The 57,671-nt window shown below is 71.7% G+C and carries 39 protein-coding genes (1 of these 39 running past the window's edge); 24 read left to right on the top strand and 15 right to left on the bottom strand.

Annotation, left to right across the window (positions count from 1 at the left end):
- From ACNAW0_RS14595 to ACNAW0_RS14575, 5 genes are all read left to right on the top strand, one after another.
- Nucleotides 1-525: the 3' portion of a hypothetical protein gene (locus ACNAW0_RS14595; RefSeq protein WP_416288381.1), read on the top strand. 60 nt of this gene lie to the left of the window's left edge; 525 of the gene's 585 nt are visible here — the last part of the coding sequence; its start codon lies beyond the left edge, outside the window; its stop codon occupies nt 523-525.
- Between the two features lie 10 nt (nt 526-535).
- Nucleotides 536-1,144: a copper resistance CopC family protein gene (locus ACNAW0_RS14590; RefSeq protein ID WP_416288380.1), complete on the top strand. Its 609-nt coding sequence runs from the start codon at nt 536-538 to the stop codon at nt 1,142-1,144.
- 219 nt (nt 1,145-1,363) lie between these two features.
- Nucleotides 1,364-2,872: a DUF6851 domain-containing protein gene (locus tag ACNAW0_RS14585; RefSeq protein WP_416288379.1), complete on the top strand. Its 1,509-nt coding sequence runs from the start codon at nt 1,364-1,366 to the stop codon at nt 2,870-2,872.
- Between the two features lie 159 nt (nt 2,873-3,031).
- Nucleotides 3,032-5,215, top strand: coding sequence for an MMPL family transporter (locus ACNAW0_RS14580; RefSeq protein WP_416288378.1), 2,184 nt, complete (start codon nt 3,032-3,034; stop codon nt 5,213-5,215).
- A gap of 309 nt (nt 5,216-5,524) precedes the next feature.
- Nucleotides 5,525-6,184, top strand: a complete 660-nt coding sequence (locus tag ACNAW0_RS14575; RefSeq protein ID WP_416288377.1) for a MerR family transcriptional regulator — start codon at nt 5,525-5,527, stop codon at nt 6,182-6,184.
- 22 nt (nt 6,185-6,206) lie between these two features.
- On the opposite strand, the gene ACNAW0_RS14570 is transcribed toward ACNAW0_RS14575, so the two are convergent.
- On the bottom strand, nt 6,207-6,803 hold the full coding sequence (locus ACNAW0_RS14570) for a DUF2269 domain-containing protein (RefSeq protein ID WP_416288376.1): 597 nt from the start codon (nt 6,801-6,803) through the stop codon (nt 6,207-6,209).
- 194 nt (nt 6,804-6,997) lie between these two features.
- On the opposite strand from ACNAW0_RS14570, the gene ACNAW0_RS14565 reads away from it, so the two are divergent.
- Nucleotides 6,998-8,173: a sensor histidine kinase gene (locus ACNAW0_RS14565; RefSeq protein WP_416288375.1), complete on the top strand. Its 1,176-nt coding sequence runs from the start codon at nt 6,998-7,000 to the stop codon at nt 8,171-8,173.
- On the top strand, nt 8,170-8,844 hold the full coding sequence (locus ACNAW0_RS14560; RefSeq protein WP_416288374.1) for a response regulator: 675 nt from the start codon (nt 8,170-8,172) through the stop codon (nt 8,842-8,844). The genes ACNAW0_RS14565 and ACNAW0_RS14560 overlap by 4 nt, the downstream gene beginning before the upstream one ends.
- Here the strand turns inward: ACNAW0_RS14560 and ACNAW0_RS14555 are convergent.
- Nucleotides 8,816-10,531, bottom strand: a complete 1,716-nt coding sequence (locus ACNAW0_RS14555; protein WP_416288373.1) for a thiopeptide-type bacteriocin biosynthesis protein — start codon at nt 10,529-10,531, stop codon at nt 8,816-8,818. The two genes, ACNAW0_RS14560 and ACNAW0_RS14555, sit on opposite strands and share 29 nt — an antisense overlap.
- Before the next feature lie 218 nt (nt 10,532-10,749).
- On the opposite strand from ACNAW0_RS14555, the gene ACNAW0_RS14550 reads away from it, so the two are divergent.
- Both ACNAW0_RS14550 and ACNAW0_RS14545 read left to right on the top strand, forming a co-directional pair.
- The gene (locus tag ACNAW0_RS14550; RefSeq protein ID WP_416288372.1) at nt 10,750-11,193 is read left to right on the top strand and encodes a DUF6220 domain-containing protein; all 444 of its coding nucleotides are present in this window, start codon (nt 10,750-10,752) and stop codon (nt 11,191-11,193) included.
- A 3-nt stretch (nt 11,194-11,196) separates the two neighbouring features.
- Complete coding sequence (locus ACNAW0_RS14545) at nt 11,197-13,110, top strand: multicopper oxidase family protein (protein ID WP_416288371.1); 1,914 nt, start codon at nt 11,197-11,199, stop codon at nt 13,108-13,110.
- On the opposite strand, the gene ACNAW0_RS14540 is transcribed toward ACNAW0_RS14545, so the two are convergent.
- The 7 genes from ACNAW0_RS14540 to ACNAW0_RS14510 are packed head-to-tail and all read right to left on the bottom strand — an operon-like array spanning nt 13,076 to nt 35,372.
- Nucleotides 13,076-17,026: a non-ribosomal peptide synthetase gene (locus tag ACNAW0_RS14540; RefSeq protein WP_416288370.1), complete on the bottom strand. Its 3,951-nt coding sequence runs from the start codon at nt 17,024-17,026 to the stop codon at nt 13,076-13,078. The two genes, ACNAW0_RS14545 and ACNAW0_RS14540, sit on opposite strands and share 35 nt — an antisense overlap.
- Nucleotides 17,023-17,868, bottom strand: a complete 846-nt coding sequence (locus ACNAW0_RS14535; protein ID WP_416288369.1) for a thioesterase II family protein — start codon at nt 17,866-17,868, stop codon at nt 17,023-17,025. Before ACNAW0_RS14535 ends, ACNAW0_RS14540 begins: the two co-directional genes overlap by 4 nt.
- Nucleotides 17,856-19,382: a GMC family oxidoreductase gene (locus tag ACNAW0_RS14530; RefSeq protein WP_416288368.1), complete on the bottom strand. Its 1,527-nt coding sequence runs from the start codon at nt 19,380-19,382 to the stop codon at nt 17,856-17,858. Before ACNAW0_RS14530 ends, ACNAW0_RS14535 begins: the two co-directional genes overlap by 13 nt.
- The gene (locus ACNAW0_RS14525) at nt 19,379-22,747 is read right to left on the bottom strand and encodes an amino acid adenylation domain-containing protein (protein ID WP_416288367.1); all 3,369 of its coding nucleotides are present in this window, start codon (nt 22,745-22,747) and stop codon (nt 19,379-19,381) included. Before ACNAW0_RS14525 ends, ACNAW0_RS14530 begins: the two co-directional genes overlap by 4 nt.
- A gap of 4 nt (nt 22,748-22,751) precedes the next feature.
- Nucleotides 22,752-26,930 (bottom strand): amino acid adenylation domain-containing protein, encoded by a 4,179-nt coding sequence (locus ACNAW0_RS14520; protein WP_416288366.1) that lies wholly within the window; start codon nt 26,928-26,930, stop codon nt 22,752-22,754.
- Nucleotides 26,927-32,524, bottom strand: a complete 5,598-nt coding sequence (locus ACNAW0_RS14515; protein ID WP_416288365.1) for an SDR family NAD(P)-dependent oxidoreductase — start codon at nt 32,522-32,524, stop codon at nt 26,927-26,929. The genes ACNAW0_RS14520 and ACNAW0_RS14515 overlap by 4 nt, the downstream gene beginning before the upstream one ends.
- On the bottom strand, nt 32,514-35,372 hold the full coding sequence (locus tag ACNAW0_RS14510; protein ID WP_416288364.1) for a type I polyketide synthase: 2,859 nt from the start codon (nt 35,370-35,372) through the stop codon (nt 32,514-32,516). The genes ACNAW0_RS14515 and ACNAW0_RS14510 overlap by 11 nt, the downstream gene beginning before the upstream one ends.
- A 459-nt stretch (nt 35,373-35,831) precedes the next feature.
- Here ACNAW0_RS14510 and ACNAW0_RS14505 point away from each other — a divergent pair, with 459 nt between their 5' ends.
- The 3 genes from ACNAW0_RS14505 to ACNAW0_RS14495 are packed head-to-tail and all read left to right on the top strand — an operon-like array spanning nt 35,832 to nt 38,820.
- Nucleotides 35,832-37,007 carry an FAD-dependent oxidoreductase gene (locus tag ACNAW0_RS14505; RefSeq protein WP_416288363.1) on the top strand — a complete coding sequence of 392 codons (1,176 nt, stop codon included), beginning with the start codon at nt 35,832-35,834 and terminating at the stop codon, nt 37,005-37,007.
- 8 nt (nt 37,008-37,015) lie between these two features.
- Complete coding sequence (locus tag ACNAW0_RS14500; RefSeq protein ID WP_416288362.1) at nt 37,016-37,801, top strand: class I SAM-dependent methyltransferase; 786 nt, start codon at nt 37,016-37,018, stop codon at nt 37,799-37,801.
- A 32-nt stretch (nt 37,802-37,833) separates the two neighbouring features.
- The gene (locus ACNAW0_RS14495; protein ID WP_416288361.1) at nt 37,834-38,820 is read left to right on the top strand and encodes a zinc-dependent alcohol dehydrogenase family protein; all 987 of its coding nucleotides are present in this window, start codon (nt 37,834-37,836) and stop codon (nt 38,818-38,820) included.
- Here the strand turns inward: ACNAW0_RS14495 and ACNAW0_RS14490 are convergent.
- Together ACNAW0_RS14490 and ACNAW0_RS14485 are read right to left on the bottom strand one after the other, a co-directional pair.
- Nucleotides 38,811-39,494 (bottom strand): TetR/AcrR family transcriptional regulator, encoded by a 684-nt coding sequence (locus tag ACNAW0_RS14490; RefSeq protein ID WP_416288360.1) that lies wholly within the window; start codon nt 39,492-39,494, stop codon nt 38,811-38,813. The genes ACNAW0_RS14495 and ACNAW0_RS14490 overlap by 10 nt on opposite strands.
- Nucleotides 39,491-40,954, bottom strand: coding sequence for an MFS transporter (locus tag ACNAW0_RS14485; protein WP_416288359.1), 1,464 nt, complete (start codon nt 40,952-40,954; stop codon nt 39,491-39,493). The genes ACNAW0_RS14490 and ACNAW0_RS14485 overlap by 4 nt, the downstream gene beginning before the upstream one ends.
- 334 nt (nt 40,955-41,288) lie before the next feature.
- Here ACNAW0_RS14485 and ACNAW0_RS14480 point away from each other — a divergent pair, with 334 nt between their 5' ends.
- From ACNAW0_RS14480 to ACNAW0_RS14465, 4 genes are all read left to right on the top strand, one after another.
- Complete coding sequence (locus ACNAW0_RS14480; protein ID WP_416288358.1) at nt 41,289-42,476, top strand: MFS transporter; 1,188 nt, start codon at nt 41,289-41,291, stop codon at nt 42,474-42,476.
- A 76-nt stretch (nt 42,477-42,552) separates the two neighbouring features.
- Nucleotides 42,553-43,200 (top strand): metal ABC transporter ATP-binding protein, encoded by a 648-nt coding sequence (locus tag ACNAW0_RS14475; protein WP_416288357.1) that lies wholly within the window; start codon nt 42,553-42,555, stop codon nt 43,198-43,200.
- A 1-nt stretch (nt 43,201) separates the two neighbouring features.
- On the top strand, nt 43,202-44,095 hold the full coding sequence (locus ACNAW0_RS14470; protein ID WP_416288356.1) for a metal ABC transporter permease: 894 nt from the start codon (nt 43,202-43,204) through the stop codon (nt 44,093-44,095).
- A complete protein-coding gene (locus ACNAW0_RS14465) occupies nt 44,010-44,804 on the top strand; it encodes an ABC transporter substrate-binding protein (protein ID WP_416288355.1) in 795 nt (264 codons plus the stop codon). The genes ACNAW0_RS14470 and ACNAW0_RS14465 overlap by 86 nt, the downstream gene beginning before the upstream one ends.
- Nucleotides 44,805-44,859: 55 nt before the next feature.
- Here the strand turns inward: ACNAW0_RS14465 and ACNAW0_RS14460 are convergent, their stop codons facing one another.
- Entirely contained in the window at nt 44,860-47,025 is a 2,166-nt protein-coding gene (locus ACNAW0_RS14460; protein WP_416288354.1) for an MMPL family transporter, read from the bottom strand.
- Between the two features lie 74 nt (nt 47,026-47,099).
- Here ACNAW0_RS14460 and ACNAW0_RS14455 point away from each other — a divergent pair, with 74 nt between their 5' ends.
- The 3 genes from ACNAW0_RS14455 to ACNAW0_RS14445 all read left to right on the top strand — a co-directional run bounded on the left by ACNAW0_RS14455 (nt 47,100) and on the right by ACNAW0_RS14445 (nt 49,628).
- Complete coding sequence (locus tag ACNAW0_RS14455; RefSeq protein ID WP_416288353.1) at nt 47,100-47,546, top strand: MarR family winged helix-turn-helix transcriptional regulator; 447 nt, start codon at nt 47,100-47,102, stop codon at nt 47,544-47,546.
- Nucleotides 47,547-47,656: 110 nt separating this feature from the next.
- The gene (locus tag ACNAW0_RS14450; protein WP_416288352.1) at nt 47,657-48,640 is read left to right on the top strand and encodes a hypothetical protein; all 984 of its coding nucleotides are present in this window, start codon (nt 47,657-47,659) and stop codon (nt 48,638-48,640) included.
- 31 nt (nt 48,641-48,671) lie between these two features.
- The gene (locus tag ACNAW0_RS14445) at nt 48,672-49,628 is read left to right on the top strand and encodes a DUF1702 family protein (protein WP_416288351.1); all 957 of its coding nucleotides are present in this window, start codon (nt 48,672-48,674) and stop codon (nt 49,626-49,628) included.
- Nucleotides 49,629-49,720: 92 nt separating this feature from the next.
- Here the strand turns inward: ACNAW0_RS14445 and ACNAW0_RS14440 are convergent, their stop codons facing one another.
- On the bottom strand, nt 49,721-50,224 hold the full coding sequence (locus tag ACNAW0_RS14440; RefSeq protein WP_416288350.1) for a hypothetical protein: 504 nt from the start codon (nt 50,222-50,224) through the stop codon (nt 49,721-49,723).
- A gap of 238 nt (nt 50,225-50,462) precedes the next feature.
- Between ACNAW0_RS14440 and ACNAW0_RS14435 the strand changes: the two genes are divergently transcribed.
- The 3 genes from ACNAW0_RS14435 (at nt 50,463) to ACNAW0_RS14425 (ending at nt 53,697) form a co-directional block, all read left to right on the top strand.
- Nucleotides 50,463-51,746, top strand: coding sequence for an ABC transporter substrate-binding protein (locus ACNAW0_RS14435; RefSeq protein ID WP_416288349.1), 1,284 nt, complete (start codon nt 50,463-50,465; stop codon nt 51,744-51,746).
- Between the two features lie 68 nt (nt 51,747-51,814).
- Entirely contained in the window at nt 51,815-52,801 is a 987-nt protein-coding gene (locus tag ACNAW0_RS14430) for a carbohydrate ABC transporter permease (RefSeq protein WP_416288348.1), read from the top strand.
- A complete protein-coding gene (locus tag ACNAW0_RS14425; protein WP_416288347.1) occupies nt 52,798-53,697 on the top strand; it encodes a carbohydrate ABC transporter permease in 900 nt (299 codons plus the stop codon). The genes ACNAW0_RS14430 and ACNAW0_RS14425 overlap by 4 nt, the downstream gene beginning before the upstream one ends.
- Before the next feature lie 61 nt (nt 53,698-53,758).
- Here the strand turns inward: ACNAW0_RS14425 and ACNAW0_RS14420 are convergent, their stop codons facing one another.
- Nucleotides 53,759-55,900 (bottom strand): DUF4153 domain-containing protein, encoded by a 2,142-nt coding sequence (locus tag ACNAW0_RS14420; protein WP_416288346.1) that lies wholly within the window; start codon nt 55,898-55,900, stop codon nt 53,759-53,761.
- A 123-nt stretch (nt 55,901-56,023) separates the two neighbouring features.
- On the opposite strand from ACNAW0_RS14420, the gene ACNAW0_RS14415 reads away from it, so the two are divergent.
- On the top strand, nt 56,024-56,299 hold the full coding sequence (locus ACNAW0_RS14415) for a type II toxin-antitoxin system Phd/YefM family antitoxin (protein WP_416288345.1): 276 nt from the start codon (nt 56,024-56,026) through the stop codon (nt 56,297-56,299).
- The gene (locus tag ACNAW0_RS14410; protein ID WP_416288344.1) at nt 56,296-56,550 is read left to right on the top strand and encodes a Txe/YoeB family addiction module toxin; all 255 of its coding nucleotides are present in this window, start codon (nt 56,296-56,298) and stop codon (nt 56,548-56,550) included. The genes ACNAW0_RS14415 and ACNAW0_RS14410 overlap by 4 nt, the downstream gene beginning before the upstream one ends.
- An 8-nt stretch (nt 56,551-56,558) precedes the next feature.
- On the opposite strand, the gene mgrA is transcribed toward ACNAW0_RS14410, so the two are convergent.
- Complete coding sequence (gene mgrA / locus ACNAW0_RS14405; protein ID WP_416288343.1) at nt 56,559-57,548, bottom strand: L-glyceraldehyde 3-phosphate reductase; 990 nt, start codon at nt 57,546-57,548, stop codon at nt 56,559-56,561.
- Nucleotides 57,549-57,671: the final 123 nt, after the last annotated feature.

Raw genomic sequence — 57,671 nt, 5'->3', positions numbered from 1 at the left:
AAGTATCACCGGGCCGCGTTGAACGCGTTCATGGTGGTCGTGGCGGCGCACTGGGCAGAGCACCTGGTACAGGCCTTCCAGATCTGGGTCCTGGACTGGCCTCGCCCGAAGGCCCTGGGCCTGCTCGGCCTGCCGTTCCCGTGGCTCATCAAGTCGGAGGCGATGCACTACGGCTACGCCCTGATCATGCTGATCGGCCTGTGGGTACTGCGGCACGGGTACGTGGGGCGGGCCCGCAACTGGTGGATGGCCGCGCTGGTCATCCAGATCTGGCACCACTTCGAACACCTCCTGCTGCTCATCCAGGCGTCCACCGGGTCGAACTTCTTCGGGCGCCCGGCTCCGACGAGCATCGCGCAGCTGGTGTTCCCACGGGTGGAGTTGCACCTGTTCTACAACGCCATCGTGTTCGCGCCCATGGTGGTGGCCATGTACTACCACCTGAGGCCGAGCCGCGCCGAGCACGAGGCGATGACGTGCAGCTGCCACGCCCATGCCAGGGTCGTCGCCGTTGGCGCCGAATGAGAGCCGCTGGATGAGCACGGCGCCGATCACCCGCGTGCCGAGCAGGCGACTGCGGAGGGTGGGGGCCGTGCTCGTCACCCTGCTGGCGGCCGCCGTCGTGGTGCTGGGCTATCTCGTCAGCACCACGCCGGTCCGGCTGGTGTCATCGGCCCCCGGATCCGGTGCGTCGCTCGCCGCGCCGCCGCGGTCGGTGTCGCTGACGTTCAGCCGCCCGCTGGACGCGGGCGACAGCCACATCTCGGTCGGCACGGCGACGGGCAAGCCGGTCGTCTCCGGAGGCAAAACGGTAGACGGCAGGACGGTGACCCAGCCGGTCGCCATCACGGCCGGCGGCTCGTACCTCGTCGTCTACCACGTAACCTTCGGAGACGGCCGGGAGATGTCGGGCACCCTCCGGTTCAACGTCGCGGGGACCGGCACGGACGCGGCCGCCGCCCCGGGCCGGAGCGACACCGCGGGACCGGTGGCCGGTGGGCAGCAGGGGCGGATCACCGGCGGGCATGAGCATGGCACCTTCGACCCGGTGACCCTGGCGATCGTGGGCGCGGACGCGGTGGTGGTGCTGGGCGTGGTGGTGCTCATGTGGCGCCGGCGACGCCGTCGTGCCCGCCTGCCCTGAACGCGCCGGCCGGCTGCGGGATGCGCAGGCTCCTCGACTGGGTGCTGGGCCCCTCTGACCAGGGCTGATCTTCGAGCAACCTGGGAGAAGACACCCCCACCGGGTCCTGTGTAGACATTATGCAGCCGGGCGCGGCCTGCCGTCCTTCGAGCGCGGCGTCCAACAGGGACGCTCAACGCGGGCGGGGTGCCTTCGCTCGTTCGGGAAGGAAACCAGTCCATGTCCCACCTTCCTCGTGAAAACTACACCACCCGTCGTCGTTCAATTCTCCTCGCGGGCCTCGGCAGCGCCGGGCTCCTGGCGGCGGGTTCGCCGGCCATGGCCGCGCCGGCAAGCCAGTCCGCCGGGACCCAGGCCGACTTCGACTTCGACACCGGCAACGCCATCATCGACGTGTTCGTGCCGGGAAACGCGGAGGGCACGGCGGTCGCGATCACCTCCAACGACGCCACGATGGTGCTCCGCCAGACCACGCTCATCCAGAACGCGTGGTTCGACGCGGTCGCGCCGTACCACCCGACCGCCGTCGGTGTCTACTCACGACTCGGCCGGCGGCCGGCGAGCGAGCGGACCACGAACCGGCACCGCAACATCGCGATGCTGTACGCGTCCCACCGGGTGCTGATGTACATGCTGCCGCAACAGGCCAGGTACTGGCGGGAGCTGATGACGTCGGTCGGGCTGGACCCGGACGACCAGCAGGAGAACACCACCACTCCGGTCGGCATCGGCAACCTCGCCGCGAAGGCGGTCATCGCCGCCCGGCAGCGTGACGGGATGAACGAACTCGGCGACGAGGGCGGGCGGAAGTACAACCTGTTGCGCTACCGGGACTACACCGGGTACCGCCCCGTCAACACCGCCTACCAGGTGGACAACCCGTCCCGGTGGCAGCCCAACGTCACCACCCCCCGTCCCGGCATCTTCACGGCGCAGCAATTCGTCACCCCGCAGATGGGGCGGGTCAAGCCGTACTCCTACGGCGACCCGCGCGAGTTCCAGTGCCCGCCGCCCAAGAACAGCGACCACCGCAACAAGCAGGCCTACAAGCAGCAGGTGGACGAGGTACTGGCGGTCTCGGCGTCGCTGACCGACGAGATGAAGATGGCGGCGGAGCTGTACGACAACAAGTTCATCGGGGTGGGCGCGTCGGTCGGCATCGCCGCCGCCAACGCCGGCCTGGACCTCGACGGATGGGTCGAGGCGCACATGGTCTCCGCCATCGCCGAATGGGACGTCACGATCGCTCTCTGGCACTACAAGCGCCTCTACGACTCGACACGTCCGTTCAGCGCGATCCGGCACGTCTACGGGGACAGCAACGTGACCGCGTGGGGCGGCCCCGGCAAGGGGACGGTCACCGACCTCCCGGCCAGCCAGTGGCGTGGCTATCTCAACGTGGGGGACCACCCCGAGTACCCGTCCGGCTCGGCTGGCATCTGCGCCGCGCACGCCCAGGCGTTGCGGCGCTACTTCGGCACCGATGACGTGGACCTGGCGTTCCCCGTCGCGGCCGGCTCGTCGAATCGTGAACCGGGCATCACTCCGGCCTCGGACCTTGTGTTGCGGGTGAGCAGTTGGAGCGAGTTCACCAGGGTGTGCGGACTGAGCCGGATGTGGGGAGGGGTGCACTTCATGCCCTCCATCGCCGCCGCGTGGGACCTCGGCGCGCAGATCGGTGACCGGGCCTACGAGTTCGTCCGCAAGCACATCGACGGCACCGCCTGATCGGGGTTCGCGGTCCGCGGCTACTCCCGGAGAAGTACCCCCGGAACGGACCGCAACTCCGGGAGTAGCCGCAACATCCTTCTGCTGTGCGATGACGAATCGGCCGCGCACCTACAGTATGAAACGGTGTCAAACCATGTCAGAGGGGAGCTAGGTACGGTGTTCGGCTGGTGGGGGCGAATCGTCGTTAAGCTGCGGTGGCTGATACTCGTCGCCGCAGTCGCACTCGTGGCGGTCGGCGTCGGCTGGGGCACGGGGGTGTTCAACTCGTTGGTCACCGGCGGCTTCGACGATCCAAATAGCGAGTCGGTGCAGGTGTCCGAGCGGATAGCCGCCGATCTCGGCCGGCGCGACGTGGACGTGGTGGTGCTGTACTCCAGCGACACGGCGACCGTCGACGACGCCGCCCTGCGCGACCCGGTCACCGCGACCCTCGACCAGCTACGGCAGCTGCCCGAGGTGGCCAGCGTGGTCAGCTACTACGGCACTCAGGCGCCGGTGTTCGTCTCCGACGACCGGCATGCCACCTACGCCGCGGTGACCCTCGACGCGCCGGACGACAACAGCAAGCAGGACGCCTACGAGGCGGTCAAGGACAAACTGGCCGCGCCGGGGGTACGCACACAGGTCGGCGGCGTGGTGGCGTTCCGGGCGACCGCGGACGAGATGACCAAGCAGGACATCGTCCGCGGCGAGGTGATCGCCATGCCGTTCGTGCTGATCCTGCTGGTGCTCATCTTCCGCGGCGTGGTCGCTGCCAGCCTGCCGCTGCTCATCGGCATCCTGGCCATCCTCGGGGCGCTGACCGCCACTCGCGTCATCGCGACGAACACCGACGTGTCGACGTTCGCGGCCAACACGATCACGCTGCTGGGCCTCGGCCTGGCGATCGACTACTCACTGTTCGTCGTGAGTCGATTCCGGGAGGAGTTGGCCGCCGGCTACGACCCGCCCGCGGCCGTCGCCCGGACGATGGCCACCGCGGGCCGCACCGTCCTGGTGTCCGGCCTGACCGTCGGGCTGGCGCTCTCCAGCCTGTTGATCTTTCCCCAGGTGTTCCTCCGCTCGATGGGCATGGGTGGGATGGCCGCGGTCACGGTCGCCATGCTGGCCTCGTTGACCGTGCTCCCGGCCATGCTGGCACTGGTCGGCCGCCGGATCGACGCGTTGCGGATTCCGCTGCCGCGGCGGCGCCGCGCCACCGCGCCGGCGGAGGCCGCCATCCAGCGCGGGGGCTGGGCACGGCTGGCGCACAGCGTGATGCGCCGTCCGGTGCTCTACCTCGTCGCCGTCCTGGCGGTGCTGGGTGTGTTCGCGTCGCCGTTCCTGAGGGCGGAGTTCAGCGGGGCGAACGAGAAGGTTCTCCCGGCCGGCACGGAGGCCCGGGTGGTCAGCGAGGAGATCGAGGCGAACTTCCCGGGCGGGTCGGCGTCCCCGCTGGAGACGCTCCTGGTCGGTGCGTCGCCCGACCAGGTGCAGGCGTTCATGGGCCAGATCGAGGGGCTCCCCGACGTCACCGGCGCGCGGCTCGGCGACAGCCGCGGTGACACCACGCTGGTGCTGGTGAGCTACGAGGGCGAGCGCGCGGGCAAGCAGGCGTACGCCGCGGTGCGGGCGATCCGTGAGCTGCCCCCGCCGGCCGGCGTCGAGGTAATGGTCGGCGGGCGTTCGGCGATGGACGTGGACCGGCTGGACAGCCTCGGCGATCGGCTGCCCTGGATGGCGCTGATCATGGCCGGGGCGACGATGATCCTGCTGTTCTTCGCGTTCGGCTCGGTGTTGCTGCCGATCCAGGCGGTGCTGATGAACCTCGTCTCGATCGGCGCCTCGTTCGGCGTGCTGGTCTGGGGCTTCCAGGACGGCCACCTGGCGGGGCTGCTCGACTTCACGTCGACCGGCTTCATAGAACCGACCATCCCGATCCTCGTCCTGGTCATCCTCTTCGGGCTCGCGACCGACTACGAGGTCTTCCTCATCTCCCGGGTGCGCGAGGAGTGGGATGCCAGCGGCGACAGCACCGCGTCCGTGGCGGCCGGCCTGCAGCGCACCGGGCGGATCATCACCGCCGCGGCGCTCCTGCTCATCGTGGTCGTCATCGGTTCCACGACCGGCCAGGTGGTCTTCGCCAAGATGATCGGCGTCGGCATGCTGGTGGCGATCGCCGTGGACGCCACGCTGGTCCGCGGGCTCCTTGTGCCGGCCACGCTACGCCTGATGGGCCGGGGGACCTGGTGGGCACCAGGCCCGCTGGGCAAGGTGTACCGGCGGTACGGCATTCGCGAATCGGCTGAGCCGGTCCCCGCCCGCGTCCCCGAGCCGGAGGTGGCTGCCCTCGTCGACTGAGAGTGACTGTGCGAACGGCCCCGCGGCACGTGCCGCGGGGCCGACACGGGGCACCTGCGCTGATGCGGGTCTGAGCTTGTTCTTCAAGCTCAGACCCGCACCCATGCCATCCGTAGTGAGAGCCCGCGCGAAATGGGCGGCGGAGCCACGCCTGGAACTGCCCTGAGAAAGTGCCCTTCCGTGAAAGAGCCGGCTCGACTCGTCGCCGTCAGTTCCCTTACAGGATAAGCACTTTCCCTGTTTTTGATCTTCAACGTTAACGAGGCGCGCGGGCGGCCGGTGTGAGAGGATCACGCCGGGGGAGCCCATATGCGGATATCGGAGCTGAGCCGGCGGACGGCTGTGCCCGTCGGCACGATCAAGTTTTACGTGCGCGAGGGCCTGTTGCCGCCGGGAACGACGACGGCGCGTAATCAAGCGAAATACGACACCGGCCACGAAGAGCGCCTGCGGTTGATCCGCATCTTCGTGGACATCGGCGGCCTGACGCTGTCATCCATCCGGGCGATTCTCGCAGCCATCGACGACGAACACGTGCCGCTGAACGACCTTTGTCGCATCGTGCATCGCGCGATGCACGGCGAGCGCCTGGTCGCCGACGCGCTGCACGCCGCCGTCGGGCACCTGGCTGACGCGCGGGACACCGTGGACTCGTACCTCGAATCGTTGGGCTGGGTGGTGGCGCCGGACGCCCCAGAGCGCGACATCATCGCCAGCGTGCTGGCGATCCTGCGGCGCCTGGGCTGGGCCGGCGACGAGACCGTCCTCGGGCCGTATGCCCAGGCGGCGGACGAACTCGCCGCGTTCGAGATGGCCTCCGTCACGGCGCGGGCGTCCCGGGCCGAGACGGCGGTCGCGCTGGTCACCCGCACAGTGCTGCTCGAAGTGGCGCTGGTGGGTCTGCGCCGTCTCGCCGAGGAGCACCACCTGAGCGTCCACTTTCGTGGATCCGCGCCTCCGAATGGCTGAGCGGCCTGGTGCGCGGCGCGGCTCACCGCATCGCCGACGGCCCGCGGGAGTCGCCACCGATGCGCCCGAACGGCTTGTAGATCGCGAGGGCCACGTTCATGATCAGCGTGGCGGTCGCCACCGCCGGGATGAGCACCAGGCGCAGGTGGTCACCTTGACCCGTCGGCGTAGCGGCCAGTGCGACGGCCGCGTCGGCGGCGCGGTCCGCCGTGGGGGTGAGCATGAGGATCGCCAGCGCCGCCAGCACGGTGGTGACCGACAGCTTGATCGTGACCCACCAGTGCCGGGCCAGACCCCACGGTGAGCCCAGGGCCAGTGCCAGGCCGGTGGCCAGGGCGAGCAGGGCCAGGGGCACGATGACCGACGACGCGATCAGGTCGATCGCCGGATAGACGGTGGTGGGATCGGCACCGCCCAGTCCGGAGATCCCCAGCGCCAGCAGGACCACGTCCGCGCCGAGCACGCCCACCGCTACCACCACGTGCGCGGTCAGCAACAGCCGGCGCCGCGGCCGCACCGGCCGGCTGGCTCGGGTTCCGCGGGCGGCACCGGAGCCGGTGGCCGCTGTGTCGTCCGCGGTCGACGCCGGAAAATCCGCCTCCCAATTGAAGATCTCCATTGGAACCTCCCCGGACTCGACCGCCTCGATCATCGATCATGCGGCGTCTGTGGCCCGGGGGTCATCGCGCCAGGGATGTCAATTGCCGGTACTTCACAGGTTGCAGGCGCGGCCCGACGTACTTCTCGGGGAGTACGCGGGCTTTCCACTCGCCGGCTAAGGCGCGTGACCGTTCGGCGGGCTACCCTACGAGCATGGGTTTCGATCTGGGTTGGCGTGCCTACCGGCCCGACCTGGTGCTGGCTGTGGCGGTGGGCGGAGCCCTGTTGGCCAGCGCCCTCCTCGCGCCGAGCGGCTCCACCGATCTCAACATCTACGGTTATCTCCTGCTGATGGTGGGTCCGCTCGCTCTTGTCGCGGCCCGCCGTGCGCCCGTCGCCGTTCTGCTCGTGATCACGGTTTGGACGCTCCTCTTCCACCTGCGGGTCGTCCCGGGCCTACTCGCCGCCTTCCCGGTGGGCGTGGTCGGCGCGGCCCCCGCGTTGATCGCCGTGTACATCGCGATGCGGGCCGGTCGCCGGTGGCCGGCCGTGGCGGCGGCCGTCGCGCTGGTGCCGGGCGCGCTCGCGGCCGGCCTGGCCGGGGCGAGCCCGCAGCCCGCCCCCGAGCTGGTCGAGACCCGGCTACTGCTCGCCGGATGGCTGGTGGCCGCCGGCGTGCTGGGCGAGGTCTCCCGGCAGCGGACGGCGTACCTGCGCCAGGTGGAGCAGCGGGCCGTCGACGCCGAGCGCACCCGGGAGGAGACCGCACGCCGCCGGGCCGGCGAGGAGCGGCTGCGGATCGCGCGGGAGCTGCACGACTCGCTCACGCACAGCATCTCGGTCATCAAGGTGCAGGCGGGTGTGGTCATCCACCTCGCGCGTAAGCGCGGCGAGGAGGTGCCCGAGGCCCTACTGGCCATCCAGGAGGCCAGCACCGACGCGATACGCGAGCTGCGGGCGACCCTGGAGGTCCTGCGCCGGCCCGAGCCCGAGCCGGCCGGCGGCGGCCTGGACCGGCTGCCCGAGCTGGTGGAGCGATCCCGGCAGGCGGGCACGCCGGCCAGCGTGACGGTCAGCGGGGCTCCGCGCGTGTTGCCCGGGGAAGTCGACCGGGCTGCCTACCGGATCGTGCAGGAGGCGTTGACCAACGTCGCCCGGCACGCCGGGCCGGCGTCGGCATCGGTGCACATCGGATACGAGTCGGCCGCGCTCACCGTGCAGGTCGACGACGACGGGCGCGCAGCACCCCCCTCGACGCCGGCCACCGGGGTGGGCCTGATCGGCATGCGCGAACGGGTGGCGGCCCTGGGCGGGCGGATACGCGCCGGCCACCGACCGGACGGCGGATTCACGGTCCGCGCCGAACTGCCAGTGGGGGGCGTCCGGTGATCGAGGTCCTCCTCGTCGACGACCAGGCCCTCATCCGCGCCGGCTTCCGGGCGCTGTTGGCCGCCGAAGATGACATCACGGTGGTCGCCGAGGCCGCCAACGGTGAGCAGGGGCTGGCACTCGCCCGCGAGCACGTACCCGATGTCGCGCTGGTGGACATCCAGATGCCGGTGCTCGACGGCATCGAGATGACCCGCCAGGTCGCCGGCGACCCGAGGCTGGCCGCCGTACACGTGGTGATCCTGACCAACTACGGTCTGGACGAGTACGTCTTCAACGCGCTGCGCGCGGGCGCGAGCGGTTTCCTGGTCAAGGACACCGAGCCGGCCGACCTCGTCCAGGCGGTACGGGTGGCCGTGCGCGGCGACGCCCTGCTGTCGCCCGGCGTCACGCGCAAGCTGATCAGTGCGTTCGTGTCCCGCCCGCTACCGGACAAGGCGCCGACCGCGGTGATGGAGATCCTCACGAACCGTGAGCGCGAGGTGGTGGCCATGGTGGCCCGCGGCATGACCAACGACGAGATCGCGGCCCACATGATGATCAGCCCGACCACCGCCAAGACCCACGTCAGCCGGGCGATGACCAAGCTCGGTGCCCGGGACCGTGCGCAGCTGGTGGTGTTCGCCTACGAGTCCGGCCTGGTCACCCCGCAGGCGGCGGCTCAGGCGTAGCCGGCCGCGCCACGCCGACAAAGTACACGTACACCACGGCCGAGTTGACGCCGTCGACGCCCACCAGCTGGCTGGCCGCGTCGTCGAAGTAGCCGACGATGCCGGCGCAGGACTTGCCGAGCCAGGTGGCGGCCAGCGAGAGATTCTGCCCCAGGTGCCCGCTCTCCATCATCACCAGGCGGTAGGACTTGAGCCCGTAGTGGAGCCGTTGGTACGTCAGGTCGGCGACCATCAGCACCCACAGTGGGCAGTCGGTGGTGTCGGCCTTCCCGCCGGCCTTCGGCGGCATCTTCACGCGCGGGTCGGTGGCCGGGCCGAGCTGTGCCAGCTCGGCCGAGATGTCCGAGGTGCTCAGCAGATTGAGCGCGTGGGCCGCCGGGTCGTAGAGATAGGTGCCGCGCCGCAGGCCGTCGATGTCGTGGCAGTACAGCACCAGCCGCAGCGGGTAGCGCCCGCCGCCGCTGGGGTAGGTGCGCAGGCGGACGGTGCGATCGGTGCCGGGGACGGGCTTCTCCGTCGTTTCGGCGGCCGCGTAGTAGAGCAGCGTGCTGAGTTCGTCCAGGCTGAACGGACCGCCGTAGCGGCCGTAGGAGCTGCGGCGGGCGAGCAGGACCTCCTCGAACCGGGGCGCGGACGGGGGCGGCGCCGCGGGCCTCGGCAGCGCGATCGTCGCCAGCGGCTCGCCCAGCTCCTGCCGTCCCACCGATGTCGCGCCGAGCAGATCGGGCCGCTGGTCCTCGAACGGCGTCGGGTAGTACTTGCCCTGCTCGTGCATCCTCCGGTCGACCGCATCCGGGCCGTCGGCGAAGAACCCCACCCGCGGTCCCGGCGCGGCGAGCGGCATCGACAGCAGCCACGCCAGGTAGGCCTCGTCTCCGCTGTGCAGGCCGAGCCGGTTGTGCGTCGCGCGGATCAGCGAGCGGAAGACGGCCTCCGGCGGGGCGTCGAGCCGGCCGGCCGCGTGTAGCTCCACCAAGGTGGACCAGGTCCGGGCCTCGAGCTGGGACCAGGTGCCGGTGGTCGTGTTCGGCGTGGCGGCGGCCGCGCGCGCCTGCTCGTGGAAGCGTAGCCACTCCTCGCCGCTGCGCAGGTAGGCCGCCTCGGCGGCGGCCCGTCGGCGGCCGATCTCCGCCGGCGGCGCGTCAACGGTGCAGGCGTACTCGCGCAGCAGCCGGACCGCGCCACGCCAGTCGGCCCCGGTCGCCAGGACCGACGCGAGCAGCAGCTCGCCCGCCGCGCGCAGGCGTTTGGCCGGCGAGCGGGTGGCCCGGATCGCCGCGACGGCCGCCGTGGTCGAGGCCGCGAAGTGCTCGGCGGCGACCGCCATCCCGTACGGGCCGCCGAAGCGGTCCAGATCGGGCTTGTACGGATGCTCGACGACGCGCTCCGGCGCCCCGCCCAGGACCGCCGTGATCCGGTCGGACAGGTCGGCGACCTGCTTGTCGTCCGCGCCGCACAGCCGCAGCCGCAGCTCGGCGTCCGCACCGGAGCCGCCGCACGGTCGGTTCAGAAACCAACTCGACAGGTCGCCCGCCGCCAGCGCGCCGGCCATCCACGGGTCGACCGTGTCGAGCAGCAGCTCTTCCAGGCGCTTTGCGCCACCCGGTACGGACACGTGCAGGGCCCGCCACTCGGTAGCCGATGTGGTGGCGGTGAGGGTCTCGTCGGGCTGGGGTATCGACGCCATGCCACCACTTCCTCGGGTATCGCGCATGCTCGCGTACGGATTCCGTGACGGTATGCACACCGACGGTGGAGCACAAGGTGCGGATGAGGTGGAAATTGAGCAATCTGGGAGATGCGTGCGAGTGGACCGCAGGTGAAGGATGATGGAAATCCCCAGCGACCGTTGTGCCGTCGTTCGTTGCTGCCTCTAACTGGGAGTGCGTGGTGCGTAGGGTTTATGTGGCCGTTCTCGGCCTGCTGTTCCTGGCCATCCTGTTCCAGTTCTATCTGGCCGGGGTCGGCGCATTCGACAAGCCGCATACTGACGACTCTTTCGCGCTGCACCGCATCAACGGAATGGCCGTGGTCACCGGCCTCTCGGTCGTGGCGACAATCGTCGCTGCCGTGGCGCGCCTCGGCATTCGCACGGTCGTGATGACGATCGTCCCCGGCCTGCTCGTCGTCGTGCAGATGCTCATCCGCGCCATCGCCGAGGCGTTCAACGCCAGCAACGGCGACACGAGCGGGGCGTCCGTCGCCATCTTCGGCCTGCACGTGATCAACGGGATGCTCATCATGCTGGTAACCGTCACGCTGATCAGGCGGATGCGCAAGCTCCTCGCGGGATCGTCGGCGAGTGCGCCGCAACCGGCGGAGGCCGCACCCGTAAGCGAGTCCGCCTGAGTCATGCCGCTCGCTCAACTCGCCGCGGTCGATCTGCTGGCCGCCGCCCTGGCCGCCGCGGCGTGGCTGGGTGCCGGCGTGGCCGCCGCCGTCCACCAAAGCCGGCTGGCGGTGGGGCTGTTCGGCGCGGCGCTGCTCGCCACCGTCGCCCGAGTCGGCTCCGTGGTGGCGCTCGCCGGCGGCGGCTGGTGGTTCGTGCAGGAGAGGGTGATCCTGGCCCTGCCCGTGCTCGGCGTCGCCGCCCTGGTGGCCGTCGTGCTCGCCGGTCCGCGCCTGGTCCGGGCGGTGCTGCCGGACGGCCGGCAGGCCGCCGAGGGTGCCCCGCGCGTCGTCGTCCCCCTGCTGGCCGCGGGGTACGCGGCGCTGGCTGGTCTCCTGGTCACCTTCCTCGTCGGATACCCGGTGGGCTGGGCCGAGTCCCTGCTCACCGTGGCGGTCGTCGGCGCGGCCGTGCTCGTCACGTGGCGCCTGGCGGTGCCGCGCCGGTCGGTGCCCCGGCTCGTGGCCGGCGCGGTGGCGCTCGCCACCGGGCTCGCCGGCGCGGGGCTGGCGGTCCTGGCGGACACCCCGGTCGACACGGGGGGCGGTGCGCCGGTGGCGTACCCCGCCGTGGAGGGGCGGCCGGTCACGTCGTTGCGGCAGGCGTCCGACGCCGCGCCCGGCGGCACGGTGCGCCGGTACACCCTGACCGCCCGGAAGGCCACCGTCACACTCGCCTCGGGTCGGCGGGTCGATGCGTGGACGTTCGACGGCCAGGTGCCCGGACCGCCGATCACCGCGACCGAGGGCGACCTGATCGAGGTGACCCTGCGCAACGCCGACATCGAGCGGGGCGTCACCCTGCACTGGCACGGATACGAGGTGCCCTCCGGGGACGACGGCGCGGCGGGCCTGACCCAGGAGGCGGTGTCGCCCGGCCACGAGTTCGTCTACCGGTTCCCGGCCAACCAGGCCGGCACGTACTGGTACCACACCCACCAGGTGTCCGACGTGGGCGTCCGGAAGGGGCTCTACGGCACCCTCGTCGTGCAACCGCGCGGGTCAACGCCGTCCGGGCTGGACCTGACCCTGCCGGTGCACACGTTCGGCGACACGGCCGTCATCGGTGACCAGGACCAGGCCGTCGAGCATCGGGCGGCGCCCGGCACCCCGGTGCGGCTGCGCCTGATCAACACCGACAGCAAGCCGCGCCGGATCACGCTCTCCGGCACGCCGTACCGGCTGGTCGCAGTCGACGGTCGGAATCTCAACGAGCCGGGTCCGCTCGGCGAACACACCCTGGTCCTGGCCGCGGGCGGGCGGTACGACCTGGCCTTCCCGATGCCAGCCGGTCCCGCGGCCCTGCTGGTCGACAGCGCCGCGGCCGGCGGCCTGCGCCTGGTCCCCGAGGGCTTGTCCGGTTCCGGGGCCACGGTGCCGGACACCGCCTCCTGGCCGGAGCTGGACCTGACCCGGTACGGTGCCCCGGCGCCGACGCCGTTCGACGAGAACAGCCACTTCGACCGGCGGTTCACGATGGTTCTCGACCGCAGCGTCGCGCTGCCCGGGGGCGTGCCGAAGTACGCGCAGACCGTCAACGGTCGCGCTTACCCGTCCATCCCGACGCAGGTCGTCCGGGAGGGCGATCTGGTGCTCATGACCATCGTCAACCGAGGGCAGGCCATCCACCCGTGGCACCTGCACGGCCACACCGTGCTGGTGCTCTCCCGCGACGGCCGGGCTCCCAGCGGCAGCCCGCTGTACGTGGACTCGTTCGACGTGCGCCCGGGTGAGGTGTGGCTCGTGGGCTTCCGCGCCACGAACCCCGGCCTGTGGATGAACCACTGCCACGACCTCAGCCATTTCGCTCAGGGCATGTCGTTGCATCTGGCTTACGAGGGCGTCAGCCAGCCGTTCCACGGCGGGCACGACCACTGAGCCCGGTGATCCAGGACCGGACCCGCCGGACGATCGCCGCTGGCCGGTCGCCGGTGACGATCGAGTAGTGGTCGTACGGCCACACATCGACCTCGACGTCTGGGCAGGCCGCCTGCCAGGCCGGCAGCGGGTCGGGACGGTCGACCGCGCCGGCGACGATGAGCAGCGCGTGCACATCGGACTTGCTGGGCCGGTGCGCGGCGAGGATCCTCAGGTTGTGCGCGTGGACGCCGGCCAGCCGCTCGTAGCCGGCCACGTCGGACCCGGCCGGGAGCAGCCCGGCCGCCACCGCGGCGTCCCGGGCGGTACGCGCCAGGTCGCCGGCACCGGCTCTCCGTACGGCCGCGGCGACCTCCGCGGGCAGCCGTCCGCCCGCCAGGTCGGTGAGAAACTCCAGGTGGAGCGCGGCCGGTGAATCGGGTACGCGGAGATTCTCGACGTCGCTGTCGATCATGAAGACGTGCGCCTCATGTCCCTGTTCGGCCAGCTGCGCGGCCACCTCGTAGGCGAGCACGCCCCCCATCGACCAGCCGCCGAGCAGGTACGGGCCGTCCGGCTCGGACCGCTGAAGCTCGTCGCGGTAGCCGGCCGCCATCGTCTCCAGATCCGGATCGAAAGCGTTGGGCTCGGCGTCCCCGTGCCCGATGGCCAGTGCCCGGCTCTGGAAGGCGCGGACCGGTCCGGCCCAGGCGCCCGCCAGTCCGAGATAGCTGGCGACCGAACCGCCGACCGGGTGGAAGAGTACGAGCCGCGGCCCGCTGCCCGACCGGGACAGCTCTACGGCGCAGGTGGTGCTGGGCCGCCCGTCCTGGATCCGGGCGGCCAGTGCGCCGAGCGTCGGCGCCTCGAAGATGTGGCCGAACGGCAGGTCCACGCCCAGGTCGGTGCGGAGCCGGTTGACCAGCCGGAGCGCGAGCAGGGAGTTGCCGCCCAGCGCGAAGAAGTCGCTGTCCGGGCCGACCACGGGTACCTGGAGGAGTTCCGCCCACAGGTCGTCCAGCCGCCGCGCCAGCGGGCTGTCGGCTCCGTGCCCGGTGGGTGCGGCCGCCGGCGCGGCGAGGCCGGCGAGCGCGCGGGCGACGTCGACCTTTCCGTTGGCGGACAGCGGCATGCGGTCCACGACGTGGATCTGGCCGGGAACCATGTAGTGCGGCAGGCGCGCGCGCAGATGGTCGGCGACGGCCGCGCTGTCGGGCGGCGGGCCGTCCGGCGCCGCGACGACGGCGACGAGCCGCCGCTGGCCGCCCGGGGCCGGTTCGGCGCTCACGGCGCAGTCGCGTACGCCGGGTAGCTCGCGGATGACCGACTCGACCTCGCCCGGCTCGACCCGGAAGCCCTGGATCTTGGTCTGGCGGTCCTCCCGGCCGAGGAACTCGATGGTCCCGTCCGGCCAGTAGCGGCCGAGGTCGCCGGTCCAGTAGAGGCGCTCGCCGGTCTCCGGGTGCCGGACGAACCGCTCCGCGGTGTGCTCCTCGTCGCGCCAGTACCCCTGGGCCAGCCCGGCACCGCCGATGTAGATCCGCCCTTCCGCCCACTGTGGGCGTACGTCGAGCCGGTGGTCGAGCACGCGCATCGTCTGGTCGCGCAGCGGCCGCCCGTAGGGGATGCTCCGCCACCCCGGGTCCACCCGGCCGACCTCGTAGGCGTTCGACCAGATCGACGCCTCGGTCGCGCCGCCCATGGCGACCACCCGTGTCTGCGGCCACCGCCGGCGCAGGCGGTCGGGCAGCGACATGGGCACCCAGTCACCGCTGAGCAGGAAGGCGCGGATCGGCGGGTGTCCGCCGTCCGGCCGCTGCTCGGCGACCTCGACCAGCATCTCGGCGAGCGCCGGCACCGAATTCCACACCGTGACGCCGTACGACGTCGCGGCGGTGGCCCAACCGATCGGATCCGGCCGGGCCGTGGCCTCCGGGATCGTCAGCGCGGCACCGGCTGCCAGCGTGCCGAAGACATCCCACACCGACAGGTCGAAGCTCAGCGAGGAGATGCCGAAGACCCGGTCGGCCGGGGCGAGTGCGATCCGCTCGTTGACCTCCAGCACCGTGTTGAGGGCGGCGCGATGCTCGATCATCACGCCCTTCGGCCGGCCGGTGGAACCGGACGTGTAGATGATGTACGCCAGGTCGGCCGGGTCGCCCTCGGTCAGGGGCAGGGCGGTGGCGGCCGGCTCCACCCGATCCACGTACAGGTGGTCCAGGCCGAGGTCCGGCGTCCGGTGCGACTGGCCGAGCACCACCGCCGCGGCGCACTCGTCGACCAGGTGGCGGATCCGTTCCGCGGGTAGGCCGGCGTCGACCGGGCAGTACGCGGCGCCGGCGCGCAGCACCCCGAGGACCGCGACGACCTGTTCCCAGCCCTTCGCCATCACCACCGGAACGACGTCGCCACGGCCGACATCCCGCTCGCGCAGCCAGAGCGCCACCGCCCGGGAGGTGGCCTCCAACTCCCCGTACGTCAGGCTGCGGTGTGCGGTGACCACGGCCGGCGCGTCCGGCTGCCCGGTTGCCCGGCGGAGGAAACCGTCCTCGAGGCGACCAGCCGGGGGCGGGCCCGCAGCCGGGTTGTCCCGGGCGATGGTGCGGCGGTGGTCCGCGGGTACGGGGTCCGGGGCTGCCTCGGGCGAGTCCGCGAGCCCCTCCAGCAGCTGGCGGTAGGCGTCGAACATGATGTCGGGCAGTCCGGGAGGAAAGGCGTCGTCGACGACGTCCCACACGCAGGTCACGCCGCCTGCCTCGTCCCGGAGTTGGTTGTCGATCAGGACCTGCGGCGTGCGCAGGTTGCTCGTCACCACCCGGCAGGTGGGCCGACGCGGCGCCTGCTCCGGCCGCTCCGGCCGGAGCATGCTGTTGAAGACGTACGGCAGCGCGGCACGCGAGGTCCAGCCTCGCCGCGCCGCCAGCGCCCGGGTGACCCTCACCGCGCTGACGTCGCTGTGCGGCATGTCCCGCCACAGTTGACGTTGCAGCCGCTGGGCCCGGGCCCAGAAGTCGCCCGACCCGCGCAGGTCTACCTCGAGCGGCAGGGTCGAGCTGAACTGGCCCACCACGCCGGCCTCGTGGGGGCGGGACGTCGCCCAGGTCTGGTGCAGCACGTTGAGGAGGAAGTGCGGCGCGGCCGCCCAGGCCCCCAGGGTCTCGGCGAACACGTGCAGCATGGCCGTGTTGGGCAGGACCCGGTTCCGGCGGGCGTGCGCGCACAGCCGGCGCCACCGCTCGCCGGTGAGATGGCAGGCGCGGCGGGTCAGGCGTACCGGGCCGATGTTCGCCAGTGGACCGGCGAGGGGCAGGCGGGGCGCCTCCGGCAGCGTGTCGAGGCGTTCCTCCCAGTACCGCCAGTGCGTGCGGTACGCCTCGGAGTCCTCCTCGGCGACCATCGACAGCAGGCTCTCCCGGAAGGTACGCGGCGCCGTGGTCGGTCCGCCGGCCGGGTCGCGGTACAGGTCCCACCACTCGTCGATCAGCTGGTAGGTGCTGTGCGAGTCCAGCAGCAGCAGGCTCATGGCGAAGTGCACGCGGAAGCGGTGCGGCCGCAGGCGATGGAGGACGATCTCGAAGAGGGGCCAGCCAGTCGGGTCGGGGCCGGCCTCGCACATCCGCTCGCGGACCTGCGCTGTCGCGGCCTCCTGGGCGGGCCCGCCCATGCCGACCAGGTCGATGACGGGCAACTGGACCGGCGTCACCTCGGACGGGTCGAGGACACGCTGCGCCCCCTCGGCCACCACGACGGTCCGCAGGTGTTCGTGCCGCCGGATCAGCCGGTTGACCGCGTCCTGCGCCCGGATCGGGTCGAGGCCGACCATGTCGAACTCGAAGTACATCGTCGGCCGGAACCCGCCGAGTTCGATGAGCTGGCTGGCTCCCACCAGGTACCCCGCCTGCAGATCGGTCAGCGGAAAAGTGTGCTGGGACGTCAAGGGAGCCTCCCGCTGGGTGTGGTGCCCGCCAGCCCGCTCGTCACGGAGGGCCCGGGTGCCGCCGGCCGACCCGCTGCCGACGGGCAGGCGAAGGTCAGGTCGGCGCGGATCGCGGGCAGGATCCGCGCGCGGGCCTCGTGCAGGAAGAAGTGACCGCCCGCGAACAGCCGTACGGTGCATTCGGTGGTGGTGTGCCGGCGCCAGGCCTGCAGTTCGTCGACCGTCGTCAGCGGGTCGTCCGCGCCGCCGAGCACCGAGATCGGGCAGTCGAGCGCCGGCGCGGACCGCCAGCGGTAGGTCTCGGAGACGGCGTAGTCGGCGCGGAGCATGGGCAGCAGTGCGGACATCGTCGCGTCGTCCTCCAGCACCTCGCGCGGCGTGCCACCCAGCGCCCGCAGCCGGGCCACGAGGTTGGGCGCGGGCGCGTCGTGCACGGGCGGCTCACGATCGGCCAGGTGCGGGGCGCGTCGGCCGGTGACGAAGAGCCGCCGCGGTTGCGGCAGGTCACGGTGGCGCAGCAGGTGGCACGCCTCGAAGGCGATCAGCGCACCCATGCTGTGCCCGAGCCAGGCGTGCGGCCGGTCCAGCCACGGCTCGACCGCGTCCACCAGCGCCGGAGCCAGGTCGGCGAGCCGCGCGTACGGCGCCTCTCGCAGCCGGGTCTCCCGGCCGGGCAGGCGGATGGCGACCACCTCGACCGCGGGTGCCAGCTGCTGCGCCCACCACCGGTACACGGCCGCGCCGCCGCCGGTGTGCGGCAGGCAGAACAGCCGGAGCTGAGCCTCTGGCGCCCGCTGCCAGACGACTCCCCACTGTGCCCGCCGGCCGGCTAGTGCATCCACCCGGTCACCCGCTCGGCCAGCATGACGCAGCTCAGGTTCGTCGGTGCGCTGGGAATCGAAGGCATCACCGAGGCGTCCACCACGCGCAGGCCCGTCACGCCGTGGACCCGGCAGTGCTGATCAACCACCGCCATGTCGTCCGACGCCGGACCCATGCGGGCCGTGCCGGCCGGGTTCCAGGCGGGCGAGACGAACCGGGTGACGGCGGTGCGCAGCATGGCGTCGTCGCCGACCATCCGGTCGGTCCAGATCACCACGCGGTCCAGGAGGCCGGCGAATGGACCGGAGCGCAGGACGGACCAGGCGAGCCGGGTGCCGTTGGCCAGCCGGTCCACGTCGTCGGGCGCGGAGGCCAGGCGCAGCGCGATCACCGGCGGGGTGCCCGGCGCGGCGTCGCGCAGCGTGACGGTGCCTCGCGACGCCGGGGCCAGCAGCACCGTGGACAGGCACAGGCCGGTCCGGCCGCCCAGGATGGCGCCGACCACCGGTATCGCGACGTCCGTAACGTTGCCGACGAGCAGGAGGTTGACGTCGGGATCGTTGCCTCCGGCCGTGTCCAGCCGGGCCACCACCTGGTGCCAGACCTCATCGTCGCGGCACACGCCCGGCCGGGCCACCGCCCAGATCGGCACGATCGCGTGCTCGGCGAGGTTCTCCCCGACGCCCGGCAGGTCGGCGACCGGGCGGATGCCGAGCGCCGACAGGTGGCGGGCCGGGCCGATGCCGGAACGCTGGAGGATGACCGGGGTGTTGACGGCACCGGCGCTGAGGATGACCTGGCCGGCGGGCACTCGCTCGGCGTGCCCGTCGCGGACCACCTCGACGCCCACCGCCCGCGTGCCGTCCAGCAGGACCCGGGTCACCGTGCAGCGGTCCCACACGGACAGGTTGGGACGGCCACGCGCCGGTGCGAGGTACGCGTCCGCGGTGGACACCCGCCGCTGCCCCACCGCGTTGCTGGGCACCGGCCCGACGCCGACCCCGCCGCCGCCGTTCAGGTCGGGCAGGTCCGGGACGCCCAACGCCCGGCAGGCGTCCAGGAACGCGGTCGCGGCCACGCCGAACTCGTCCGGTGCGGGACGCCGTACCGGCAGTGGACCGGTGCTGCCGTGGTCCGAGCCCTTGACGTCGGCGTCCGATTCGAGCCGGACGAAGTACGGCAGCACCCGGTCCCAGGCCCACTCGGGGTTTCCCGCGGCCGCCCACCCGTTGAAGTCCACGGGTAGTCCCCGCATCGCGATCGCGCCGTTGACCGCCGACGAGCCGCCGACGACCTTGCCGACCGCGTAGGGGTACGGGCGTTCCCCTTCGGCACCGAGGTAGGCGGAGTAGTCCCAGTTGGCACCCGTCAGCACCGGCCGGCCGAGCGGCGCCGCGTCCGGCTGGTCCGTGGCCGGGTGGTCGGCACCGGCCTCCAGCAGCAGCACCCGGCGGTCGCTCCGCTCGGACAGCCGGCTGGCCAGGGCCGCCCCGGCCGAGCCGGCGCCGACGACGACGTCATCCCAGACAGTCATGGCCGGTCACGCAGTGTCGCGGCCAACTCGGCGACGGTCGGGCTCTCGAAGAGTGCCTGGAGCCCGTCGTCTCCCTCCAACTCCATTCCGAGTTCGTCGCGTAGCCGGCCGAGAATTCGGACCGCGTGCAACGAGTCGGCGCCCAGCTCGAAGAAGTTGTCCGCCACGCCGAAGTCGTCGCGCTCCAGCACCTCGCGCCAGATCTTCAACAGGGTCTGCTCCAGATCGTCCCGGGGTGCCACCGGCTCGACCTCTGCCGTGTCGTCCCACGGCGTCGGCAGGGCGGACGGGTCGACCTTGCCGTTGGCGCTCAGCGGCACCCGGTCGATGGCGAGGTAGTGGTGCGGCACCAGGTAGCTCGGCAACAGCTCTTCGAGGACGTCGCGGAACGCGGCCACGTCGATGCCGGTGCCGGTCGGCACCACGTACGCCACGAGATGCCGCCGCCCGGTGGCCGGGTTGGCGCTCACCCGTACGAGGGCGTCGGCGACGTCGGGGTGGCGGGACAGCGCCGCGGCGATCTCGCCCAGTTCGATCCGGTACCCGTTGAGCTTGACCTGGAAGTCCTCTCGGCCGAGGAACTCGATGTCTCCGCTGGGCAGATAGCGGCCGAGGTCGCCGGTGCGGTAGAGGCGCTCGTTCCGGACCGGGTCGACGATGAACCGTTCCGCCGTCCGCTCCGGATCGGCCCAGTAGCCCTTGGCCACTCCCACGCCGCCGATGTAGATCTCGCCGGTGGTCCACACCGGGCACGGCCGGAGCTGTCCGTCATACACGTGCAGGGTTTGGTTCGCCATCGGCTTGCCGTACGGTATCCGGGTCCACTCGGGCGGGACCGCGCCGATCGGGTAGAGGACGGACCAGATCGACGCCTCGGTCGCTCCACCGAGGCTGATCACCTCGACCGCTGGGTACCGACGGCGGATGGCGTCGGGCAGGCCGACCGGGATCCAATCCCCGCTGAGCAGCGCCACGCGCAGCTTCAGGTCAGGTGGGTCGGCCTGCGGCGGGTGCGCGTCGATCCATGCCTGCATGAGCGCCGGCACCGAGTTCCACACCGTCACGGCGTGGCGCTGGACCAGGTCGCTCCAGTGGGCCGGGTCGTGGGCGCCGGCGGGGGAGGGCATGACCACCGCACCGCCCGCGGCCAGGATGCCGAAGATGTCGTACACGGACAGGTCGAAGCTGAGGGCGGAGAGTGCCAGCACCCGGTCGCCCGGTCCGACCTGGAAGCGGTCGTTGATGTCCTGGATGGTGTTGGCCGCGCCGCGATGGTCGATCATCACGCCCTTGGGCTGACCGGTGGAGCCGGAGGTGAAGATGACGTACGCGAGGTCGTCGGGGGCCGGCATGGTGTCCAGCGGCCCGGTGTCGGCGGCGCGCACCTCGGCGTCGGCGAGCGTCACCAGGTCGAGGTCCGCCGGCCAGCTCAGCTCGCCCGCCAACCGCGGCGTGGTGACCACGATCCGTACGTTGCCCTGCCGCAGGAGTTGTTCCCGCCGCGCCGCCGGCCACTGCGGGTCGACGGGAAGGTAGGCCGCCCCGGACAGGGTGACGCCCAGCACCGCGACCGCCTGGTCCGGCCCTCTGTCGGTCACGACGCCGACCAGCCTGTTCCGCGTCGCGCCGAGCGCCCGCAGCCGCCGGGCGAGCCGGTGGGCGTCCTCGACCAGCTCCCGATAGGTGAGCTGGCCGACCTCCGAGATCACCGCGACCGCGTGCGGAGTGAGCCGGGCCTGCGCCTCGACGAGTTCGCAGAGGGTCCGCGGCGGGATTTCGCGTGCCGTGCTGTTCGCGTCCTCGCGTGTCTCGATCTGATCGGCGGGCAGGGCGACCAGCGGTCCCACCCGGTCCCAGAGCGACTCGTCGCTGCCGAGCTGCTCGATCAGACCGTGGTAGACGCTGAACATGTCGTCCAGCAGGCCGTCGGGGAAGAGCGCGTCGACGGTGTCCCAGTTGTACGCGAGCCCGCCGCGCTCCTCCATCACCTGGTGGTCCAGCCAGACCTGCGGGGTCTGGCTGATCCCGTAGCCGAAGCGGCCGAAGAAACTCCAGTCGTCGGCGGCCTGCGGCGCCGAGGCGCCGCCGATCGCGCTGGTGAAGACGACCGGCATCGTCGCGGCCGGCCCGCTGCCCAGCCGCCGGGCGCGTTCGCGTAGCACGCGTACCCCGCTGTAGGGGATGTGCGCCAGGTCGCGCATGAGCTGGTCACCCAGGTGCTCGGCGCGGGCCGCGAAGGACGCCTCCGCCGGCGCTGCCTCGACCGCGAGCATGGTCAGCGAGGTGAAGTCGCCCATCACCTCGCCGATGCGGGGGTTCAGCGGCGGCCGGTCGAAGAGGGTCAGGTTGAGCGTGAAGCTGGGCTGCCGGCTCGACCACAGGCGCAGCACGTCCGCGAACGCGGTCATCAGCACCGCCGAGGGCGTGAGCCCGCGTTGCCGGGCCATCCGCTGGATGTACTGCCAACGTTCCGCGGACAGTCGGGCGGACCGGCGGACGAACTCGATGTCACGCAGCTGTGCCGGCTGGCGGGCGAGCGGGAGATCCGGCGGCGGGGGCAGGGTGTCGAGGCGGCCGAGCCAGTATTCCTCGGCCCGGGCGTACCGGCTGCCGCCGCGGGCCGACTCCTGGGCCAGCACGTAGTCCCGATAGGACAGCGGCACCGGCTCCGGATCCCAGTCCGGCTGCTCGTAGAACCGGCGCCAGTCACCGAACAGCAGCGACAGGCTGAGGTAGTCCACGATCAGGAGGTTGACGCTCACGTGCAGGCGCAGTCGCCCCTCCGGGAGTTGGGCGGCGCGGATGTCCAGGAGCGGCCAGCGGTCCGCCGGTGGGGCCGTCCGCCCCATCTGCTCCCGAATCCGCGCCAGTTCGGCCTCCCGGTCCGCCGGGGCCAGCGCGCGCAGGTCGAGCACGGGCATCTCGTACGGCGGCAGGTCGGGCAGGACGCGCTGCCGGCCGTCGGCGTCGACGACCGCGCGGAGCATGTCATGGCGGTCGACCACCCGGCGCAGGCTCCGGGCCAGCCGGTCCGGATCGAGCCCTTCGCTGTCCAGCTCGACGTAGTAGTGCGTGGCCATGCCGCCCAGCTCGACCGCCGAACGGCTGCCCACCCAGTACGCGTGCTGGATGTCGGTGAGCGGGAACGGCTCGTACCGCTCCTGTGGCCGTGGCGTGATCTGCGGCAGGTCGTCGCCGCTCTCCGCCCCGCGCAGCAGCGCCACCAGTTGGTCCCGCGACATCGTCAACCGTTCTCGCAGGTCCGGGGTGAGCGCGCCGGCCGGCGCCAGCACGTCCAGCCGGCCGTCCACCAGCCGGAGCTTGATGCCGCGCTGGTGCAGTTCGAGTAGGAGCTCAGGAGCCACGGCGTCAGCCTCCCGGTCGGATCCGCCGGGGCCGGCCGTTGATCACGCAGGCCACGGCGGTCGTGTGCTGAGTGAGCAGGGTGTGGTGCGTGCCGGGCACGGTGACGCAGGCCACGGCGCCGGTGGAGAGCGAGGCCCAACCCCAGTCGGGCGATGAGGCGAACGGGTGGCCGGCGAACTCGCTCACGGTGCCGAGGCCGGCCCGCACGACGGTGACGGCGGAGGCGATCTCGGGCGCCCGGTAGCTGTTGCATGCCCGGACCACGCCGCGGAAGACGGCGAACGCGTCGCTCAGGCCCGCCGGATCCGGCTGCGCCTCGGTCAGGCCCAACTCGCCGGCCAGCGCCAGCGCGGCGGCGGGGTCGTCCGCGTCCAGCGCGGCGGCGATCCGGCGGAGCTCGTTCTCGCCGACGCGGCCGGGCGTGAAGCCGATGTCGAGGTCCTCCAGGAACCACCGGAGCGACTGGACGTCGTCGACCGCGCGGGTGGAGACCGGCGCGGGCGCGTCGATCACCACGACGTGTTCCACGGTCTCGCCGTCGCTTTCCAGTTGGTGCGCCATCTCCCAGGCCAGGATCGCGCCGGAGGACCACCCGCCGAGCAGGTACGGGCCGTGTGGCTGGACCTCGCGCAGCGCGCGGAGGTAGTGGGCGGCGAAGTCCTCGACCTTGTCCAGCGGCTCGCCACCGGTCGCCGGTCCGGCCGCCTGGAACGCGTACACGGGTTGGTCGAGCTGCGCGGCGAGCCCTTGGTAGCACAGCACGTTGCCACCGGCCGGATGGACCAGGAACCACGGTGAGTCGTCGCCGGAGTCGCGGAGCCGGACCAGCGGCGACCACGACCGCTCGGCGCGGTCGAGCCAGTCGGCCAGCCGGGCGACCGTACGCAGTTCCAGCAGCTCGCCCAGGGACGCGTGGCGACCGAGCCGCCGCGAGATCTGCCCGGTCATCCGGAGCGCGGCGAAGGACTGCCCACCCAGGTCGAAGAAGTCGTCGTGTACGCCGATCGGCCGGGCGTCCAGGATGGACTCCCAGATCTCGACCAGCGCCGTCTCGGTGGGCGTCCGGGGGGCGACGTACCCGTGCCCGCGTTCGCGGTCGGTCCCGCCGAGCGCCTCCAGCGCCGGCCGGTCGAGCTTGCCGTTGTCGGTCAGGGGCAGCCGGTCCAGGACGGTCACCTGGCTGGGCACCAGGTAGCTCGGCAGCCGCCCGGCCAGGAACTCCCGCAGCGCGGTGCCGTCCGGTCGGGCGTCGCCGGCCGGGTCGCCCACCACGAACGCGGCCAGCTGCTTGCCGGAGCCTGACGAGCGCGCCACCACCGCTGCCTGTCGGATTCCCGGATGCTCCAGCAGGACCTGCTCGACCTCGCCCGGCTCGACCCGGAATCCCTGGATCTTGACCTGGAAGTCCGCGCGGCCGAGGAACTCGATGTCCCCGCTGGGCAGGTAGCGCCCGAGGTCGCCGGTGCGGTAGAGGCGCTCGCCGGTGCGGGGGTGGCGGACGAACGCGGCCTCCGTCTTCTCCGGGTCGCCGAGGTAGCCCAGCGCCACGCCGACGCCGCCGATGTGGAGCTGGCCGGGCACCCAGGTGGGTGCGTCCCGGCCCAGCTCGTCGAGCACGTGCCAGGTCTGGTTGGCCAGCGGTCGGCCGTACGGGATGCTCGTCCATGCCGGATCAACCCGGTCGATCGGGAAGGAGATCGACCAGATCGACGCCTCGGTGGCGCCGCCGAGGCTGATCACCCGCGCGTTCGGCGCGATCCGCCGGATCCGGTCCGGCAGCGTGACCGGGATCCAGTCGCCGCTGAGCAGCACGATCCGCAGCGCCGGGAACCGGGCGCCGGCCGCGGCCGCGGCTTCCACGAAGAGCTGCATGATCGCCGGTACGGAGTTCCACACCGTGACCCCGTGCGCGCCGACCAGGTCCAGCCACGATGCCGGGTCGCTCTGCCCCGGGTCCGGCAGGACGAGCTTCGCCCCGGCCGCGAGCGTGCCGAAGAGGTCGTAGACGGACAGGTCGAAGCAGAGTGAGGAGACACCGAAGACGACGTCATCCGGGCCGATCCCGTGCCGCCCGTTGATGTCGGTGATGGTGTTGAGCGGGCCGCGGTGGTCGAGCATCGCACCCTTCGGGCGGCCGGTGGACCCCGAGGTGTAGATGACGTACGCCAGGTCGTCGGGGCGCCGGTGCGCGGTGGGCGCCGATTCGGGCGACCCGTCGTCCTCGACGCGGTCCACGGCCAGCACCGGAATGTCGGCCAGGTCGGCGAGGTGGCCGGTCAGCTCACGGGTCGTGAGGATGGCGGCGGCGCCGGTGTCGGCGATCAGGAAGCGGATGCGCTCCGGCGGCCACCCCGGGTCGACCGGCACGTAGGCGCAGCCCGCGACGAGCGTTCCGAGTACCGCCGCGATCTGCTCCCAGCCCTTGGGGAGCACGATCGCGACCAGGCTGCCCGACGGTGTGGCCCGCTCGCGCAGCAGCGCTGCCAGCCGGGTGGCGTGCCGGTTCAACGCCGCGTAGGTCAGCGTGCCGTTGGCCGCGACGACGGCCGGCTGGTCCGGGCGCGCGGAGGCCCACCGCGTGAGCGGGTCGTGCAGGAGGCCGCCCGGCACGGGCGTGTCGGCGCGGTTGAGCAGCGCGCGCTGGGTGCGCTGGCCGGTGGGCAGCAGGTCCAGCGCGGTGGCCGCCCATGCTGCCTCTCCCGAGGCGAGCTCGGTGAGCGCCGCCCGGTAGCCCTCCTCCATCGCGTCGATCAGGCCGTCGGGGAACATGCTCTCGATGACGTCCCAGACCACCCACAGGTCGCCGTCGGGCAGCTCCCAGAACTCGCAGTCGAAGATCACCTGAGGGGTTTCCAGCACGCTGTACACGGGCCGTTCGAACTGTCCGACGAAGAGCGCGCTGCCGACCGCGAACGGGCAGACGGCGCGACCGGGGGTGCGCCGTACCTGGTTCAAGGCCTGGAGCACCTTGACGCCGCTCCAGTACCCGTGCTCGATATCGGACACGACCTGGGCCTGCAGCCGGTGGACCCGGTCGGTGAACGTCTCGTCGTGCCGCCAGTCGACTTCCAGCGGGTACAGCGAGGCGAAGTTGCCCATCACCTCGCCGATCTGCGGATGGAGCGGCATCCGGTGGGTGATCATGTTGTTGAGCAGGAAGTGACGCGAACCGCTCCATTGCGCCAGCAGCTCCGCGTGGGCGCCGAGCAGGGCGTTCGTCAGGGTGATGCCCCGGGCGCCGGCCGCCGCCTTGATGGCCGCCCACTGCGTCGCCGGGAAGAGCATCTCCCGCCGGTGCAGCAGCGAGCGCTGCCGCGGGTTGGCGTCGGCGGCCAGCGGTACGGCGGGCGGGTCGGGCCAGCCGGCCATCCGGTCGGTCCAGTACTTCTTCGAGGCCTGGCCCAGGGGGCCCTCCTCCAGGGCGGCCAGGGCCAGCACGCAGTCCCGGTAGCTGATCTCCAGCTCCGGCAGCGGTGCGTCCGGGTCGCGGTACGCCTGCAGTGCCGCCCGGAGGAACCCGACCAGCGCCGGGGCGTCGTTGAAGAGGTTGTTGTTGTTGTAGTGCAGCCGGGCACGTCCGGCGCCGTACAGGCAGACATGGATGTCGAGCCACGGCCAGCGGTCGATCGGTGGCTCCCGGCGCTCCATGGTGGCCCGGACCCGCTCGATGCCCCGCTGCGCCTCCTCGTCGGAGAGGTGGCGCAGGTCGGTGACCGGCACGTCGACCGGCGCGGGGTCGCGGACGGCCTGCAGGAGCAGATCCGGACGCGCCACCATCAGGTTGTGCCGCTGGCGCCGCAGGACCCAGTTGACCGCCTCGTTGAACCGCACCGGATCGAGTTCGTCGAGGTCCAGCTCCATGTACTGGTGCGGCCGGACGTGGTGCTCGAACCCCTCCCGGCTGCCGATCAGGAAGGACGTCTGCAGGTCGGACGGTGGGAACGGCTCGAACAGGCCGTCGGGGTCCGGGACGACCGTCGGCAGCGCGTCGTCGGCCGGCCGTTCGTCCCGCGTACGGACCAGCCACGACAGCAGCTCCGGCTTGTGCCGGGCGATCCGCTCGCGCAGGTCGGCGGAGAGCCGCCCCTTCGGCGCGGCCACCTCGATCCGGTCGTCGCCGACCAGTCGCAGCTTGATGCCGGTGCGGGCGAGTTCGGCCAGCAGCGTGGGTACTGTGGTCACAGCGTCAACACCTCGGTCTCTCCTGCGTTCCAGGCGTCGTCGTCGGTCGCCACGACCGCACCGATGGCCAGTTGCTGGCAGATCAGCTCGACCACCTCTTCCGCCGTGCCGCGGAACAGCTGGTCCGGCGGTACGTCCGCGGCGAGGTCGATGAGCAGCCGGTGCCGTAGCTGCACCGTGGTCAGCGAGTCGAGGCCGAGCTCGTTGAGGCGCATGTGCCGGAATGTCGGGCGCAGCTCGTCGCGATCGGCCGGGGCGATGCGCAGCAGCCGCGCGGTCCGGTCGAGCAGCTCGGCCAGGACGGCCTCGCGGGCGGCTTCGGGGTCCGCGAGCAGGAGACGCGCAAGTTCACCCGTACGCCCGGGATCGGCCGGTGGAGCCGTGGCGTCGGCCGCGGCCAGGTCGGTGAGCAGCGTGTACGGCTGCCGCCGCGCCCCGGTGGAGAGGTAGCGAGTCCAGTCCACCACGGCCAGACCGGCGTGTGGGGGCGCGTCGGCACCGGTTAGCCCGGCGAGCGCCGCCAGTGCCGGACCCGCCTCCAGGCCGGCCATCCCCATCGCGGCGAACCGGGGGAGCAGGTCCCGCCGGGCGGCCATGCCCGTGCCGGCCCACGGCCCCCAGCCCACGCTGACGGCTGGCTGTCCGCCTTGCCGGCGGTACGCCGCCAGCGTGTCCAGGAAGCTGTTGGCGGCGACGTAGCTGGCCTGGCCGGCGAGGCCGACCAGCGCGGAGATCGACGAGAACAGCACGAAGAAGTCGAGCTCCAGGGCGTTGGCCTGCTGGTGCAGGTACCAGGCTCCCCGTACCTTGGGGTCCAGCACCCGGCTGAACCGGGGCCAGTCCAGCTCGGTCAGTTCGGCGTCGTCCACCACCCCAGCCGCGTGCACGATGCCCCGCAGCGGCGGCAGCTCGCGCCGGGCGTACTCGAACAGTTCGGTGACCGACGTGGGGTCGGCGACGTCCACCCGGCGCAGCTCGATCCGGATCCCGCGCGCCCGTAGGCGGTCGAGCACCGTCGCCGCTTCGGGGGGCGCCTCCCCGCCGGTCGGGACGCTCCGTGCGGCCAGCAGGAGGGCACGCGCGCCGCGCTCTGCCAGCGAGGACGCGACCGCCAGGCCGAGCCCGCCCAGCCCGCCGGTGATCAGGTACGCGCCGTCCGCGCGGACCGGCGGGTCGCCGGCGTACCCGGTCAGGTCGCTCTCCCGGATCCGGGCCTCGTACCAGTGTTCGCCGCGCACGGCGAGGTGGCCGGCGCCGGGGTGGCCGGCGACCCGGTCGAGCACGGCGGGCAGGGCCGGCGCCGCCGCCGCGGGGTCGAGATCGACCTGCACGCACCTGACGTCCGGATAGTCGGCGATGACGGCCTTGGCGAGGCCGGTGAGCACCGACTGGGCGGGATCAGGTGCCGGCCCGTCCCCCACGGGGGCGGCGCCGGTCGAACAGATGACGATCTCCGGCTGGTCGGCCAGGTGCGCGCGGAGGAAGTGCTTGAGGATCAGGAACGCGTGCCGCGACAGCCGGTAGGCGCGGTCAGGGGTATCGCCGAGGTCGCCGGGCGCGGCCGGATCGCCGGTCAGGGCGGGTCCGCCGTGCAGGACGAGCCCGCCCACTCGGCCGGTGGCCGACCGGGCCAGGTCGAGCGCGCGTTGGATGTCTGACTCGGAGTCGGCGTCCACGGTGAGCACGTCGGGGTCCCTGGTGCGGAGGGCGTCGCCCGTGGACTCACCGGCCGGGGCGGCGGCGAGGGCGACCGCGGGTGTGCCGAGCGCCGCGAGCTGTGCCCGCCATTCCCCCGCGACGACCTCGTCCGCGCTGAAGACCAGCCAGGTGCCGGCCGGTCGGGCCACGTGCCGCTCCGGGGCGTCGGGCACCGGCCGCCACTCGATCTCCTGTCGTCGTAGCCGCGGGCCGGCCAACTCGGCGAGCAGGGCACGCGGTACGGCGCGGAACCGCAGGCCCTCGACCGTGGCCAGTACCTGCCCCGAGTCGGCGAGCAGCAGCAGGTCCACCACCGCGTCGCCGGAGTCCTGCACGCCGCGCCACCGGGCCTCGCACCACACCCGGCGGGGCAGCGGAGCGAACGTGGTGCACCGGTCGAGCGCGGCCGGCAGCCAGACGGCGTCCGCTTCGTCGCCGACGAACGCGAAGGTGAGTTGGAAGCAGGCGTCCAGCACCATGGGGTCCAGGTGGTAGGCGCCCTCGTCGCCGGCCTCCACCAGCGCGACCGCACGGTCGGGGCCGTGCCAGAGCCGGGTGACCCCCCGGAACGCAGCGCCGTACTCCACGCCGGTGCGCCAGAGCCGCTCGTAGAACGCGCCGGTGGGCTGTTCGGTCAGGCCGGCCCGCAGGCCGTCCGGCGGCACCGGTCCGGGGGGCGTGGCGGTGGCCGGTGCGGCCGTCGCCCGGACGTGCTCGACCCAGCCGTCGGCCGTCGGGCGATAGCCGCGGGCGAAGCACCGTACGCCGTACCCGTCCGGCTCCGCCTCCACGGCTGCCTGGGCGGTGATCGTCCGCCCGGCGGGGAATGGGAGGAACTCGCTGAACGTGACCGAGCGCAGGGCCCAGGCGGAGTCCGGTGCCGCCTGCGCGCCGCCGTCCGCGTGGGATCGTGCGCCCTGCAGCGCCCACTCGACCATCGCGGCCGCCGGCAGCACCGGCATGCCGCGCAGCCGGTGGTCGCCGATGAAGCCGGGCGTGTCGGCGGAGAGCGTCTGGGTGAACCGCTGACCGGACGTACCCGCGACGTCGAGGCGGCTGCCGAGCAGCGGGTGACCGGCGGAGGGCGCCGGGGCGCCCGTCGCGGCGTCGCCCCGCTCCGGTGGGTCGAGCCAGTACCGCCGCCGCTGGAAGGCGTACGTGGGCAGGTCGGCGCGGGCCGCGCCGGGACCGAACGGGAACGCGCCCCAGTCGACCGTGACGCCGTGGGTGTGCGCTTCGGCGAGCGCGCCGAGGAGAGTCTCGACCTCGGATCGCCCGCGGCGGAGCAGGGACGTCAGGACCACGGACGGGTCGGGCTCGCCGAGGCAGCCGTGGACGAGTCCGGTGAGCGCGGCGTCGGGCCCCAGTTCGAGGTAGGCGGTGACGCCGGCGCGGCGCAGCTGCTGGACGTCGTCCATGAAGCGCACGGTCTGGCGGATGTGGCTCACCCAGTAGTCGGCCGAGGCGAGCTGATCCGCCGTGGCCGGCGTGCCGGTCACGTTGGACATGATGGGGATGCTCGGCGCGTCGAACGTCAGTCCCTTCGCGACGCTGCGGAACTCGTCCAGGATTCCGTCCATGTGCGGCGAGTGGAAGGCGTGGCGCACCCGCAGGTAGGTGGTTCGGCGACCCATCCGCTTCCACTGCCCGGCGATGTCGTGGACGGCGTCGCGGTCGCCGGAGATGACGGTCGAGGTGGGGGAGTTGACCGCCGCGATGGCCACGTGGTCCTCGTGGCCGGCGAGGGAGGCGCGCAGCTCGTCCTCGGTGGCCTCGACGGAGACCATCGCGCCGGTCGGCGGTGCCTCCTCCATGGCCCGGCCGCGGGCGGCGACCAGCGCGCAGGCGTCGGCCAGCGACAGCACGCCTGCCGCGTGGGCCGCGGCCAGCTCGCCCACGGAGTGGCCGACGAGCAGGTCGGCCGTCAGGCCGAAGGACTGGACGAGCCGGTAGAGGGCCGTCTCCAGCGCGAACAGGGCCGGCTGGGTGTACGCCGTGTGGTGCAGCAGAGCGGCCTCCGGCGGCCCCGCCGGGGAGAGGACGATGTCCCGCAGCGAGCGGCCCAGGTGGGTGTCGAAGTGCGCGCAGACCTCGTCGAGGGCCTCGGCGAAGACCGGGAAGTGCTGGTAGAGCTCAAGACCGGCCGCGGGCCGCTGGCTGCCCTGGCCGGAGAAGAGGAACGCGGTGCGGCCGGGCGCGCCGTACGTGCCCCGCGCCACGTGTCCGGCCGGCGTTCCGTGCTCGATCGCCTGTACGCCGTCCAGGAACTCGTCCTCGGTCCGGGCGACGACGACGGCGCGGTGCTCGAACGAGGACCGGGTCGTGGCCAGGGACCGGCCCACCGCCGCCGGGGTCAGCTCCGGGTGGTGTGGCAGGTGTGCCCGCAGGGCGGCGGCCTGTGCACGCAGCGCCGCCGCGCTCCGGGCGGACAGCGCCCACGGCAGCGCGGGCGGGTGCGGCGCAGCCACGGGGGCGGGGGGCGCCTCCGATGCGGCCTCGGGCGCGGGGGCGGTCTCCGGTGCGGCCTCCTCCAGGATCAGGTGCGCGTTGGTGCCGCTGATGCCGAACGCGGAGACGCCCGCCCGCCGGGGCCGGTCGCCGGCCGGCCACTCCACCGGCTCGGTGAGCAGCGCCACGGCACCGGAAGACCACTCGACGTGGTGGGACGGCGCGTCGACGTGCAGCGTCCTGGGCAGTACGCCGTAGCGCATGGCCATGACCATCTTGATGATCCCGGCCACCCCGGCGGCGGCCTGGGTGTGGCCGATGTTCGACTTGATCGAGCCGAGCCGTAGCGGACGGTCGCCGGCCCGGTCCCGCCCGTACGTCGCCAGCAGCGCGTGCGCCTCGATGGGATCGCCGAGAGTGGTGCCAGTGCCGTGCGCCTCGACCGCGTCGACGTCGGCGGGGGTGAGGCGGGCGTTGGCGAGGGCCTGCCGGATGACCCGCTCCTGGGCTGGGCCGCTGGGCGCGGTGAGGCCGTTGCTGGCACCGTCGGAGTTGACCGCGCTGCCGCGGATGACCGCGAGGACCGGGTGCCCGTTACGGCGCGCGTCGGACTCCCGCTCGAGCAGCAGCACGCCTACGCCCTCCGCCCAGGCGGTGCCGTCGGCCGCGTCGGCGAACGCCTTGCACCGGCCGTCCGGGGCCAGCCCGCGCTGTGCGCTGAACTCCACGAACATGCCCGGGGTGGCCATCACGGTCGCGCCGCCGGCCAGCGCCAGCGTGCACTCGCCGCGCCGGATCGCCGCGCAGGCCAGGTGGATGGCGACCAGCGACGAGGAGCAGGCTGTGTCGATGGTTATCGCGGGCCCGGCGAGGCCGAGGGTGTACGCGATCCGGCCCGAGGCGACGCTGACGACCTTGCCGGTGAGCAGGTGGCCCTCGAAGCCGGCCGACGCCTCGTGCAGCGCGGGGCCGTAGTCGCTGTAGTCCACCCCGGTGAATACGCCCGTCGCGGTGTCCCGGAGGGCGCCGGGCACGATGCCGGCCCTCTCGATGGCCTCCCAGGCGGTCTCCATCAGCAGGCGCTGTTGGGGGTCGGCCGCCAGGGCTTCCCGCGGGGACATGTTGAAGAACGCGGGGTCGAAGTCTCCGGCACCGGTGAGGAAGCCGCCTTCCCGGACGTAGGTGGTGCCCGGCCGGTCGGGGTGGTGGAGCCCCTCGAGATCCCAGCCACGGTCGGCGGGAAACGCCGAGATCGCGTCCACGTCGTCGGCGGCCAGCCGCCACAGCGCCTCCGGTGAGTGCGCGTCGCCGGGATAGCGGCACGCCATCCCGACGATCGCGATCGGTTCGGCCGCCCTGGCCTCGACGGCGCGCAGCCGTTCGTGCGCCTCGTAGAGGTCGGTGGTCGCCCGCTTGAGGTAACCGCGGAGTTTCTCTTCAGCGTCCATGGCCCACCCAGCGAGTCGAAGGTGCGTGGTCGAGCGCGGCGAAAAGCTGTTCGTCCGTTGCCGTCGCGAAGTCGTCGGCCTGGGTACCGCCGGAGCGGCCAGCCAACCGCCACGCGAGGTCCCGCAGCCGGGCCGCGACGTTCGCGCGCCGGCCGGCGTCCTCGATGGCCAGGAGTTCCGCCTCCATCCGGTCGAGGTCGGCCGCTGGCGGGCCGCCGCTCGACGCGGTGTCGTCCCGGATCCGGTCGTGCAGGTACCCCGCGACCGCGGCCGGGGTCGGATGGTCGAACAGGAGCGTGTCGGGCAGTTCCACCCCGGTGGCCGCGCCGATGCGGTTGCCCAGTTCGAGGGCGCCCATCGAGTCGAGGCCGGCGGCCTGGAACGGGCGGTCGGCGGGGACGTCGTCCGGGCTGCCGTAGCCGAGCACGGCGGCGGCGTGCCGGCGCACGAGATCGAGCAGCGCCCGGGGCCGTGCCGCCGAGGGCAGGTCGGCCAGCCCGCCCGCCGGCGGCGTGCCGACCGTGCCGGCATCCGGCGCGACGGCGGGCGAGGCGTCCTGCTCCAGCCAGTACCGTTGGCGTTCGAACGGGTACGTCGGCAGGTGCACCCGCTGCGGCTGGCAGCCGGCGAACGCGTGCTCCCACCGCACCGGCGCGCCGGATACGTAGGCCTCGGCGAGAGCGGCCGGAAGCCGGCGTGGATCCATCTCGATCACTCGGCGGCATCCCCGGCTCAACAGGGCGGCCGTACTGGCCCCAGTGCCGACCGGCTGGTGCGGGCCGCGGTGCCAGTAGCCGGCGTCCAGTCTGTCGGCGTCGACCTGGGCGCCGGTGACGGCGGAGCGGAAGGCGATCGCGGACGAGCGCGGGGTGATGCGGGCGAGCGTGGCCAGCAGCTGCTCCGGGCGGCCGTCGGTGCCGTGCTGGCCGGCCAGCGCGGTGATGACACGGGCGGCGTCCTGAAGGGACAGAATGCCCGCCACGCACGCCGCCGCCACCTCGCCGTGGCCGTGGCCGGCGACGGCGTCCGGTTCGACGCCGTACGCGCGCCAGTGCTCGGCAAGGGCGACCAGGACGGCGAACCGGACCGGCGGCAGCACGTCGGGGCGGTCCAGCGGTGGGGCGTCCGGCGCAGCACGGAGCACGTCCAGGACGGACCAACCGGTCAGCGGGAGCAGTGCGCGGTCGCACTCGTCCAGCCGCCGGGCTATGACGTCGCTGGATTCGAGCAGGTGGAGGGTCGCCTCCGGGGCGGGCGGGGCGTGCCCCGGAAAGACGAACACCGTGCCAGCCGGCTCGCTGGCCGTACCCCGTACGACGTGCTCCGCGGGTTCGTCGCCGGCGATCCGGTCCAGGCCGGCCAGCAGCTCGAGTCTGGTCCGGGCCAGCACCACGGCCCGGTGCGCGAAGGCGGACCGACCGACGGCGAGCGTGTGCCCGACGTCCACCGGGCTCAGCTCGGGGCGGTCGGCCAGGTGGGCGTGCAACCGCGCGGCCTGCGCACGTAGGGCGGACACCGTCGTCGCCGACACCACCCATGGCACCGGTTCGCGGTCGCGCTCGGGGATGCGGGTGGCGGCGGTGACGGCGCCGCGCGGCGGCTGCGGCGCGTCGGCCAGGACGACGTGGCAGTTTGTGCCACCCATGCCGAATGAGCTCACGCCGCCCAGGAGCGCCCCGTCGGGGCGCGGCCACGATCCGAGGGTGGTCTGGACCCGCAGGTTCAGCACGTCCAGGGGGATGCGCGGGTGTGGCGCGGCGAAGTTGAGGCTAGGTGGGATCTGCCGGTGCCTGATGCTCAGCGCCATCTTGAGCAGGCCGGTGATGCCCGCCGCGGCCTCCAGGTGGCCGACGTTGGTCTTGGCGGAGCCCACCCGGAGGGGCGATCCGTCGCGCCTGGCGATCCCGTACGTCGCGCCCAGGGCGGCGGCCTCGATCGGGTCTCCGACCTTCGTACCGCTGCCGTGCACTTCGACGTGCTGCACGTCCGCCGGGTCCACCCCGGCCCGCGCGCAGGCCAGCCGGATGACCTCCTGCTGCGCGTCGGCGCTCGGCACGGTCAGGCTTTCGGTGCGGCCGTCGTTGTTCACGGCGCTGCCGCGGATCACGCAGTACACCGGGTCGCCGTCGGCGATGGCCTGCCGCAGCGGCTTGAGCACCACCAGCCCGCCGCCCTCGCCCCGGACGTAGCCGTTGGCGCGGGCGTCGAACGTGAAGCACCGGTGGTCGGGGGAGAGCGCGCCGAAGCGCTCCGCCTGGAGGGTGCTCTCCGCTGCCAGGGCCAGGTTGACCCCACCGGCGATGGCGAGCGTGGCGTCCCCGGTACGCAGGCTCTCGCATGCCAGGTGCACTGCCACGAGCGACGAGGACTGTCCGGTGTCCACGGTCAGGCTGGGACCGCGCAGGCCCAGCGCGTACGACGTGCGGTTGGCGATGAGGCTGCGATGCAGCCCGGCCAGGGTGTGGGTGTCAACCGTGGCGCCCGGCCGCAGCGTCAAGGTGGCGTAGTCGTCCCAGATCGCGCCCATCACCACGGCGGTGCGGCTGCCCCTGAGCCGTCCGGGGTCGATCCCGGCGTCCTCGAGCGCCTCCCAGCTCAGTTCGAGCATCAGCCGCTGCTGCGGATCCATCGCCGCCGCCGCACGCGGTGAAACGGCGAAGAATCCGGCGTCGAAAAGGTCCACACGCTCCAGAAACCCGCCCGGCCGGGTGCCCGCCGAACGGCGGCCGGCGGGTGGTTCGGTGATGGCGTTGCCGCCGGAGCGCAGCAATTGCCAGAAAGCGTCGGGGTGGGGCGACTGGGGCAGTCGGCAGGCCATCCCGATGACGGCGATCCCATAAGGCTGCACTTCACACCTCGCTTTCCCGAATAGCGGGCTCTGGTGGTTCGCGCTGTGCCCGGGCGTCTGATGCCCGATTGAGAGCGGCATCACAACAGACTCGAACCGAGTCTGGGGGAGTAGTTCGGCGGTGTCTTCGCTTAGATTGCTGCTTCGTCCTTTGTCGGTCGGCAGATTTCGGATCAATGGCCAGCTAATCGGCCAGCGCCGATGCGTGGAGCCGGCGGCGGACGCCGGGTAGCGGCCGGCTGATTCGCACGTTAAGGACGAATCGCGAGACCTCGTGTCACGGACCGGACGACGGCGGGCCTCAGGATGAGCAACCTGGGAGAAGACAACTCATCCGTGCTCGCGGTTCATTATGTGACGCCAGGATGTGTCGATCACGGGGCACCGTCGACCCACTCAACGGCGCGTTCGCGCTGCCGGTTTCTTCCGATCCGACGGACCACGCGAGAGAGAGTAGGCATGAGGTCACTCAAGGTTGTGGTCGTTGGAGGAGGAATTGGCGGACTGGCGTTGGCTGTCGCCCTGCGCCGTCGCGGCATCGGCGTGGAAGTCTTCGAGCGTGCTCGGAGCTTCGGCAACACCGGGTCGGGTGTGGAGCTGACTCCCAACGGGGTCAAGGCTCTCGACCACATCGATCCCGAGCTCGGCGCCGCCGTGCGCCGTACCGGCTGGTCGAGCGACCTGCACCGGGCCCCGATGCCGATCATGTCGGCGGACGGGAAGGTGCTCAAGCACAGGGAACTGCAGGGCTTCGCCGCCAAGTGGGGGGCGCCAGCGGTCGGGATCCTCCGCGCGGAGCTGCACCGGCTGCTGGCCGAGGCGGTCAACCGGCCCGGGCTCGCCCCGGTCACGGTGCATCACAGCCTCGCGGTCGTCGGCGTGGAGACCACACCGGACTCGGCTACGGCGCGACTGGCCGACGGGCGGACGGTGGCCGCGGACGTGCTGGTCGGCGCGGACGGCGTACGCTCCACCCTCCGGGCGACCGTCGCCAGCGACGCCCAGCCGCGCTTCCTGTTCGCCTCGGTGCGCGGGATCGCGAAGCGGCCGACCGAGTTCAGCGACGGATTCGTCGTGGTGGGCCCGGGCGGGCACTTCTTCGCCGAGGCCGTCGACGGCGAGCGTCTCTTCTGGACCGCCACGACCAAGGCGCCGGAGGGGCACTGGCCGGCCAAGCCCATCGCCACCACGAAGGCCGACCTGCTGGACCTGCTCGGCGGGTGGACCCACCTGGTGCCGGACACGATCGCCTCCTCCGACCTCGGCGACATGATCGCGACCGACGTACACGACTGCCCGCCGATGGAGCGCTACCACTCCGGCCGCGTGGTGCTGCTCGGTGACGCCGCGCATCCGATCGGCCCGATGCTGGGGCAGGGGGCCAACATGGCGCTCGAGGACGTCGCCCGCCTCGCCGACCTGCTTGCCTCCGGTAAGGACGTGCCGGCGGCGCTGCGCGCGTACGAGCTGGCCCGGACCAGCCGTGCCAACAAGATTCTCCAGCACTCGCGGGTGGTCGCGAAGGTCGGCCACACCACCAACCCGGTGGTGAACCGGCTGCGCGATTTGATGATCAAGACAGTGAATCGCGACGAGACCTACCGGGACAAGGAACTGTTCAGCTACCGACCCTGAGGAGCCCGATGACCAACCTGGCGGACTACGTATTCACCAACATGCCCGCCCACCTGACGCCGCTGGAAGCCTTTCTCGATCCGGTTACGCAGGACGAACTGGACGAGATCTCCGTCGGCGCGGGCTGGCGTTGCCTGGATCTCGCCGCCGGTGGCGGCTCGGTCACCGCGATGCTCTCCCAGCGGGTGGGCCCCGCCGGCCGGGTGTTCGCGATCGACCAGGACGTGCACATGCTCACCCCGGGGCCGAACGTGGAGATCCACACCCAGGATCTGGGTACGGACGAGCCGCTCCCGGTCGACGGATCGGTCGACCTCATCCACGCCCGTCTGCTGACCCACCACCTGCCGAACCGGCGGGAGGTCGTGCACCGGCTCGCCGGCACCCTCAAGCCGGGCGGCTGGCTGCTGCTCGGCGAGTTCGTCCGTACGCCGCCACGGGTCCTGGCCGCGGCGACCGAGGCGGACGCCGACCTGTACCGCAAGGTGATGGACACGCTCTTCAACGTCCTGGCCGCCAAGGTCGACATCGAGTGGGGCCACCAGGTCCACATGGAGATGGTCGCGGCGGGACTGACCTCGGTGCGTACGCGTTGGCACAGCGAGACCTTCACCGGCGGCACGCACGGCTGCCGCCTGGTGGCGAACAACGTCAGCCAGAAGCGTGCCGAACTCGTCGCCGCCGGCCTGGCCCCGGAGGAGGTCGACACCTTCACCGAGAAGCTCATGTACAACCCCGCCCTGGTCGTGCGCAGCTACGAATTCTGTTCCATCCGCGGGCAGCGCCCGGAGTAGGCCGCAGGACCGTCGAGCGAAGGATGCCAGACATGGCCAGAGCAGTGATTTTCCGTGAGCTCGGAGGACCTGAGGTGCTCCAGCTCGAAGATGTGGAGATCGCCGAACCCGGCGAGGGTGAGGTACAGGTACGCTTCGACGCCATCGGCCTCAACCGGGCCGAGGCCTTTTTCCGGATGGGCCGGTACTACTACCCTCCGACGCTGCCGTCCCGAATCGGCTGCGAGGGCTCCGGTGTCGTGGAGGCGGTCGGCCCGGGCGTCTCCGGCCTGGCGCCCGGCGACCTGGTGGGCACTTTCCCGGGGCCCTTCTCGATGTCCACCAACGGCGTCTACGGCGACCGCGGCATCTTGCCGGCCAAGGGGCTGCTGCGGCGCCCCGAGGGCCTTGACGTGGTAACCGGGGCCGCGGTGTGGGCCGCGTACATGACCGCCTACGGTGCCCTGGCCGAGGTTGGCAAGGTCGCCCCCGGCGACCGCGTGCTGATCACCGCCGCGTCCAGCAGCGTCGGCCTCGCCGCCATCCAGATCGTCAACCGGCTCGGCGGCATACCCATCGCCACCACCCGCACCCGCGAGAAGGTGGACCAACTGCTCAAGGCCGGTGCCGCGCACGTCATCGCCCGGAGCGACGGCGACCTGGTCGAGCAGGTACACGCGGTCACCGACGGCCGTGGTGCCCGGCTCGTGTTCGATCCGATCGCCGGGCCCGGCCTGGCGGAGGTCGCCCGGACGGTGGCGCCCGGCGGCCTGCTGATCGTGTACAGCTGGGTCGACCCGCGTCCGGCGCCGCTGCCGCTGACCTGGCCGCTGAACATCCACTGCTACGCGCACAGCGCGGTGACCGGCGACGAGGACGCCCTGCGTCGCGCCGAGACGTTCATCAACGAAGGGCTGGTCAGCGGCGCCCTCGCGCCGGTGGTGGACCGCACCTTCGACCTGACCGAGATCGTCGAGGCGCACCGCTACCTGGAGTCGAACGTGCAGTTTGGCAAGATCGTGGTCACCGTTCAGCACTGATCAGGGTCAACGGTCGGGCCCGGGTGCGCCAGCGCCCGGGCCAATGCCGCATGGTCGGCGGCGAGCAGTGACAACACGGTCGTGGTCACGATGTCGCCGGCCCGCTTGTATGGGAGCAGGCCCGCGCTGAGCTGCTCGGCCGCGAGGTGCATGAGGCTGTAGATCGCGCCGACCAGCCACTCCAGGGGTAGGTCGGCGCGGATGTCGCCGTCGGCCTGGCCGCGGACGACGAGCTTTTCCAGCCGGCCCAGGACTGGCTCGTGGTATGCCCGCAGCACCGCCGGCGGCAGGGCGGTCGAGGCGAGCGTGAAAATGTTGCGCTGCCGGTGGAGGATCTGCCAGGAACAGCGAACCAGGAGGGCGAGCGCCTGCGACGCCGGAACCTCGTCGAGGGGGAGCGACTTCAGGAGCTCAGCGGCCCGAGCCACGCCGCGGTCCAGCGTGGCCTCGACCAACTCCTCGCGAGTGGGGAAGTGCGAGTAGAGCGTTACCCGGCTGACCCCGGCCGCGCGGGCGATGGCGGTCATGTTGAACGTGCCGTCGGCCGTGACGCTTTCCAGCGTGGCGTCGAGGATCGCTTCGATGTTGCGTTCGGCGTCGGCGCGACGCGACCTGTTGGCCGCGCCGCGCCCGATGCCCTGGCGGTCGGTCTTCCCGCCCGTTGGCCAACTCAATGGATGAACACCGGCCCGTCGCTCGGGGCGAGGCGTCCCTTCGGCAGGAGCACCACGGCCGCGAGAGCGAGCACGGCCGCGCCGATGGCCGCGGCGAGGAAGGCGTGCTCGAAGCTGGTCAGCGCCGCGCTGCTGGCCGCGGCCTTGCCCGCCGGCCCCTCGAAGCCCGCCGCCGCGATGGTGGAGATGACCGCGATGCCGAGCGAGGCGCCGAGCTCGTGGCCGGTGTTGAGGATGCCGGAGGCCACGCCGGCGTGCTGTGCCGGCACCGACGACAGGCCGCTGGTGATGGCGGTGACGAACGCCGCACCGAGGCCGATGCCGGCCAGCACGAAGCCGGGCAGCAGGGCGGTCAGCGTGTTGCCGCCGACACCGATCCAGGCCATGAGGGCCAGACCCACCGCGGACAGCGCCATCGCGGCGGCACCGATCGGGCGCGGCCCGACCATGCCCAGATGGCCGGCGGCAAGGTGCGCGCCCACGGCCGTGGCGACGGCGACCGGGAGGAAGACCAGGCCCGTGCGGAGCGCGCTGTATCCCTCCGCGTGCTGTAGGTAGACGGAGGCGGCGAAGTACATGCCGAGCAGAACGCCGGTGGCGACCACCATCATCGCGACCGCGCCGGGCAGTGGCGGCCGGCGGACCAGCCCCAGCGGCATCAGCGGGTTGCTGGTGCGCCGCTCGACGAGGACGAAGCCGATCCCGAGCAGCACCGCCAGGCCGACCGGCAGCAGCGCGGTCGCCGAGGTCCAGCCGGTGTCTCCGGCCCGGATCAGGCCGTAGATCAGCGAGGCGGTCGCCGCGGTGCCGATCAGCCCACCGAGGATGTCGGTACGGGCGCCGGCTTCGCGAGGCTGGGCGGGCACGAGCGCGGGCACCAGCGCGAAGATCAGCACCCCGACCGGGATGTTGATGTAGAACACCCATTCCCAGCCGGGACCGGAGGTCAGTGCCCCGCCGATCACGAAGCCGACGGCGGCGCCGGCCGCGCTGATGGCCCCCCAGATGCCGAGCGCCCGGTTGCGCTCCTTGCCGGTGAAGATGGTGGTGAGGATCGACAGCGCCGATGGTGACAGCACCGCCGCGCCGATGCCCTGCGCGACGCGGCTGGTCAGCAGCATCGGGCCGCCCGTGGCCAGGCCGGCGGTCAGCGACGCGATCGTGAAGACCGCCAGCCCGGTCAGGAACGTCGTGCGTCGTCCGACCGCGTCGGCGAGTCGACCGCCGAGGATGAGCAGCCCGCCGAACGTCACGGTGTAAGACGTGATGACCCAGGTCAGCGCCGCCCGGTCCATGTTGAGCGACTGGCCGATCTCGGGCAACGCCACCTGCATCACCATGATGTCGAGGATCACCATGAACTGGGCCAGGCAGAGCAGGATCAGGATGAGCCACGGATGCGACGGCGCGCGGGAATCGGCGACGTTGGGATCCTGGCCGGCGGTGACCTCACTACTCATGGCTGCCCTCTCAGAAGCTATACATCGGTGTAAAGGTATTCCGAGCCTATGTGGAATGTGGCTTCCACGCAACCGTGGTCAATGTGTCTGTAGTGCGCTGTCGCTCGCCCGTGCCAGAGCGTAACCCCGAACCCTCAGCAAACGCGAGGAAAGTTCAGCAACCTCGGAGAAGACAAGGTCATCCAGCGGCGGGTAGACATTTCCTGGGCGGTTTCCAGCGAAGCGAGTGACAGCTGACGCTCCCTCGTCAACCGCCGCCAGACCGAATCCACAATTGCGCGAGCGGGGCTGATTTCGTGTCCGTACCGGCATTGCGAGAGAATGTGGACGCGCGTTGAGCAGCGGTGCGACGGGTCGCCGCTGGACGGTGCACACCGCGGTGGCGACGCTGGCCATGGCCGCGTCGATGTGGTCGCCCTACGCGGTCAGCACCCTGGCCCCGTTCCTGGTCGGCGACCTCGCTCTGTCCCGGGCCGCCGTGGGCGGCCTGGTGACCGCCACCTTCGCCGTGGCGGCGGCCGGGTCGCTGGTCGCCGGCCCGGTCGTCGACGCGGTGGGCGCAAACCGCGGACTGCTGTTCCTGGCCGCCGCGGTCACGCTCGCCCTGCTGGCCTCCGCCGCCACCAGCTCCTACGGCTGGCTCGTCGCGGCCATCGCCGTGGCGGGCATCGGGCAGGCGCTGGCCAACCCGGCGACCAACGTGCTGCTCGCGGGCGGCGTACCCCCGGCCCGGCGCGCGGTGGCGATCGGCGTCAAACAGTCCGGCGTACAGGTGGCCAGCTTCCTCGCCGGGCTCGCGCTCCCCGTGCTGGCCGCGACCCTCGGTTGGCGCCCGGCGCTGCGGTGGTCGGCGCTCCTCCCGCTCGCCCTGCTCGTCGCGGTGTGGTGGCTGGTGCCGCGTGATGGCCCGCTCCCGACGGCCGCTGGGCCGTGGTGGCGGTGGACCCGGCCCTCCCCGTGGCTGGCCCGGCTGATGGCCTATTCGCTGTTGCTGGGGACCGCGCTCTCCGCGACCAGCACCTACCTTCCGCTCTACGCCGTGCAGGGGTTGGGGATGGCAGCGTGGCTGGCAGGCGTGGTGCTGGCGGCGCTCGGCGTCTCCGGCCTCGTGGCGCGGGTGTTCTGGGCGCGGCTGGCCGACCGGCTCTCCGACGTGACGCTGGCGCTGTCGTGGCTGTCGGCCGCAGCGGTCGGCTGCGTGGCGCTGGTGTGGCTGGCCGGGCCGGTCTGGTCGGGGCTGGTCTGGATCGGTGCGATCGGCGTGGGCGCATCCGCGGGCGCCGCGAACGCGGTGTCGATGCTCGCCGTGGTACGCCGCGGCGGTGCCACCGGGCGCATGTCCGGGCTGGTGTCACTGGGCTTCTTCAGCGGCTTCGTGATCGGCCCGACCACGTTCGGGGTCGCCGCGGACCACCTCGGCTACGGCGTCGCGTGGGTGGCGGCCGGCGTCGTGTTCGCCGCCTCGGGAGTCCTGGCGGCCGGGTCGCGGACCGCCTCGGCGCAGCCGGTGGAGGCGCGATGAGCGAGCGTCAGCGAGCGAATCATCGGTGCAGCGCCGTGGTGCCTCATGGCGGCGCCGAGCGAAGCGAGGTGACGGCATGAGCGGCCAGGGCGGCATCGCGGCCGATGTGCGGTTCGCCGCGGCAACGTGCCAGTACGGCCGCCGCACCGCGGTGGCCGCGGTCGACCTCCACGTGGCGGCCGGCGAACACGTCGCGCTCACCGGCGCCAACGGGTCGGGCAAGACCACGCTGCTCCGGGCCGCGCTCGGGCTGCACCCGCTGGCCAGCGGGACGGTCTCGGTAGGCGGGCTCGTCCCCCGCGCAGCCGCTGACTGGGCGGCCCGCCGCCGGCAGGTCGCCTGGGTACCGCAGCGCCTCGCGCCGGGGCGTTTTCCACTCCTCGTCGACGAGCTGCTGGAAAGCGGCGGGCATTGGGACGCCGCCCAGGACGCCGCGGCCCGGCTCGGTGTCGCCGGGCTCGGCCCGCGCCCCCTGCAGACGCTCTCCGGCGGGCAGCTCCAGCGCGTGTTCCTGGCGCGGGCCCTGGGCGCGGTGGCCGCGGGCGCGCAGGCGCTCTTCGCCGACGAGCCGACCGCTGCGCTGGACTTCGACGGGCAGGATCAGGTCGCCACGATCCTCGCCCGGCTCCCGGTCACGGTGATCGTGGTATCGCACGACCGCGCCATGTCGCACGCCTGTGACCGAGTCGCTGAGATGGCCGCCGGCCGGTTGCGGGTGATCTGACATGGCACACCTCATGGACCTCCTCGCCCTTCCGGCGTTGCAGCGCTCGGCGTTCGGTCTCCTGATCGCCGCGATCGGGCTGCCCGTCGTCGGGGTCTTCATCATCGGCCTGGACATCATCGCGGTGCGCTTCGCGGTCATGCACGTCGCGCTGCTGGGCATCGCGATCGGGCTGCTGATCGGCGTGGACCCGCTGCTGTCCGCGCTCGTCGCGTGCGCCCTGGCCGGGGCCGGGGTGACGCCGTTGGCGCGCCGCCCCACCGGCCTGCCGGGCGCGATGGGCCTGCTGATGACGTTCGCGATCGCCGGTGCCCTTCTGGTGCTGTCACTGTCCGGCGTCAACGCCAGCGGTGCGTTCGAGCTGCTGTGGGGTTCGATCCTGGCCACCCGCGAGATCGACCTGGTTGTGCTCGGCGTCGTCGCCGCCGCCGTACACGTGCTGTTCTGGCGATACCGCCGGCAGCTCGCGCTGCTGCTGTTCGACCGCGAGCTCGCCATGTGCTCGGGCGTACCGGCCGGACCACTGATGCTCGCGCTGCTGGTGGTCATCGCCGTCGCGATCGGCGCGTCCATCCGCCTCACCGGGGCGCTCCTGGTCGACGCGCTGACCATCCTCCCGGCCATCGGTGCGCTCAACCTGGCCCGATCGCTGCGGTCGATGGCGATCTGGGCGGTGGTCCTCGGCGTGGTCGGCAACATGACCGGCCTCGCCGTCGCGCTTCTCCTCGACCAGCCGCCGGGTCCCGTCCTGGTGCTCACCGGTGGCCTGCTCACGCTGATCACGTATCTGATCCCCGAAGGAGCCCTCGATGCGATTGTCCCGGCCCGCCGCGCTGCTCGCCGCGTTGGCGGCGGCAGCCCTGCTCCTGTCAACGACCGCATGTGGCAGCACTGACGACCGGAAGCCGGCTGGCCGGTCGGGGAGCGACGCGCCGGTCGTCGTCGCCTCGACCACCTGGGTCGGCGCGCTGGCCAAGGCCGCCGGAGCCACCGACGTCAAACTGGTCGCGCCGGCCAACATCCAACATCCGCCGGACTACGACCCCAAGCCGAGCGACCTGGCGGCCGTCGCCAGCGCCGACTACGTGCTGTACACGCCGTTCGACGGCTTCGCCGCACGGCTCAAGGAGGCCGTGGCCTCGGGTGCCAAGCTCGTCATGGTCGAGCCGGAGAACACCCCCGCGAAGATCACGTCGGAGGTGACCCGGCTCGGGCAGCTGTTCGGCACGGGGGCGGCCGCGGCCCGCTGGCTCGACACCTTCAACGCCGAGTACGCCTCGCTGTCCGGCAAGCTCAAGAACACCTCACTGAACACGACCGCCGTGGCACAGGTGTTCGTCGCCTACTGGGCCGACTTCGCCGGCATACCGGTCGCCGGCACGTACGGGCCGGAGCCGGTGACGCCGAGCCAACTCGCCGACCTGTCCGGCAAGAAGCCGAAGATCCAGCTGGCCAACGGCCACCTGCCCGGACTCAACCCGCAGATCGCCGGCGCCGTCAGGGTCGACATCATCAACTATCCCGGCGAGGACCTCGACCTGCTGAGCGTCTTCCGCACCAATGCCGATCACCTCGGTGCCGCCATCACGGGGGCCGCCGGCTGACCGGAGCCGGAGGTCGGGCCGGGGTGCGGCCGGCCCGTCTCCCCACAGCGGAGGGTCAGGTGTCCAGGGCGGCCTCCTGCCGCTGCGGTTCGGTGCCCTCGCGCAGGCCGTACCGTCGGTACACCCTGGCCAGCGGGCCGGGCGCCCACCAGGTCGACCTGCCCATGAGGCGCAGGGTGGCCGGTACGAGCAGCGCGCGTACGAGGGTCGCGTCCACGATGACGGCCACGATGATGCCGACGCCGATCATCTTCGTGAACACGATCCCTCCCGTGGCGAAGCCGACGACCACCACGATCAGCAGCAGCGCCGCCGCGGTGATGATCCGTCCGGTGCGCTGCAGGCCGACGGCGATCGCGCGGGGGTGGTCGCCGGTACGGTCCCACTCCTCACGGATCCGCGAGACGAGGAAGACCTCGTAGTCGGTGGCCAGGCCGAAGAGGATGACCAGGATGAGGATCGGGATGGTCGGTTCGATGAAGCCGGTCGGCGTGAAGTCGAGCAGGCCGGCCAGGTGACCGTCCTGGAAGATCCAGACGAGGACGCCGGCCGACGCGGCGATCGACGCGATGTTCATCACCACCGCCTGGATCGGCAGCAACACCGAGCCGAACGCGAAGAACAGCAGGACCAGCGTCGCCATCGCCATGAGCAGCGCCATCCAGGGCAGCCGGTCCGCGAGGCTGTCCAGCCGGTCGACGTCCTTGGCCGAACGCCCGCCGACCAGCACCTCGACGCCGTCCGGTACGGGCAGGTCCCGGATCGTGCGCACGGCGGCGTACGCCTGATCCCCGGTCCGTTCGCCGGTGTAGCTGACCGAGATCAGCGTCGCGTCACCGCGGTAGGCGGTCATCGTGGCGGCGGTGACCCCGGGCACCGCCCTGATCTGGCCGATGAGCCGCTCGACCTGGTTGTCCGAGGCACCCGTCACCAGCGTCTCGATCGGGGCGGCCGACCCGCCCGAGAACTCTGTGGCCACGCGCTCGGACACCGCCCGCGCCTCGGTGCCGGGCGGCATCACCCGCTCGTCGGCGCCGCCGAACTGGGCCCGCAGGAAGGGCGAGGTGAACACGGCCAGGATCGCGGCGACGGCCACGAGGTATGGCGCCGGGCGGCGCATCACGCTGTGTGCGAGCCGGGCCCAGGTGCCGTGCTCGATGTCGTCCGCCGGCTTGGCCTCGGCGCGGCGCCACGGCAGCGGTATCCGCAGGGCGTTGATCCGCGGGCCGAGGATCGCCAGCATGGCCGGCAGCACGGTGAGCGCGCCGAGCATGGCCACCACCACCGCGGCCATGCCACCCATCCCCATCGAACGCAGGAAGACCTGGTCGAAGATCAGCAAGCTGGCCAGGGCGAGGGCGACCGTGAGCCCGGAGACGAGGACCGTGCGTCCCGCGCTGAGCATGGTCCGCCCCACCGCTGTCGGCGTGGGGTGCCCGTCGCGCAGTTCCTCCCGGAAGCGGCTGATGATCAGCAGCGAGTAGTCGATCGCCAGGCCGAGGCCGAGCAGGGTGATCGTGTTGACGGCGAACGTCGACACGTCGGTGAACGTGGTGATGAGCCGGGTCGCGGTCAGCGCGCCGAGGATCGCGAGGCCCCCGATGAGCAGCGGCATGCCGGCGGCGACCAGGCCGCCGAAGATGAACACCTGCAGGACCAGCACGACGGGGAAGGCGAGCATCTCGCCGCGCGCGATGTCCTTCGCGACCATCTCGTCGGTGTCGAACGCGAAGGCCACGAGGCCGCCCACCTGAGTGGTCAGCCCGGGCGCGGGAAGCGCGTCGCGCATCGCCTCGTACGCGTCCCGCTTGCTGTCGTCGTCCCCGGCTCGAAGCGTGATCGCCGCGTACGTGGCGTGCCGGTCGCGTGAGACCAGCGCCGGCACATGGGTGTCGTAGTAGGTGACGACGGTGGCCACCTCGGGGCGTCGGCGTACGACGTCGGCGGTGGCGGTGACCGCGTCACGCATGGCGGGATCGTCGACCGTGGCCGTACGGCTGGAGTAGAGCGCCACCACGTCCACGTCCTGCTGCCGGCCCAGCTCCGTGACGATCCGCTCGGACGCGCGGACCGACTCGCTGTCGGGGTTGTCGAACCCGCTGCTGGTCAGTACCCCGAAGACGCCGGTGCCCCAGACGAGACCGACGGCCGCGAGGGCCGCGCCCCCGAGCAGTACAAACCAACGGATCTTGACCACGGCTCGGCCCCAGACGGCGAACATGGCAACCCCCCGAGTTGTGCGGTACAACTGTCCCCACGGGCAAGGTTACGCGGCACAGTTGTGGGAGGTGGGCGTTGTCCGACGACCTGCACGACGTCCTTGAGCTGGCGATGAGCCGCCTGTTGCGATTGCGCGGCGTGCTCGACCCGTCTCAGGCCTCGCCGTCCCTCGGCCTGTCGGTCTCCGAGTCGCTGGCCCTCGCCCGGCTCGCTGCGGGCCCGGCGACGCAGCACGAGCTCGGCGCCTACCTCGGGCTGGAGAAGAGCACGGTCAGCCGGCTGGTGCACGGCATGATGCAGAAGGGCTGGGTCGAGAAGGAGCGCGATCCCCGCAATCGGCGCTTCCAGAAGGTCGCGCTGACCGTCGCGGGCGAGCAGACCGCGGCCCGGACGAGGGAGGCCATGCGCGCCCAGCACGCCCGGTGGCTGGACACGTTGACCGCCGACGAGCGGCGCGCACTCGCCCACGGCCTGGGTGCACTGGTGCGGGCGATCTCGGCAGATCCGGGGCCGACCCGATGATCCGCCGGGCTCACCTCGGCCACACCGCAAGCTGGGAGGTGCGAGCCCCGAGTGGCTGACGGGATACTCGCAATGTTGATCGTCGTTACGTGACCGATGCGGGGTGCGGCATGAGTGCCACTCAGCGACAGAAGTCCGCTCTTGCCGCCATCGATCTCCTCCCGCGGCCACGCCGGCCATGGCGAGTCATCGCGATCAGCGTCGCGGCCGGCATCCTGCTGGCGGTTCTCTGGTCGTACGAGCTGGTCGACAAGGTCATCGGCGACAACGTCGCGAACGCTCTCCTCGGCCACGACGCCAAGGGGACGGCCATCGGCGGCACGATCGCGGGTCTGCTGTTCGCGTTCGTCTCCGGCCTGGCCGGCACCTTCACGGCCTGCAACATCGCCATGGCGGCGTCCATCGGGCCGATGAGCCACGCCAGCGGCGCGGCAAGCTCCGCGGCCGCGGCGAGCCGGCCGCAGCCGTTGCCGGCAGCCGAGCGCGGGCCAAGCGTGGCGGCGCTGTTGCGGCCGATCGGCTGGCTCGCCCTGGGCATGGTGATCGTGTCCGGCGTCTACGGCTTCGTCGGAGTCTTGTTGGGGGAGCGGCTTCCGCAGCTCTCCACCGAGACGGCTGGCGGCGTACCGGTGCGGCTCATCCAGTCCTCGGTCGTCTTCGGCATCATCGGCCTGGCGTTCGTCTACCTTGGACTGGCGGCGCTCAAAGTGGTGCCCGACCCGTTCGCGCAGCGGCCGGTGGGGCGGGTGGTCGCGCTGGGGGCGCTCGTCGGCGGGTTCCTCATCGGCCGGCCCTACCCGCTGTTCAACAAGCTGTTCCACTGGGCCGTGGACACCGGCAACCCGATCTACGGCGCCGGCGCGTTCATCCTGCAGTCGCTGGGCAACATCGCCATCGTCGCGATGCTCTTCGCCCTGGCGATCGTGGCCAGCCGCGGTGGGTTCCTGCGGTGGCTCGCCGGCAGCCCGTCGCGCACCGTGCTGATCACCGGCTCCCTGCTACTCGCCCTCGGCGTATTCACCGTAGTCTATTGGGATGTCCGGGTGCCGTCGATGTTCGGGATCGGCTGGTTCCCCCGGATGCCATATAACTGACGACAGCTGAAGGCAACTACGGAGGTTCTTCATGGCCGGCGGTTTGGGGACCCTACGACGCCGCATTCTGGTGCCGAAACCGGATCAGAATCGCGCCGAGGTCCGGGGCTTCCACGTCAAGAACGACGCATCGCGGGAATTGTTGGAATCGGTTAGCAAGTGGTTTCGCGAAGGCTTCGGACACGCCCTCGAAACCGGTGATCCCATCGAGACCGGTGCCCGTCTGCAGGCCATCGAGCGGCAGTACCAGGGTTTCTCGTACGAGGGCGCGACCATGGGTCTCGCCCTGCTGGACGTGATGTCGCTGCACCGGCACGACCGGGTGGCCCGATTCCTCGCCGGGCCGGCCAAGAACGTGCCGCACCAGGTCCACGTCGGCCTCGGCTTCGCGCTTGCGCGGATGCCGCGGTTCCGGTGGCGGGTGTTCCTGCCGGCCGACCCGATGCTGCGCTGGCGCACCCTCGACGGATACGGCTTCCACCAGGCGTTCTTCAAGACCGACAAGTACGTCCACGCCCAGTACCAGGACCCGGGCTTCCCATGGCCGAAGGAATACCCGAACTACGTCAACCGGGCCATCGATCAGGGAATCGGTCGGGCTCTCTGGTTCGTCGGCGGCTCCGACGTGGCCCGGGTCGCCACGCTCATCGAGAAGTTCGACCCCGGCCGACGCGCCGAGCTCTGGAGCGGCGCCGGGCTGGCCGCGACGTACGCCGGTGGCGCCAACGAGCCGGAGCTGAAGCAGTTCTGGGAGCTGGCCGGGTCGTACCGCCCGCAGGTGGCGCAGGGCGGTGCCCTCGCCTCGACGACCCGAGCCAGAGCCAACCTGGTCAACGACAACACCCGGACCGCCGCGGCCATCTTCTGCGGCATGTCGCCAGAGGACGCGGCCGCCGTCACCGACGAGGCACGGAAGGATCTTCCGCCGGACGGTGCGCTGCCCGCGTTCGAGGTTTGGCGGCAGCGTATCCAGCAGCGCTTCGCCTGACGGGCGGATGCGATGATCCTGCGCTTTCCTCGATCGGCGCATCCGGTGCGGCGGCCGCCGGCGTGACCGGCGGCCGCCCTAGCGGTCAGCAGTCAGCAGCCGCAGGTGTAGTAGAGGATGTCCCAGTGGTTGCCCTCGTCGGTGTAGAGGTTGCCCGACGGGGCCTTCCACTGGTAGCCCCAGCCAGAGATGTAGCCCTGGTATGTGTAGTACTGCGAGATGTAGTTGTAGACGCAGGTCGTCTTGCCGATGTCCACCTTCCAGCCGTTCCAGTGGCTGTACGTGCCGCCGGCGTGCCCGGTCTCGGTGCCACCGGTGATGGTGATGGCGCAGCCGCTGGCCCGTTTGAAGGTGATGATGCCGTCGATGGTGGACTGCCGGATGCCCTCGAACGAGGTGCAGGTCGGGTTGTTGCGGTCGCTGCAGTTGCCGCTGGAGACCCAGCTGATGCCGGCGTTGCGCAACTGGGTGGTGGCGCTGGCGTGGGTGATCGCGAAGGCGGGGGTGCTGAAGCCGAGCGCGGTGCCGATCGCCGCCACGCCGGCGAGGAGCAGGGTGAGCATGCGGCGGCGCACTGGATGACGGGTCGTTGACATGGCATCTCCTCATTCGCAGCAGGGGTAGCTATTTGCGAAACGGAGGCCGGCCCGTAGAATTTCTATCACGCATCGACGGACATGAATAGTAGGTCGAGATGTTTTCCAGGTCACCGTGCGTTGCCCGGCTCGCATTGACGCATAGGAATGTCCGCTTTCTGGCGCATTTGACAGGCCATGTCCGTCCGTTCAGCGGCCGGCATCGGCTCAGACATGCCGAGTGGAAGGAGAACCACCCATGAACCCGTGGCTGCGGCGGATGGTCCCGCTGGCCGTGCTTGCGCTCGCGACCACCGCCTGTTCCAACGGCGGCTCGTCGTCGAACGACAACGATCTCAAGGGCAAGACGGTCAACGTGATCGGCACCTGGGGCGGTGACGAGCAGGCCGCGTTCCTGAAGATGGTCGAACCCTGGGAGAAGGAGACGGGCGCCAAGGTCAAGTACACCGGCACCCGCGACATCAACACCGTGCTGACCACCGGCGTGGCCTCCGGCGTACTGCCGGATCTCGCCGGGCTGCCAGGCCCCGGGCAGTTGGCCGAGTACGCCAAGGCGGGCAAGCTGCTGCCGCTGGACGACGTGCTGGACGTCGAGACGTACCGGCGCGACACAGCGCCGGCGCTGGTCGAGCTGGGCAAGGCCGAGGGCAGGATCCACGGCGTCTTCATCAAGGCCGCGATCAAGGGGTTGATCTGGTACAACCCCAAGGTCCACGACTACGGTACGAACCCGCCGAAGACGTGGACCGAACTGACGAGCCAGGCGAAGGCGAACCAGGGCCAGGCCAGGTCCGTCTGGTGCCTGGGGCTGGAGTCGGGCGCGGCGTCGGGCTGGCCGGCCACCGACTGGATCGAGGACCTGGTGCTGCGTACCGCCGGGCCTGAGGTCTACACCAAGTGGTACGGGGGCAAGGTCAAGTGGTCCGACCCGGCCGTCAAGAAGGCCTTCCAGATGTACGCCGACGAGGTGGTCGCCGGCAGCTACGGCGGCGGCAAGACTGCGGTGGCCACGAACTTCGGCGACGCCGGTGACCCGCTGTTCGCCAACCCGCCCGGCTGCGAGTTCCTGCACCAGGCGAGCTTCATCACCGGGTTCAGCCAGTTCAAGTCGCACACCGCGGGCACCGACTACAACTTCATGCCGTTCCCCGACATCGACCCCCAGTTCACCGGCGCGGTCGAGGGCGCGGGCGACCTCTTCGGCATGTTCCACGACACCCCGGCGGCCAAGTCGCTGATGAAGTACCTGGTGACGGCGCAGGCGCAGGACATCTGGGTGAAGGCCGGTGGTGCCCTGTCGGCGAACAAGAACGCCGCGAGCTACCCGGACGACGTCAGCAAGCGGTCGGCCGAGATCCTCGCCAACGCGAAGGTCTTCGTCTTCGACGCGTCGGACAGCATGCCGACCGCGATGAACGACGCGTTCTGGAAGGCCATGGTGGCGCTCACCAACGGCAGCAAGACCGTCGACCAGGTGCTCTCCGACCTGGACGACGCCCAGAAGGACGCATACACGTCCTGACCCGGCCGGGTGGGGGTGGCCCGCCACCCCCACCCTCGACGATCCGGCGGTCCGGCCGGGAGGTGCACGTGGAGGAGTCACGCCTGCTCACGGCGGTCGAGGTGGTGCTGGGTGTGCCGGCCGTCCTGATCGCGTACATCTGGGTCGCCGAGCGATTGCTCGGCCCGGCGGACGAGCGGTGGCAGCGGCGCATCCGGCCGTGGCTGTGGCTGCTGCCGGCGCTCGGGTTCCTCGGCTTCTTCCTGATCTATCCGACGGTCCGTACGATCGTCCGGAGCCTGTACGGCAAGAACGAACTCGATCAGAAGTTCGTGGGTCTGGACAACTACCGCTGGTTCTTCACCAACGGGGACGCGCTGGGCGCCCTGGTCAACAACATCCTGTGGCTGGTGTTCTTCACCGCGTTCACGGTCGGGCTGGGCCTGGTGGTCGCCGTCCTGGTCGACCGGGTCCGCTACGAGGCCCTGGCCAAGAGCATCATCTTCCTGCCGCTGGCGATCAGCATGGTCGCGGCCGGGGTGATCTGGAAGTTCATGTACGACTACAAGCCGCCGGGAGCGGCGCAGACCGGCACGGTCAACGCCCTGCTCGGGACGCTCGGGCTGGGGCCGGTCGGCTGGCTCCAGTCGCCCGGGTTCCGGCTCAGCACGTTCGCGCTGATCGCGGTCATGGTGTGGATGTGGACCGGATTCGCCATGGTCATCATCTCGGCCGCGCTCAAGGGGATCGACCCCGAACTGCTCGAGGCGGCCCGGGTGGACGGCGCCAACGAGTGGCAGGTCTTCCGGCGGGTGACGCTCCCGCTGCTGGGCCCGACCCTGGCGGTGGTGTCCACCACGATGATCATCACTTCCCTGAAGACGTTCGACATCGTCTACACGTTGACCAGCGGCAACTACGACACCGACGTCGTCGCCAACCTCATGATCAAGCAGATGTTCACGGTCGGGGACTTCGGCCGGGCGAGCGCCGTCGCGGTCGTCCTCCTGCTGGCGATCGTCCCGATCATGTCGTTCAACATCCGTAAGTTCCGTGTGCAGGAGTCGATCCGATGACCGCGGTCGCAACGCCCAAGACGCCCGGCACCCGGGCGGCCGCCACCCGCAAGCCGGCCCGTCCCCGTCGCCGCCTCGTACTGCACCTGGCGGTCGTCGCCCTGATGGTCATCTGGGCGGTGCCGACGGTCGGGTTGCTGGTCAGCTCGTTCCGTCCGCAGTCGGAGCTCTCCACCTCCGGCTGGTGGACGGCCTTCGCCCCGCCGTACCACTTCACGATGGAGAACTACCGGGACGTCTTCCAGCAGAGCGGCATCGGGGAGGCGTTCGTCAACAGCCTGTTCATCGCCATCCCGGCCACCGTCATCCCGCTGTTCGTCGCCGCGTTCGCCGCGTACGCGTTCAGTTGGATGCGGTTCCCGGGCCGTGACGTGCTCTTCGTGGTGCTCGTCGGGCTCCTGGTCGTGCCGCTCCAGACGACCCTCATCCCCGTGTTGAAGCTGTTCGCCGAGTGGGGGCTGACCGGCCAGTTCCTGGCCGTGTGGCTGGCCCACACCGGGTACGGCCTGCCGTTCGCCGTCTACCTGCTGCGCAACTTCATGGGCTCGCTGCCGCAGGCGGTGTTCGAGTCGGCGTACCTGGACGGCGCCTCCCACGTGACCGCCTTCTTCCGGCTCGCGGTGCCGATGAGCGTGCCGGCCTTCGCCGCGCTGGCGATCTTCCAGTTCCTGTTCGTGTGGAACGACCTGCTCGTCGCGCTGATCTACATCGGGCTCGCGAACCCGGACAACCTGCCGATGCCGGCGGCGATCGCCAACCTGGTCAACTCCCTCGGTGGCGGCTGGTACCTCCTCGGCGCCGCGGCGTTCGTGTCGATGGCCCTGCCGTTGGCGGTCTTCTTCGGCCTGCAGCGCTACTTCGTACGCGGCATCGTCGGCGGAGCGGTCAAGGGCTGACGATCGTTTCGCCCAGCCGGCCGGAGCCGGGCCGCACGGAGAACGGCCCGGCCCCGGAACATCAGCGGGTGCGTCGGGTCTTGGGCAGGTCGAACTGGTCGGCCTTGCGGCAGTCCTTCGGCCCGCCGATCGCGTTCGGGCCGAGCCGGTCGAGTTCCTGGCGGGCCCGGTACCGGCCCAGATTCCAGGCGTACCAGGGATCGGATTCGTCGAGGTTGTCGGCGATCCAGCTCAACGTGCAGCGGCGTACCGGGTCGGGCAGCTTCGCCAGGGCGGGGGTGGCGTCCGCGGAGAGGGCCCGCAGGTACCACGCGTCGATCTTGCCGGTCTGCTCGTACCGGAGGATGTTGCGCCGCGCGGCGTAGTCCTCGGGATTGAGCACCGCCAGGCCGAGCAGCATCGCCACGGCCAGCGCCACGGTGGTGCCGGGGATCCACCGACCCTGCCACCGGACACCCGCCGCCAGGATCATCAGGAAGACCGCCCCGAGCAGCAGCTCGAACGCCATCACGAAGATCCGCTCGCCGGTGAAGCTGTAGACCTTCTGGTACGTCCACATCCGGGACAGCGCCGACACCACGATCACCACGCTGAGCGCGCTGAGCAGGCCGAGCATGATCCGCAGCACGAGCCGCTCGGTCGGCTGTTCCCGGCTGGCCAAGCGGCTCACTCCGGTGAGCACGGCCAGGGTGAGCAGGGTGACGAAGAGCAGCTGCCAGAAGCCGCTGCGGGCGTATTCGGAGTACTTCAGCCCGGCGACCTGGACGTGCCGCTCGCCGCCGAAGAGCACGGTGAACTGCACCACGACGAAGCCGGCGAAGAGCAGCGTCAGGGCCCCGATGGCGGGGGCCCATTCCAGCAGGCTGAGGCGGCGGCTGCTCGGCTTGTCCACCGTCGACAGGTCGGGCGGGGCGGCCAGGGTGTAGACCGCCGCGACGGCGATCAGCCCGCCGACGGCGGTCAGGAAGATCCCGCGGAACAAGACACCGATGTCGGTGTCCGGGACCGCTGCGGCGACGAGTTCGGAGAACGCCGCGTCGGCCGAGGCGAGCAGGCTGCCGAAGACCACCAGCACCAGCACGGTGGCGACCACCGACCCGGCGACCCGGCGGACCATCCCGGCGTCCGGGGAAGCGGTGATGTGCCGGCGTACCCAGGGCAGGCCGCGGAACGCCGCGAACGGCGTCGCGACCAGGCCGAACAGGATCGAGCGGACCAGTCGGCCGCCGACGATGGCCAGGGTCGCGCAGCCCAGCGCGCCGAGGACGCAGAACGTCACCAGCCACCACGCGTTGCGGAAGGCGGGGACGGCGAGCAGGGCCAGGGCCGCCACGGCCCAGCCGACGCGGATCAGGCGTTCGGTGCGGGGCAGGTCGGCGGTACGCCGCCGCACCGCCAGCAGCACGCCGAGGGTCAGGGTGAGCCAGCCGAGGAACCAGCCGATGCCGACCCGGCTCAGCGGCACGAAGAACGCGGTACCGAGCGCGCCGGCCAGCACCGCGAGCGGGGTGGCCTGCCCGGTGGCCTGCTTCGGGCCGGGCCAGCGTGCGCCGAGGAACGACGTCCGGGGCACCGGCGGGCGGGGTGCCCAGCCGCCCCCGGGGTGCAGCACGGGCCGCGTCACGGCGTACGGCGGCGGATAGCCCGGGGGCGGGACCACCGTCGGCGCGGCGGAGACCTGCTCAGCCGGACCGGCGGCCGTCTGAACGTTCTCGGCGGCCTCGCCGGCGTCGGCGGCCGGCCTGACCGCGCCGGAGTCGCCGGCGGCCGTTCCAGGCGCCGCCGGCGCGTCCGACGCCGGGGCGGTCGTGTCGGTGGCCGGGGTCGTCGAGGGCACCGCCGGGCTGTTCTGGGCGGCCGGGGTGGCCTCGACGGCCGGCGGTGTCGCCTGGGCGGGCACGCCGGGCGCGGACACCATGACCCGGGGAGCGGCGGGCTGCCCGGGGACCTCGACCGGCTGCTCCTCGCCCGTCGGCAGCAGCGGCACGAACACCGCGTAGCCGCGGGTACCGGGCGGCACGGTCACCGGAATCGCCCAGGCGGGTTGGCCCTCCTGGCCGGGCCACACCATGCCGGGCGGCGCTCCGTCCACGGTGGGCATGACGAGCAGGTACGGCGTGACGTCGGCGGGGACGTCAGCGCCGGTCGGTTCGGACTCCGGGGCGGTCCGGGGGGAATCTGGTGCCGATGACGGCTCGGACACGGCAGCTCCTTGATCACTGGGTGCCGTCACTCTAGAGCGCGAGTTCCGCCGCGGGCTGCCCCATCGCCGGTAGCGGCACGGGATGTACAGTTTTCGGTACAGGTCGTGGTCCGAGGAGGCGCCGTGCGGACAGTCAACTTCACCCAGCTTCGGCAGAATCTCGCCGCGGAGCTGGACAGCGTGATCGAGGACGCAGAGGAGTTGGTGGTGACCCGCTCGGGTCACGAGCCGGTGGTGATCATTCCCCTTGCCGAATACCAGTCAATGAGGGAAACGGATTACCTGCTCCGCAACCCCGCGAACGCCGCCGTGCTGCGCCGCTCGATCGCCGAGCTGGACCGGGGCGAGGGCGGGGAGCGGGACCTGGTCGACCCGGCGGATGTCCGGGATGTGGCGTGAGGATCGTCTTCACCCCGACCGCCCGGTCGCAGTATCTGAGCCACACCGACCGCAACCTCGTGAAGCGGATCAACGACCTGATCGCCGATTGCCTGCGCAATGGCTATGAGGGCATCGGCAAGCCCGAGCCGTTGCGGGGCGAGCTTTCAGGCTTCTTGTCGCGGCGGATCGACCGAGAGCACCGGCTGGTGTACCGGATCAGCAAGGACGACCTGGAGATCGTCGCCTGCCGTTACCACTACAGCGACTGAGCGGCCGGTCAGCCCAGCTGGCGGTCGATCTCCGCCAGCTCCTCGGTGGTGAAGTCGAGGTTTTCCAGGGCAGCCACGTTCCCCTCCAGTTGAGCCACGCTGCTCGCCCCGATGATCAGGCTGGTCATCCGCGGATCCCGCAGCGCCCAGGCCAGCGCGAGCTGGGCCAGGGACTGGCCGCGCCGCTCGGCGATCGTGCCGAGCGCCCGGATGGTCGCCATCCGCTCCTCGGTGAGGTCGCTCTCGTTGAGGAAGACGCTGGTCCGCACCCGCGAGTCCGCCGGGATCCCGCCCAGGTAGCGGTCGGTGAGCAGGCCCTGCGCCAGCGGGCTGAACGCGATGCAGCCCGCCCCGACCTTCTCCAGCGTGTCCAGCAGCCCGTCGGCCTCCGTCCAGCGGTTCAACATCGAGTACGACGGCTGGTTGATCAGCAGCGGCGTACCCAGGTCGCGCAGGATCGCGGCGGCTCGGGCGGTCTGCTCGGAGTCGTAGTTGGAGATGCCGACGTACAGTGCCCTGCCGGAGCGGACGATGGCGTCCAGCGCGCCCATCGTCTCCTCCAGCGGGGTGTCCGGGTCGAACCGGTGCGAGTAGAAGATGTCGACGTAGTCGAGCCCCATCCGGCGCAGCGACTGGTCCAGCGACGAGATCAGGTACTTGCGGGAGCCCCACTCGCCGTACGGGCCGGGCCACATGAGGTAGCCGGCCTTGCTGGAGATGACCAGCTCGTCCCGGTACGGCTTCAGGTCGGTGGCGAGCAGCCGGCCGAAGTTCTCCTCCGCCGTGCCGGGCGGCGGGCCGTAGTTGTTGGCCAGGTCGAAGTGGGTGATCCCGAGGTCGAAGGCGCGTCGGACGATGTCCCGCTGCCGCTCGTAGGGTCGGTCCGGCCCGAAGTTGTGCCACAGCCCGAGCGAGATGGCGGGCAGGCGCAGTCCGCTCCGCCCGCTGCGCCGGTAGGTCATCGAGTCGTAACGGTCTCCGCTGGCAAGGTAGGTCACGCCGTCGACCCTAATGTGCTCAGGTCATAGCGGCGGCGGGGGAGGGGGCGGCCGGTGGAGGGTTGGCAACAGATCCGGGTTTTATGGGCAGCCATAGTCGGACATTTGCATGTACTGTGGGGG

The sequence above is a fragment of the Micromonospora sp. SL1-18 genome, assembly GCF_047921505.1.
Taxonomy (GTDB): domain Bacteria; phylum Actinomycetota; class Actinomycetes; order Mycobacteriales; family Micromonosporaceae; genus Micromonospora.
This window is presented reverse-complemented; position numbering and strand designations above follow the sequence as displayed.

What these genes read in the sequence shown, in the direction of transcription:
- ACNAW0_RS14590 (WP_416288380.1), top strand. Translation starts at nt 536, where the DNA reads ATGAGCACGGCGCCGATCACCCGCGTGCCGAGCAGGCGACTGCGGAGG.
- ACNAW0_RS14585 (WP_416288379.1), top strand. Translation starts at nt 1,364, where the DNA reads ATGTCCCACCTTCCTCGTGAAAACTACACCACCCGTCGTCGTTCAATT.
- ACNAW0_RS14575 (WP_416288377.1), top strand. Translation starts at nt 5,525, where the DNA reads ATGCGGATATCGGAGCTGAGCCGGCGGACGGCTGTGCCCGTCGGCACG.
- ACNAW0_RS14570 (WP_416288376.1), bottom strand. Translation starts at nt 6,803, where the DNA reads ATGGAGATCTTCAATTGGGAGGCGGATTTTCCGGCGTCGACCGCGGAC.
- ACNAW0_RS14565 (WP_416288375.1), top strand. Translation starts at nt 6,998, where the DNA reads ATGGGTTTCGATCTGGGTTGGCGTGCCTACCGGCCCGACCTGGTGCTG.
- ACNAW0_RS14555 (WP_416288373.1), bottom strand. Translation starts at nt 10,531, where the DNA reads ATGGCGTCGATACCCCAGCCCGACGAGACCCTCACCGCCACCACATCG.
- ACNAW0_RS14545 (WP_416288371.1), top strand. Translation starts at nt 11,197, where the DNA reads ATGCCGCTCGCTCAACTCGCCGCGGTCGATCTGCTGGCCGCCGCCCTG.
- ACNAW0_RS14530 (WP_416288368.1), bottom strand. Translation starts at nt 19,382, where the DNA reads ATGACTGTCTGGGATGACGTCGTCGTCGGCGCCGGCTCGGCCGGGGCG.
- ACNAW0_RS14515 (WP_416288365.1), bottom strand. Translation starts at nt 32,524, where the DNA reads ATGGACGCTGAAGAGAAACTCCGCGGTTACCTCAAGCGGGCGACCACC.
- ACNAW0_RS14505 (WP_416288363.1), top strand. Translation starts at nt 35,832, where the DNA reads ATGAGGTCACTCAAGGTTGTGGTCGTTGGAGGAGGAATTGGCGGACTG.
- ACNAW0_RS14500 (WP_416288362.1), top strand. Translation starts at nt 37,016, where the DNA reads ATGACCAACCTGGCGGACTACGTATTCACCAACATGCCCGCCCACCTG.
- ACNAW0_RS14495 (WP_416288361.1), top strand. Translation starts at nt 37,834, where the DNA reads ATGGCCAGAGCAGTGATTTTCCGTGAGCTCGGAGGACCTGAGGTGCTC.
- ACNAW0_RS14485 (WP_416288359.1), bottom strand. Translation starts at nt 40,954, where the DNA reads ATGAGTAGTGAGGTCACCGCCGGCCAGGATCCCAACGTCGCCGATTCC.
- ACNAW0_RS14475 (WP_416288357.1), top strand. Translation starts at nt 42,553, where the DNA reads ATGAGCGGCCAGGGCGGCATCGCGGCCGATGTGCGGTTCGCCGCGGCA.
- ACNAW0_RS14470 (WP_416288356.1), top strand. Translation starts at nt 43,202, where the DNA reads ATGGCACACCTCATGGACCTCCTCGCCCTTCCGGCGTTGCAGCGCTCG.
- ACNAW0_RS14465 (WP_416288355.1), top strand. Translation starts at nt 44,010, where the DNA reads ATGCGATTGTCCCGGCCCGCCGCGCTGCTCGCCGCGTTGGCGGCGGCA.
- ACNAW0_RS14460 (WP_416288354.1), bottom strand. Translation starts at nt 47,025, where the DNA reads ATGTTCGCCGTCTGGGGCCGAGCCGTGGTCAAGATCCGTTGGTTTGTA.
- ACNAW0_RS14450 (WP_416288352.1), top strand. Translation starts at nt 47,657, where the DNA reads ATGAGTGCCACTCAGCGACAGAAGTCCGCTCTTGCCGCCATCGATCTC.
- ACNAW0_RS14445 (WP_416288351.1), top strand. Translation starts at nt 48,672, where the DNA reads ATGGCCGGCGGTTTGGGGACCCTACGACGCCGCATTCTGGTGCCGAAA.
- ACNAW0_RS14440 (WP_416288350.1), bottom strand. Translation starts at nt 50,224, where the DNA reads ATGTCAACGACCCGTCATCCAGTGCGCCGCCGCATGCTCACCCTGCTC.
- ACNAW0_RS14435 (WP_416288349.1), top strand. Translation starts at nt 50,463, where the DNA reads ATGAACCCGTGGCTGCGGCGGATGGTCCCGCTGGCCGTGCTTGCGCTC.
- ACNAW0_RS14425 (WP_416288347.1), top strand. Translation starts at nt 52,798, where the DNA reads ATGACCGCGGTCGCAACGCCCAAGACGCCCGGCACCCGGGCGGCCGCC.